Raw genomic sequence first — 57,671 nt, 5'->3', positions numbered from 1 at the left:
AATAACTCCAATAGGAAGTTCAAAAGAGGTACCAGTAAATATTCGTATTATTACTGCCACACATAAAGATTTACTACGGTTAGTAGAAGAAGGGAAATTCCGTCAAGATTTATATTATCGTTTGCACGTTTATCCGTTATATGTTCCATCGTTAATAGAAAGAAAAGAGGATATCCCATATTTTATACAACACTTTTGCGAACGGAAGAATTGGAATGTTGTATTTCCGAAGAGTATTTGCAATCAATTTTTACAACATACATGGCCCGGAAATATTCGAGAACTAGTAAATGCATTAGAACGCATTTACATTTTGTCGCAAGGACGGGAAATATGCGAAAAACAAGTCGCTCTTTTGATACAAACAATGATGGGAAATCAACAACAACTTGAGTTACAAGTTGAAAATAAAACCGAACATACATTGAATTTTCGCGAAAAAATACAGCGTGATAGCATGATTGAAGCATTACAAAAGACAAACGGAAATGTTTCATTAGCTGCAAAACTATTAGATGTACCCCGTAGTACATTTTATAAACGAATGCAAAAATATAAGTTATAAAGTAGATTTTTGTAATCTACTTTTTCTTTGTGGGCTCATGTTCTGTCGGAATGTGCGCTTACCGGGGAAATAATAGAATTGTTAGAAGGGAAATTTCCTAATGGGGGTTAGTGTGTGAAGTACATTGAAATTGGAATCGGGAATAAGTGGTTTGTTCGAACGGAAACTGAAAATAAAGATGGAACTGAATTTGAAGAACGAGGAATTATAAAACCTATTTATTTTGAGTCTTTATACATACGTATTTGGTTTCGGAAAACTTGTTTTATTTTTGATACGAAAGAGGGGTTTAAGAAAGATAAGAAGAGGAGGGTTGAATATAAATTTATAGTTGGAATTGTCAGTAGACTGGATAAAGAAGAAGTGGGCTAACATACGTAGTTATATTGGACAGGAAATTCTTTTGACTTATATCAAATTCATGAAAAGCACATTTACTAAATATAAATTGTTAATAAAACCACTAAAAATTATTATCAAGACCTAAAAGCTAAAAATCTTTAAAAAATAAAGGTGAGCGCATATTAGTCATGTATAATATGTACTCACCTTTATTTTCTTGTTCAAAGCACCCGTTAGTCACTCATGGAACATGGAATAAAGTGTGGTATTGATTTAAAATAAAGTTTGATAATTTATAAAAAAGATTGATAAAACCCTGTATTAATATAAGGTTTTTTTTGCCCCTTAAATTTCAGTTGTATTGTTCAATTAAAGGGCCAGATTGTTGAGGAAACAGGAATAATAAGAATACTCAAAAGATTGTTTGTGAAGTGTTACACTTAAACTAACGGGCAGTTTAGCTTAAGTACATTTTTTCACAAATTTAAATGGGGAAATTTCCCCATTTTTTATACCAGCTTAACGTTGATTCGGGAATATTGAACTTCGCTACCTGCTAATTGAATTCTACTTCATCTGGAGACCTTTAAATTAAAATGTTTCCTTTCTTCTGATAGACTTATTAAATTTCGAAAACAATCAATTCAATCATCTTTTCGTATAGAAAAACTTATTAAGAAACATGCACTAGAAAAAATATAAATCATATATAGGAGATATCCCGTTTGAATGCTTGAGGAGGATATTATGAAACCTATGTTACCTAGTGAAAAATATTTCGGTAATTTAGAACTAGTTTATGCATTTTATGGGGCTATGCCTACAGGTGTTACTGTTTCAGAAACCGGTCGTATTTTCATTTGCTTTCCGAAATGGGGAGACGATGTTAAATTTACGGTGGCGGAAATTTTTGAGGATAAATTGCAGCCTTATCCTAATTTACAAACCAATTTGGTTAACCCCGAGAATATCCCAATGACTTTCATCAGTGTCCAAAGTGTAGTTGCTGATGGAAGGGGAACGCTTTGGATATTAGATACAGCGGCACCCAATTTTTCTGAACCTATTAAAGGGGGGGCAAAATTAGTCGCTGTTGATTTAGAAACCAATACAATAAGAAAAGTATATACCTTTACAGAAGATGTTGTCCTGCCTACAACTTATCTGAATGATGTCCGTTTTGATTTTCGTGTTGGAAAAGCAGGTTATGCCTATATAACGGATTCTTCTTCAAGAGGACCAGGAGCTATTATCGTCGTAGATTTATCAAATGGAAACGCGTTTAGACGGTTAAATGGAGCAAATTCAACTTCACCCGATCCCTATTTTTTACCGAAAGTAGAAGGTCAAATTTTAATGAATCGAAACAAAGACGGTTCAACTTCTCCATTTAGATTGGCGTCTGATAGTCTTGCGATTTCTCCTGATGGAAAGATATTATTTTTTGCTCCACTAACCAGTCGGCATTTGTTCTCGATCTCAACAGAAGCCCTGAGAGACAGAACGATATCGGACATGAATTTACCTTATCATGTGGAGTATTGGGGAGAAAAAGGTGCGTCTGATGGAATGATCACTGATGCAAAGGGAACTGTTTATGCTGGAGATTATGAAAACAACAGTATCCGTAAGATATTGCCAAATGGCATAATGGAAACTATTGCACATGATCCGAGAATTTTGTGGCCGGATACTTTTTCAATTGGTCCGGATCAATATTTGTATGTCATTGTGAACCAATTACATCGACAGCCTAGATTTCATTATGGAAAAGACTTACGACAGAAACCTTATAGTTTACTTCGTATCAAAATTGATGAATTTCCTGCTCCGACCTTTTCATAATAAAAATAGTCAATTAATTGTTTTCATTGATAGAAAATGATCAAGCTTTTTTATAAAACCAAAACATAAACCTGCTGGATAAGAATCCATTTTGATCAATCTTTTTCAAAATGGATTCTTTTTATTTACCATAGAATACGGGTTAACACGATATTTTTAATCAAACTTTATTTTAAAATTACGAAGAAACTCATGAATGTTTTAAAAAATATGGTGAAGTAGTAATACCCGAACTTATGAGTGAAATTAATGAAAAGTTAAAATGGGATGTTGTTAGTTATGTAGATCATAAGGAGTATGCTTTATGGCCACTACTAAAATATTTTAAAAAGATAATTAAACAAGATTCACAAGAATGGAAAACGCGAGGTTTAGAACTGTATAAATTATCTAGTGTAGCAGATATAAAGGGGAGTAATTTTCTTATCCTTTCTATATAGAAATTGCTATTGGTATTATTATACAATAGGTGTCAGAAAATACAGTTGTTTATTATTGGAGTGGGAGAGAATTATATGTCGATGTCGCTATATTATAAAAAAATCCGTGAGCAATTAGGCCATGAACTAATTCTAATACCGAGTGTAGCTGCTGTTATAAAGAATGGGCAGGGAGATATTTTGTTTCAATATCCTGGCGGGGAATACTGGAGTTTGCCAGCTGGAGCAATTGAGCCTGGAGAAACTCCAGAAGAAGCGGTAGTTCGTGAAGTGTGGGAAGAAACGGGTTTGAAAGTGCAAGTGAAAAAACAAAAAGGGGTATTTGGAGGGGAAAGGTTCCGTCATATATATCCGAATGGCGATCAAGTAGAATATATTGTTGTTGTGTTTGAATGTGAAATTACTAGTGGAAAACTGAAATCGATAGATGGTGAATCTTTAAAACTACAATATTTCTCATTTTCTGAAAAGCCTACTTTAGCGCTACCATACCCAGATAATATATTTTTATAGATGTAAAATAACACACCTTACTTATTGAAGGTGTGTTATTTATATAACCCGGTCGTATACATCTCCGTTAACGTATACACAATTTCCTCTAAGTTAATCTTTTTATCATTTTGCGTAATAGTCCAAAGAAACGATTCATTCATCGCGAACCAACCGCGTGCTACAATCTCTTTATTTAAATTAGGTTGTGCTAATCCACTTTCTTGAGAGTAAGTAATATCTTGTTTAATACTTGTTATAAAACGTTCCCGAATCTCATCCCATTTTTGCCGTATTTCTCTTGATAATCCTATCGCTTCCTCTACAACTTGCAAAATAGCGCGTTCTTCATCTGCTAATTGCAGGAATGCTCTAACTTGATTTTGGATCATTATACGTGCTTCCTCTTTTGTTTGTGGAGAAAAAGAGCGCTCAGCAATATTATAAAATTGATTCATAACATCTTCCATTAAACTAATTAGGAGATCATCTTTGTTTTTGAAGTATACATATGCTGTTCCATAACCAGTTTCTGCATGTTTAATAATTTGTGTAATTGTCGTTTTTTGAAATCCATTATTTATAAAAATAGTGTAACCAGAGTGTAATAGTTTCTTCTTCGTTTCTAAGGAGCGGTGTTTTCTTGATGAAAGAGTAGAGTTTTTCAAAGAATCACCTCTTCATACTGAAATATCTGAAAATATAACTGTATTGTAAAAGAAGTTCATATATAAAGTCAACTGACATAATATCATTGACGTTGTATCAATTAAGGTGATATATTTCAATTAGTTAGAATAAAAAGAAAATTAAGAGAAGGTGACACCATGTATAAAGAACCATTTCAACCAACTTATGAGTATGCGCTTGAATGTGATAAACATGATGAACTGAAAGATTTTCAAACTGAATTCTATAAAAAAGAAGGTACTATATATTTAGATGGAAACTCATTAGGGCTACTTTCAAAAAGAGCAGAGAAATCATTACTTACGTTGCTAGATTCGTGGAAAGAGTATGGCATTGACGGCTGGACAGAAGGTGAGCACCCGTGGTTTTTCCTTTCAGAGAAATTAGGTAAACTTACAGCCCCTCTTATTGGTGCTTTACCGGAAGAAACTATTGTAACCGGTTCTACAACTACAAATATACACCAAGTTATTGCGACGTTTTACGAACCAAAAGGAATACGTACAAAAATACTTGCGGATGAATTAACTTTCCCATCAGATATTTATGCACTTCAAAGTCAAATTCGTTTAAAAGGATTAGATCCAGAGGAGCATTTAGTAAGAGTGAAAAGCCGAGATGGTAGAACACTTTCTGAAGAAGATATTATCCATACGATGGAAGATGATATCGCTTTAATTTTATTACCTTCTGTTTTATATAGAAGTGGTCAAATTCTTGATATGAAACGTTTAACAACGGAAGCTCATAAACGCGGCATTCACATTGGATTTGATTTATGCCATTCAATAGGATCTATTCCGCATCATTTCAAAGATTGGGATGTCGATTTTGCTGTTTGGTGCAATTATAAATATTTAAATGCAGGACCAGGTAGTGTTGCAGGCCTTTATGTAAATAGTAAACATTTTAATAGACTGCCAGGATTGTCTGGATGGTTTAGTTCTAGAAAAGATAAACAGTTTGATATGGAGCATACATTAACAGCTGCTGATCATGCAGGTGCTTATCAAATTGGTACACCGCACGTATTAAGTACAGCACCATTAATTGGTTCACTTGAAATTTTCAAAGATGCTGGTATTGAACGTTTACGTGAGAAATCTTTACATATTACGAGATACATGCTGAATTTAATTGGACATGAATTAAAAGATTTCGAATTTACAATTGGAAATCCATTAGAGGATGAAAAACGAGGTGGGCACATTTATTTAGAGCATGCAGAAGCAGCACGTATATGTAAAGCACTAAAAGCAAATGGAGTAATTCCAGATTTTAGGGCGCCAAATGGGGTGAGACTTGCGCCGGTCGCTTTATATAACACATACGAAGAAGTGTGGAAATCTGTACAAATATTAAAGAAAATTATGAAAAATGAAGAGTATAAGCAGTTTGAAAATAAGCGAGAGGTTGTGGCATAAATATGAAAACATCAGAGTGGATTGATATTTCACAACCGCTAAATAATAATATTGCAACGTGGCCAGGAGACACACCGTTCTCGTATGAAGTTTCATGGTCAAAAGAAGAAAGTGGCTCAGTAAATGTCGGAAAGTTAACGATGAGTATTCATACAGGCACTCATATTGATGCACCATTTCATTTTGATAATGATGGAAAGAAAGTATTAGATTTAGATGTTCAAGTTTATGTTGGCCCAGCACGGATTATTGACGTTTCTAATCTTGAAAGCATCGGGAAAAAGGAATTAGAAAGCTTTCATTTAGAAGGTGTAGAACGATTATTATTACGTACATCTTCACATGGAAAAGCTGAAGAATTTCCAGAGGTGATCCCTCATTTACGTGCAGACATAGCGTCGTTTCTTTCAGAGAAAGGTATTCGTTTAATCGGAGTAGATGTACCATCAGTTGATCCGCTAGATGATAAAGAATTAGCAGCGCATCATCAATTATTTAAACATGGAATTCATATTTTAGAAAATGTCGTACTAGATCATGTAGCAGACGGTGATTATGAACTTATTGCATTACCACTTGCATTAACTGATGCAGATGGAAGTCCAGTTCGAGCCGTTATTAGACCAATATAAGTAGAATCATATAAAAGGGGCGTTTGGCTAATATGAAAGAAAATGAAAAAGTAATTATGGAAAAAGGGATTCATACGGATTTTAAAGAGAATATGACGTATGGGGAGTATTTACAATTAGATAGTTTACTATCTTCTCAAAAAAGATTATCGGACCATCATGATGAAATGTTATTTATCGTTATTCACCAAGCAAGTGAGCTTTGGATGAAGCTCATTTTACATGAGCTAAATGCGGCGATTGATTCTATTAAACAAGATAAATTACAACCAGCTTTTAAAATGTTAGCACGTGTATCAAAAATTCAGTCTCAAATTATTCAATCTTGGGATATTCTTGCGACATTAACACCATCAGAATATATTGAGTTTCGTGATTCACTCGGTCAAGCTTCAGGTTTTCAATCGTATCAATATCGTATGATTGAGTATGCACTTGGCTATAAAACGCCACACGCATTAAAAATTTATGAAAAGGATCCAGAATTACATGCACGACTTCATAAAGCGCTACATGCACCAAGTCTATATGATGTCGCGATTCAAGCATTAGTAAAAGAAGGATTCCCTATTCATAAAGATGTGTTAAACCGTGATATTACGCAGCCTTATGAAGAAGATGCAACAGTAGAAGCAGCGTGGTTAGAAGTATATGCGGATGTGAAAAAATATTGGAATTTATATCAGCTTGCTGAAAAATTGATTGATATTGAAGACTGGCTACAACAATGGCGTTTCCGTCATATGAAAACAGTAGAAAGAATTATTGGACATAAAATGGGAACAGGTGGATCCTCCGGTGTTTCTTATTTAAAACGAGTACTTGATCAACAATTCTTCCCAGAGCTTTGGAATGTTCGTACGAAATTATAAAAATAAACCTGTCAGTTCATTATGGCTGACAGGTTTATTTTTATTTGAGCACAATTATGTTTAAAATGAAGGAACAAGATATAATAAATGGAGTAACTATATAAATGGAGGTAAAGTTTTTGGATTTCAAGCAACTAGAAAATAAATTCGAAAAGAAAAAAGTGAGTACATTTCTTGTTTATCAAAAAGGGGAATTAACAACTGAGTACTATAAAACACCTGAATGTGCAAATAACTTATATAAAATAAATTCGATTACAAAAAGTATTGTATCTTTATTAATTGGTATTGCAATTGATAAGAGCTATATAAATGATATACATACACCGATTACAGAGTGGATTGAAAATGTACCTGGGGAAAAACATGATTTGACGCTTTATCACTTATTAACAATGACTACTGGTGAGGATTGGAAAGAGTTTGGAAATGGAGTAGTATTCCCAAATGACTTTGTAGAATCAGAGAACTGGGTGCAGTACATATTAGAAAAGCCAATAATTGAAGAACCTGCTACAAAAATGAATTATAATTCAGGTTCTTCTCATTTACTGAGCTATATTATTCAAGAAGCTACTGGAATGTCGACAGAGCGGTTTGCAAAGAAATATTTATTTGATCCATTAGAAATTAACGAATACGAGTGGCAACAAGATCCGCAAGGTATATATGTCGGCGGCTTCGGTATGAAAATGAAATCCACCGATTTATTAAAATTAGGAAAGTTATGTTTGCAAAATGGATATTGGAATGAAAAAGAAATTGTATCAGCGAAATGGTTAGAAGAGTCAAGTAGGGCTCTATTTGAAACCTATGAACATGTCGGTGCATATGGATATCACTGGTGGGTATTACATAACGGAAGATTTCACATACCGTATTGTATATATTTTGCTATGGGATACGGCGGACAATACATCGTTATCATTCCTCAGTTAGAAATAGTAGCTATTATAAGTAGTCATATGCCAAAACGTGGGCTCGTTCCATTAAAACTATTTATTGAGCATGTACAGGGAAATTCTAATTATATATAAGAAAAGGAGGGAATGTATGAAGGATGAAAAAATTTTATCTTTATTTAGATTATGTTTAAGTCTTCTAGTGTGTAGCGCCATTGTTACGCAATTCATAATTAGGGCACAAGTGAAGCCGTTTAATCCAGTTAACTTTTTTAGTTTCTTCACCATTGAAAGTAATATTTTAGTTGCATGTATTCTCCTTTTAAGCAGTATCGGAACAGCTACATTTGGTCGCTCAGAACAGTTTAGTATACTTCGTGGTGCGGCAACGGTATACATACTTACGACAGGACTCGTTTATTTTTTGTTACTAAGAGGGTTAGAAGAGTCACTTCAAACGGCAATACCATGGGTAAATACTGTGCTACATTATATCATGCCGATTGCAATGCTTTTAGATTGGATTTTAAATCCACCTATTAAGAAAATCACTTGGAAACAAGCTGCAAGTTGGCTCTTATTCCCGTGTTTTTACGTTATATATAGCTTAATACGTGGTCCAATCGTGAATTGGTATCCATATCCGTTTTTAGATCCGAGAATAGGTGGATATAGTAAAGTACTTTTATATAGTATAGGGATAGCTGTAGTAATTGGCGCTATTTGTATATTGGTAAGATTTTTAGGGAATCGAAACTTTAGGAAAGAATTTTAGAAATGCAAGGAACCCCACTGTTTCCATTTTTAACAGTGGGGTTTCATTTTATCCCGCATTAACGGGCAGCCCGATTGGTGAGGGCTGATTAAAGTTTCACTTTATCTACTCGTCTTCTGAAACGACAACTTTATAAATTTCTCCGTCTTCGTTTCAAATTCTACATCAACAAAAACACCATATTCTTTTCCATCTTCACGTAACCACAATTTAAATTTTTCAACAGTTATTTGAACTGTTTTTGGTTTTCTACCTATATGAAGATAGTCAATAATTTCTGCTTTTGGGTATTGTTCTTTCGTCTTTTCTACGGCAAGTTTACCCCATTTGGCATACGGCGGCTGCGCATGAACAATTGATGAGCCTGTATATATATTTGAACATGTTGTTAGGAACAGAATGACGAGTGCGACACGTTTTAACGATTTCTTCATGATGAACTCCTTTTATCCTTTTTTTATATTGTTTACATATTTTTTCAACGATATTAGTTTGGATTTTTTTGTCTTCTTTACATAAAAGCGAGGCTTTTACAAAACATAACCAAGAAATCATTTCCGTAATTAAGGAGGGAAAATTATGCGCCAAAAAGCTATTTTTAAAATAGCAGTTTTACTTGCGTTCATAGGACTGTCTTTAATGGTCAGTAGTATACAACTAAAGAATGTAGAAGCTTTTTCTAATCAAGTTATTCAAAGAGGAGCATCTGGCGAAGATGTCATTGAAATGCAATCTCGTTTGAAATATAACGGATTTTATACGGGAAAAGTGGATGGTGTTTTCGGATGGGGTACATACTGGGCACTTCGGAATTTTCAAGAGAAATTCGGATTACCCGTTGATGGTTTAGCTGGAGCTAAAACGAAGCAAATGCTCGTGAAGGCAACGAAGTATGACAAGTCAACTGCTAATAAAGGGACGACAACGAATAAAGGAAATAGCGGCGGAACTGCACAAGAGAATAAACCACCTCAAAATAAAGGGACAAATGTTCCGAACGGTTATTCTCAAAATGATATTCAGCTTATGGCAAACGCAGTATACGGAGAATCACGTGGTGAACCGTATTTAGGACAAGTTGCAGTAGCTGCCGTTATTTTGAATCGTGTTACAAGTGCGTCATTCCCAAATACTGTTTCAGGTGTAATCTTTGAGCCTAGAGCATTTACAGCAGTAGCCGATGGACAAATATATTTAACGCCAAATGAAACAGCAAAAAAAGCAGTTTTAGATGCGATTAACGGATGGGATCCAACAGGAAATGCTTTATATTATTTCAATCCAGATACTGCGACTAGTAAATGGATTTGGACTCGTCCACAAATTAAAAAAATCGGTAAACATATTTTCTGTAAATAGAGCGGAGGTGGGACAATGTTACGAGGTATTATCATTGTATTATTAACAGTCGGTGTAGTAGGAACAGGCTATTGGGGCTATAAAGAGCACCAAGAGAAAAATGCGGTTTTAATTCGAGCGGAAAATAGCTATCAACGTGCATTCCATGATTTAGCATACGAAGTCGATTTATTACACGATAAAATTGGCACAACACTTGCGATGAATTCACGATCATCTTTATCACCTGCATTAGCGGATGTATGGCGTTTAACATCTGAAGCTCGCTCAGATGTAGGACAACTTCCTTTAACATTAATGCCATTTAATAAAACGGAAGAATTTTTAGCGAATATCGGTGATTTCAGTTACCGTGCAGCCATTCGTGATTTAGAAAAAGAGCCGTTAAATGAGCAAGAATATAAAACGCTACAAACTTTATATTCAAATGCAGGAAATATACAAGATGAACTAAGAAAAGTACAACATCTTGTTTTGAAAAATAATTTACGCTGGATGGATGTAGAAATGGCACTTGCATCAAATCGTGATCCAGCAGATAACACAATTATTGATGGATTGAAAACTGTAGAGAAAAACGTAACATCATATTCTTCTACAAACTTCGGACCGACCTTTACAAGTGCGCAAAAAAATAAAAAAGGCGGATTTGAAGCGGAAGGAAAGGCAATTTCTAAAGATGAAGCGGCGAAAATTGCCAAATCGTTTTTGAATTTAAAAGGAAATGAAAAAGTAGATGTAGAGAAAAGTGGAAAAGGTGCGAAAGAATCCTTCTATAGTGTGAAAATTAAAGATGAAGCAACGAACAATGAGTTCTATATGGATATTACCGGAAAAGGCGGATATCCAATTTGGGTTATGAATAACCGCGAAATTAAAGAACAGAAAGTTAGTTTAAACGATGCAGGTAGTAAAGGTTTAAAATTTTTAAAGGACCATAAGTTTAATAATATGGAGCTTTATGATAGCTCACAATATGATAATGTTGGTGTATTTACGTATGTAGTAAATGAAAATGGAGTACGAATTTATCCAGAAGCAATCCAAATGAAAATTGCTTTAGATGACGGTTCTATCGTAGGGTTCTCCGCAAAAGAATATTTAGCGTCACATCAAAAACGAACAGTTCCATCGGCAAAGCTAACTGCAGCAGAAGCAAGAAAGAAAATCAATCCGGATGTAAAAGTAATGGAAGAACGTAAAGCTGTAGTAGTTAATGATTTGCATAATGAAGTACTTTGCTATGAATTTGTAGGTACTTTAGGAAAAGATACGTACCAAATATTCATTAATGCTAATAGCGGGGTCGAGGAAAAGGTAAAGAAAATGCAAGCTGTTGAAAAAATTTATGATTAAACCTTAAAAGTGAAGTGGTGAAAATAATGAAAACTCTAATATATATATTAATGCTTTGCTTCGTTATAACTGGATGCAGTATTGGAACAAAAGAAAACCCAAACGAAAAGCCGGAACAAAAAAATGTTTCAATGAAAAATGTTAATTATACGAATAAATCAAATAAGCCAAATGAAAAAGCGGCAGATCATTTAGCATCTTTAGCAGCAAGTGTGCCAGGTGTGAATGATGCGACAGCGGTCGTTGTTGGAAAATATGCTATTGTAGGTATAGACGTAAAAGCAAAACTTGATCGAACTCGTGTTGAATCAATTAAATATTCTGTTGCAGAAAGTTTAAAAAATGACCCTGACGGTGCTAATGCAGTCGTTGTAGCAGATGTTGATACGTATGAACGCCTCAAACAAATCGGAAAGCAAATTAAAAAAGGAAAAACAGGTGAAGGTATACTAGATGAATTAGCGGCTATTGTGGGACGAGTAATGCCACAAGTTCCAAATGATATGATTGAAAATCGAGAAACGAATCCAATTAAAGATAATGATAAACAATTACCAAAAGATGAAGAACAAGAGTTAAGAAAAGAACAGGATGATCAATCAAATAATCATTTGAATAAATGAAATTAGCCTCGTACTTAATTGTGCGAGGTTTTTAAGTATAATATTAAATATTCAGTTTATTTTTAAGGGAATATATGGTTTAATTATGATGGGAGGGACAACTGTTATGATGAAAAAAAGCGCATGTATATTGTTTAGTTTATGCTTAGGTTTCAGTATGACAGCGTGTGAAAAGAGAAAAGAAGTGAAAAATCAAACAGCAACTTCTTCTACTGTGATGGAAAGGCAACAGAAAGAATCTATCAATATAAATCATTTCTCGAACATAAATGAAGGAATGACTTATACAGAAGTGAAAGATTTAATTGGTTTTGAAGGGGATTTACTTATAGAAGAAGGGATAGAACATTCTACACAAATTAAACAAATTTTTGCTTGGAAAGGAAACAATCCAAATTCATTTGTTGAAATTACCTTTTTAGATGGAAGAGTGCATTCAAAAGCACAGCAAGGTATAAGTTAATAAGCTAAAAAATGGGAGAGTTTAGCATGAACATACACACAGGGGAAATTCAATTAGTTCCGTATAAGGAGAAATATAAAGAAGTTATACAAACATTTACTTTACCAAGTGAACAAGTTCAGTTTACAGCAGATCCAAGCGCATTACTGGAAAAAGCAAAAAGTGATCGTACAAAAAATGTGATTGTTATTTTAGATTACAATGGGGTACCGGTGGGTCTTTTCGCATTGGAAACGGGAGATAGAGTAAAGGAGTTCACAGATAATGAGGATGCTTTACTTTTAACGTCATTTTCTATTAATCACAATAGACAAAGAAAAGGATTCGCTAAAAAGTCATTGTTATTATTAGAAGAGTTTGTAAAACGCTATTTTCCAATAAAAAATGAAGTTGTACTTGCTGTGAATGAAAGAAATATTCCTGCACAAAATTTATATGCAAAAGTCGGCTTCGAAGATAAAGGTTTTAGAAGAATGGGACCAATTGGCCAACAAATAATAATGCATTTACCTATAATGAAATAATGAGATAGAAAACTTACTCTTGAATATTCACGTAGTAGGTTTTTTTATTTTAGTAATATATAATATATGTATATAAAATGAAACAGAAATGAAGGATATAAAAAATGAATCAAGATAGAAAATGGAATATCGTTGGGGGAAGAGTGATTAAAACTGGGATTGCAGTTTTTCTTACAGTGTTAGTTTGTGATTTTTTTAACATTCCAACTATTTTTGCTGTAATAACAGCAATTGTTACAATTGAACCAACTGCAACAGACTCAATAAAAAAAGGACTTATTCGCTTTCCGGCCTCAACAATTGGATCGGCATATGCTATGACTTTCACATTTTTCCTAGGTCACCAAGCAATTTCTTATGCATTAGCTGCAATGTTTACGATCGTAACATGTCAAAAACTAAGGTTACACGCGGGAACTTTAGTCGCAACTTTAACTGCTGTAGCTATGATTCCAATTACGGCAGATCATTATTTTACTGCATTTTTAATTCGTTTAGCTACTACATCTACTGGTATTATAGTATCTACTTTAGTGAATTTTTTCATTTTCCCACCCCACTACACGAAAACGATTTTTGGATGTACAGAGGATCTATTCGCTAAAACAGCAAATATTATGGAAGAATGGATTACTGCATTAGTTGCAGGGAAAGGTATGAAAAAGGAGACTGCTCAGGATTTATCTAAATTGACTGTATTATTGCATAAGGCGATACAATTTGTTCAATATGAGCAGAAAGATTGGAAATATCATCAACATACAAAGAAGGAAATGAGAAGCTTTTTAATGATGCAGAAGCAACTTCATATATTACAGCAAATCATTTACCATATAGATAATTTAGCTCGGGTATCAATTGAGACTTGTGACTGGTCACAAAGTGAAAGGGAAATATTACAACGAACAATTCATTCTATAATTGCTATATTGAGAAACCGTTGTAATGAAATTGATGAGGAACATTTGACACTTATTGTTGAATTAGACAAGCAATTTTGGAGTTATAAAAATGATTTAAAAGATTATAAACCAAATCATTATCATCACCATTTTTCAAGTGAGTCTATTATTTTATTTGAGGTATTATCTATTCATGATATGTTAGAAGAATTAAAACAAATATCCGAGAAATATGAGTGGGAAAATCGATTCAATTGATAAGTTTATTTTATTGTGAGGGGAATAATATGACACTTTATATTGCATTACTAAGAGGAATCAATGTCGGTGGACATAAAGTAATCAAAATGGCTGATTTAAAACGAGTGTTTGAATCAATAGGGTTAAAACAAGTGAAAACATATATACAAAGTGGTAATATCGTGTTCGAATCTGAGGAAGATATAAACTTTCTAAAGGACCGAATACAATCTGAAATAAAAAATGAATTTGATTTCGATGTTCCAGTCATGCTAAGAACATATGGTGAATTTATAAATATTATTAAACAATGTCCGTATGAAGTTCATTCATTGTTAGAAGGAGAAAGTGTTCATGTTGCTTTTTTAGCTAATGTACTTTCTGAAGAGGAAAGTAGTCAATTGCTTACATTTAAAAGTGAACTTGAAGATTGCTATATAGATGAGAAGGTTGCTTATTTGTTTTTCAAAAATAGCATTCGAAATTCTAAATTAATGAACCAGTTTCAGAAGTTACATACACCAGCTACAGTTAGGAATTGGCGTACTGTGAATAAATTAAAAGCAATTGTAGAGAGTATGTAAATATAAAAAGATGGGGTTTTCTACATGTAGAAAACCTCATCTTTTTACTTATATTGTTTTGCAACTATGAGTTCGACAATAGGATAAATAAAGAATGAAGAGCAAATTGCGATGAACAGAGGGAGGTTTTTAACGCCATCTAAATTAGCCCCCATAGAAAATCCTTCGGAGAAGATTAATAAAAGGAACATTACAACTACAAGCACAAAATACGCAATTTTAAAGCTTTTATATGTAATTTGTTGGCCCATTTCATCTTGACTTTCTTCTGATACACCGTGGGGATCTCCCCAAGTAATGTGATTAATTAAATTACTAAGTATTAACGAGATAGCAAAAATCGTACCACCCAAAATAGAACCTTCAGTGATGTATTTATATGTGCCATGTACTAGTATTGCAATTAACGCTAAAACAATGATTATAAAAATAGTTTTTTTAGTATTCAATAAATAATTGCCCCCCTCGATTGTAAAAAACTCTTTACAAATATAAGTATAAAATCGGAAAAGTATCATGTCAAATACTTTTTACATATAATATGTAAGTATGCAATATTTTGGTTTTATGATAAATAAAAAATTACAATACATTTGAATGTAAAAGAATGGGCTCGCATATATTTGGAAGGGATGTCAGATTAATTTAGGGGGTAGTTATGTCTATACTTTTAAAAGCTGGTGCAGATGCAGGAAACAACGGTTTGAAGTTAATGGTGAAAGGGCAAGACCCTATTTTTATTCCGAGTATTTATTCTTTATATATAGGTGAGCCGACAGGACTCTTAGATGAGGTAGATGTTTCATTATCTGAATTAGAAAACCACATTGATGTGACTATAAGTTCACCATCGTTAATGCTTAATAATGTACGATACATCGTTGGAGAAAAAGTCATTCAAGATCAATTAAAAGGTACTGAGGTAGAGAAGAAATCAAATAAGTCAACGGATGAGTTAATGGTTATTACAATACTATCAGGTTTGGCGGTAAGCGCTATGCGTCAAAGTCCAACTTCTAGCCATATTAATATTCGTTATGATTTATCTGTCGCTCTTCCTATGCAGCTTATTACACAAGAAATAGCTGCTGAAAATGCAAAACGTTATATGGGAAATCATAAGGTTATTTTCCATTATCCGAACGGACGCGATGTGACAATTAATGTTTCAATTGAGTATTGTAAATGCCTGCCTGAGGGTGCTTCTGGGACGTGGGGCATTGTATACGATGAAGAAGGAAATGTTGTGAAACATAAAATAGAATGTGAGCAAAATCAAGTTTCTGAAATTGATTTTGTAGATAAAACTCTACTCTCTTTTGATATTGGTGCAGGGACGACAGAAGAAGTTGTTTCATTAGGGGTAAATTTCCGTCCGCAACTAAGTAAAGGTTTATCTTATGGTGTAAAAGAGACGTTACTACAAATCATTACGAGATGGAACCGGAAGTATCCAACTAAGACGATTGATAGTATTACAGAATTCAATCAAATTTATTTAAATGATACGCATCCGAGAAATACCTTATTAGTTGAGGAATCACAGCCGGCACTATTAGGTTTAGCAGCGCGTGTCGCAACAGATATTATAAATAAAATTGATGATATGAAAGACGATCCATACGTGTTTATTTATGGCGGGGGTGCAGTAATTATTAAAAATAGTTTAAAAATGATTTTAAAGCAAAAAGGACGACTCAAAAATGTAATCTTTGTAGATAATCCGTTATTTACAAATGCACGAGGGTTATTAGTATATACTTGTTCGCCAAAATATAGAGAGCATAAGCAAAAAGAGTTAGGATTTACAAACTTAACGATAAGTTAGTTGGTGGAAGTATGCGATCTAGGCGATATAAACGTGGTGATCGAGTAAAAATCAATATTCATAAATCGGTATCACCTGAAATGCTTGCGTGGCTGAATAAACAATCAAATCCAACTAATTTCTTCTTTTTTGCTGCGCAGCAATTATTTAAACAAGTAGGAGATATTGACGTTTCAAAAGCTTTACCAAGTAGCCATGTTTTCTCATTATATGTGGAGCCTTCATCCTTATTAAAAGTCGAAGTAAACCCTTTTAAAAACATGACACTAGAAGCAAATACATCCACCGAAAATGCAAAAAAAAAATTATGGGAATCTGTTGATCAATTAGATTGTCCATTTTTTTAAACATAGAAAAATATAAGAAGTCCCATCACTATACATACGAATACAGTGATGGGTTTTTGTTTGTAAATGGAAGGGGGCACAATACAATTTGTGCCCCCTTCTGTTAATTATTTGTTTGTCTAAATTTCAGATGTATGTTTAGAAACCGCAGTAATTATGCTTTCCCAATCATTTGGATGATTTTCATGACCTGCCCCTTTAAGAGTTAATAGTACTGAGCTTGGAATTTCATCAATTAGTGCGAGGCCATGTTCAAATGGGAGTGCTGTATCGTCTGTTCCATGAATAACCAATGTTGGTGCTTGTATGGAGTGAAGTACACCTTCATATGCATCATCACCTTGAAGTAAAGCGTGATTAAACATACTTAATAAATTGTTTGCGCGTTCTATTTCTTGTTTTACTTGTGTATAAACTCTATTTTCATCAAATATTCGTTCTGATCCACATAATAGACGAGATCCTGAAACTAAATACTCTGCCACATCATTTTTATTTGTCCAATCAATACTTGCGCTCTTTACATGATGTGTTAAAATCCTTTCATCCATTGGGGGTAAATCGCGAGTATTATTATCAGATCCTATTACACTAGTCGCTAGTAAAGTTAGCGTCAAAATTCTTTCGGGATGTTTTACAGCGGCAATTTGAGCAATCATACCACCTAATGACATACCAAAAAAATGGGCTTTATCAATATGATAAGCGTCTAATACCCCGATTGCATCTTCAGCCATATCTGTTACTGAATAATTTGAAGTGCCAGGTTCATATGTAACAGAGCGTCCAACATCGCGATTATCAAAGCGAATAACAAATTTTCCTGTGTTCGCCAACTGTTCACAAAATTCTTCATCCCAATATATCATTGAACAAGTAGCTCCCATAATTAATAAAATAGCGGGATCATTAGAGTTACCGAAGCTTTCTGTACATATATCAATACCGTTTATTTTAAATATCTTTTCACTCATAAAGTTAGCCCCATTTCTTTTGAATTTAATTAATAATACAGTTTTGAATAATTCTAAGATGTGTGTAAGATTCTTTTTGAAATTCATCCCGCTATTTGCCGGGCAGTAAGAGCCCGATTGGTGAGGAATGATTAAAGTTTTACTTTATAATGCTTTTTGCATAATTACCCCCAAAAATAAGTATATGGTAATTCAAGGCAAAAAATTTTGAGAAATAATTGTATGTTATTAAAATAAACAGTAAGGAGGAGAGGAAATGAAAGCAATTGTTATTGATCGATATGGCAGTGTTGAAGAATTAAAAGAAAGACAAGTTTTAAAACCGGTTGTTAAGAATAATGAGGTATTAATACGTATTCATGCAACATCTGTTAATCCAGTTGATTGGAAAATAAGAAAAGGTGACTTACAAGAACAGTTACGCTTTTCATTTCCAATCACTTTAGGATTAGATGTAGCTGGAGTTATTGAAGAAGTTGGAGAAGATGTAGAGTGTTTCAATATAGGAGATAAAGTGTTTACGAAACCTGAAAATATAGGAAGCGGCTCTTATGCTGAATTCATTGCAGTACAATTAGATTTAGTATCACATATGCCTAATAATATTAGTTACGAAGAAGCAGCTTCTATTCCTCTTGCAGGACTTACAGCGTGGCAAAGTCTTGTAGATTACGCAAAAATAAAAGAAAATGACCGTGTATTCATTCATGCCGGAGCTGGTGGCGTTGGAAGTTTGGCAATCCAAATCGCAAAATCATTTGGAGCTTTTGTTGCAACGACTGCTAGTAGAAAAAATAAAGAATTTTTACAGTCTTTAGGAGCGGATCTCGTTATTGATTATAAAAAAGATAAATTTGAAGAACTAGTATCAGATTTTGATATTGTGTTAGATACAATAGGTGGCGAAGTGCAAGAAAAAAGTTTTCGAATTATTAAACCTGGTGGTGTTCTAGTTTCCATTGTTCATGAACCACTACAAAAAGTAGAAGGAATAAAATCAGGATTTTTATGGCTAAAACCAAATGGAAAACAATTAGAAGAATTATCAGCTTTAATTGTAAACGGGAAAATCAAACCAATCATAAGTAAAGTGGTGCCATTTAATGAAGCAGGAGTTCGAGAAGCTCATATTTTGAGTGAAGGACAACATGTTAGAGGAAAGATTGTAGTTAAAGTGGAATGATAATCAAGATTACAGCTTATAGAGTAACTAGATTTGAATAACGAAAAAGCTCAACAATAAATAATATCCCATACTATACATTTTCATTTGCAGGTATTATTTATTGTTGGCTATTGTGATATTACTTCTAATAAATACTGTTTCGTATTGTATCGCGTAATTTCTCTAATCCAATTTCCATATCTTTCTCGTTTAACATTGAATAGCTAATTCTTAATTGGTTATCATTTGTTTCGTAATTTAATAGACAAGCTGTTCCTGGTAAAAAAGAGACATCTACTTCATTTGCTTTTTGTAATAAGGTAAAGGGATCTATCGAATCAGGCAGTGTCACCCATAAATTAAAACCGCCATTTGGTATTTCAAAGTTTAGTTCTTTTAATGGCGATAATATATCAATTGTTAAATCACGTCTCATTTGTAAAGCTGTTCGTAATTTTTCTAAATGATTTTTCATACGTTCCGCACGTAAAAACGGTAGAAGTGCCTTTTGTGTTAATAAAGGACTACCGATATCCATTGAACCTTTCACTGCATATAGCCACTCAAAAATAGGGCCATCGGCAATAAGTGCTGCAATACGCAATCCTGGTGCTAACGTTTTACTAAATCCTTTTATATATATTACGTGGCCATCCTTATCAAAACTTTTGATTGGAGGTGGTACTACAGCATCTTCAAAATATATTTCTCCGAAAGAATCATCTTCAATGATAAAAAATTGATATAGCTCCGCTAGTTCTATAAGTTCCATTCTTCGTTCTTTACTCATTACTGTACCTGTTGGGTTTTGGAAGGTAGGATTCGTATACAATAAAACGGGATTTTTACTTTGACAAATATCATCAATTAAGTCGGAGCAAACTCCATGATTATCAAGAGAAACAGGAATGATTTGAACACCTTTATTGATGAAAACATCAAGCGCGGCACTGTAACACGGACTTTCTACTAATACAGTATCTCCAGGTTTTAATAATGTTTGAGCAATTAAATCAATTCCTTGTTGTGCTCCGCTTGTAATTAATAATTGAGATGGGTCCGTCACTAATTTCTGGTGTTCATTTAAGTAATTTGCTATTTCAACTCGCAATTCATAATCGCCTTGAACTGGCCCATAAGTTGCTAACAACATCGGATTTTTATCCAGCAATTTATGCATTTCATCTGCCAAAAATGGATTTGGTAACAGACGAGGATACAGAATTGCTTGTGAAAAATTATAATATTTAAGGTGCTTATTCATTGCATATTGAGAACGCATAACATTAATCGTTTTCGTTTGTTGCCATTTATACGGAATTGGTTTGAAATCTTTCTTTACCCGTTTATATATGTAAGCACCTTTTCCTTGTTCGATGCGTATATACCCTTTCGTTTCTAACTGTTTATACGCTTTACGAACTGTTAATACATTGATTTGTAAATCTGTGGCCATACAACGTAAAGAAGGAAGAGATTCACCATGTGAAAGCATACCACTTTGTATTCTGTCAACAATTTGCATATATATTTGCTTGTAATACGGTATGTTTGTTTCTTTACGCAACACAATCTTCATAGGTTCACCTATTTTTCTTTTTAATTTAATTAAAGCGAAAAATATATAGGGAATCAACTACAACTTGAAGTAACTGTTATATGTACCGATACACTGTTATACACCATAGCCTCTATACTCATTTTAAGAGTAAAAAGGAGGAAGTAAAATGGTCATTTTTAATTACATTTTAGTATGTATTATTTTCGGGACAACATTTTTAACGATTAAAATTGGAATTGAAGCAGGGGCGCCACCGTTGTTTTCAGCAGGAATTCGCTTCTTTTTAGCGGGTATAATCCTTATGATTATTTTTAAATTAAAGCGAAAAGAAATTATGCCACATATATTTTCAAAACGTATTATGTATGCTGGATTTTGTTTAACATTTATGACATTCGCAAGTTTATATTGGTCAGAACAATATATTTCTTCGGGATTAGCTGCTGTTCTTTCTGCTACGGGACCAATGATGATTTTATTAATACAAGCAAAGAGGAATAGGGAGAAATTACAAAAGGAACAACTCGTTGCTTTAGTTATTGCACTAATAGGTGTTATATTTGTTTCTTTACCAGGAATGCATCAACAAGTAAGTTTCATATGGAGTATTGCTTGTATTGTTTTAGTTATAGGAGAGTTATTTTACGGAATAGGCTCTATTCGTTCAAAAGAAATACTTTCAGATTTATCAAATGTATCACCATTTCTTATTAACGGAATTCAAATGTTTTATGGAGGGATTTTACTACTAATCGCATCTATTATTGTAGAACAACCAAATGTAACTGTATTAACTTCATGGAGTGTACAATGGCCTATTTTATATCTCATATTTATCGGATCGATCGGTGGACACGGATTATATTACTGGCTCTTATCAAAAACAAACCCAGTATTTCCATCGACGTGGTTATATGTATCACCATTAATAGCAATTATCGTAGGGTATATCGTATTAGGAGAACCCTTAAATCCTACAATGGGAATGGGGGCTTGTCTTATATTGATTGGTGTATTTTTGGCCAATCGTTCAACACTAAGGACTTATTTCAAAAAAGGGCGGTTATTAGAGAAGGAGATGTAGTTTAATAAAGCAACAGCCCTGTATATTACAGGACTGATAAAATCAAAAACACAGTTGGAAAAATAACCAACTGTGTTTTTGATAATTAATTCACTTTTTTAATAAAGCCTTTATAATGACGTTTTACAAGCTGGCTTTCTAACGTCTTCATAGTTTCTAGTGCTACACCGACAATGATAAGTAAGCTTGTACCACCAATTTGAGCAGAAGGTGGTAACGTAGCAATTTTCGTGAATACGAGCGGTAATATAGAAATTGCACCTAAGAAAATTGCACCAATAAATGTTAATCGGTATAAAATTTTAGTTACATATTGTTCAGTTGCTTTACCAGGACGAATACCAGGAACATATCCATTTTGCTTTTTCAAATTCTCAGCCATTTGTTCAGGATTTACTTGAATAAATGCGTAGAAGTATGTGAAAGCAACGATAAGACCGACATAAAGTGTCATTCCAATTGGATGTGCGAAATCAAGATTTGCAACTAACCATTTTGATACGCTTGAATCAGGGAAGAGCTGCGCAATTGTACGCGGCGTCATTAAAAATGCAGAAGCAAAGATAACTGGTATAACACCAGCACTATTTACTTTAAGCGGTAAATGAGTGTTTTTTGCTCCTTGATATTGATTGTTTCCTGAAACAGCTTTTGCATATTGGATCGGTATTTTACGTACAGCTTGTTGAATGTAAATAACACCAACAACTATCGCTAAAATTACGAGTCCAATTAAAACAATTTTTATTATGTGCATAAATAGCTGATCGCCAGCATTTTGGAATTGTTGTAAATAAATTTGATTTGCAACATTTGGAATCGCGGCAACGAGACCTGCGAAGATAATCATCGAAATACCATTACCAACTCCGTTAGCGGTAATTTGTTCGCCTAACCAAAGTGAAAATGCAGTACCTGCAGTTAAAACTGTCGCAATAAATAAGTATGTAGTCCAGCTTTGATCTGTTATTAATTGTCCACCTGCTATATTATTAAAGCCATAAGACATTCCGATGGCCTGTATGAATGCGAGAATGATTGTAAAGTATCGAGTGAATTGAGCTGATTTCTTACGGCCCATTTCTCCTTGCTTTGCCCATTCCGAAAACTTAGGTATAACATCCATTTGTAGTAATTGTACTATGATGGAAGCTGTAATATATGGTGTAATACCTACAGCAAAGATTGAGAAATGTTGCAATGCTCCTCCACCAAATACGTTTAACATACCTAGAACGTTAGCTTGATCTTGTACTTTTAATACCTCTGCGTTAGTATGAGGAACTGGAATAAACGTGCCAATTCGAAAAACGATTAACATCGCTAGTGTAAAAAGGATTTTCCTTCTTATCTCAGCTACTCTCATGAAATTTGAAATCGTACGAAACATTATGTCGCCTCCTATATTTTTATCAGTAAAAAACTGATTATTATACCCTATGAAGTAACCACAAACCTCCTTCCGCACTAAATTCATTTGACAAATGGATTTTCATACACTTTGTAGTTTTCACGGATATAAAAATATAAGGTGTTATATAAGCGACCTTTACACTTTACGTAATCATTCAATACCCATAATATATCGAATAAATTAACAAATGTACATACATACGCATTAAAAATGAATAAATAGGGCCATTTTTTACATTTATTTAATGATAAATTGATAGGAGATTATTATTCAAGATTGTTATACATGTTATCAATTAAAGTTTATCCCGCATTAACTGGTAGCCCGATTGGTTCAACTAATAATCAGTGGGGATGAACAAAACCACTGCTGATTAAAGTTTCACTTTATGTGATTAGAAAATTCTTTTTGTTTAAGAAGGAATAAATATTAAAGAAAGCTAAATAAACAGTGTACGTATTTATAGGGGAGAAGATGTAAATGAAAGTTGTTATAAAAAAATTACCACCATTAGAAGTAGCGTATATAAGACGAACTGGTAGCTACTTTGAACCGCAAGATCATTGGGGAAAGTTACTGAACTGGTCAATTGAAAATAAACTGTATCCACCAGAGCAATCATTTATCGGAATATCATTAGATAATCCTGAACTTGTTGCAAGTCATAAGTGCCGGCATGATGCATGTGTTACGATTCCTGAAAACTTCGATAAAGAAAAGTATCATGATGTGCAATTTAAAAAATTAGATGGAGGTACATATGGTCTATACCAGTTCTATGATGAACCTCATAAATTAAGTGAAGCGTATCAATACATGTATGTAGAGTGGCTACCAAATAGTGAGTATGATGCAGATTATGATAGAGATAATTTAGAGTTTTGCTTAAATAATGTTGCTGAAGATCTAGACGGAAAGTTAAAGGTTGATTTATTTGTGCCAATTAAAAAGATACAAAAAACAAATAAGTTCATTTGTGGCTTTAAAATAAAATTGGAATAGTAGTGAAAGAAAAACTTTTTTTGAAGATAATATCTCTAGCGTAGAAATTTAAGTATGTAGGTTGCAATGAAAGGAGAATCCACATGGATACATTTGTAAATGACAAGTTTTATGAAACGAGAGATCAATTATTTGAGGAAATTACTTTGTTGAGTGATGCTCAATTTAATAGGAAACCAGATAAGGATAAATGGAGTATTGCACAAGTTTGTCATCATTTAGTTTTATTAGATGAGAGAGTGATAACAGTTATTTCCTCAGGGTTAAAAAAGTTAGATAGTACCCAAAATGAGCGTAAAGAAATTCACACTATTTTATTAGATAGAACGAAAAAGTTTATAGCTCCAGAAATGATTGAACCAAGTATAGAACCATTTGAAGTGCAGCAAATGCTCAATATGCTAAACGAATCAAGAAAAGAATTGATGCGTTTCCTGAGTACAATAGAAGATGAGTCTATATTAGCGAAAAAATCAGTGATGCATCCAGCTCTTGGAGAATTATCCCTTGATCAGTGGATAGAATTGATCTATTTACATGAACAGCGTCATATTTCACAAATAAAAGAGATAAAATTGCTTTGTGAAATTGAAAAGTAAAAATTATTCCCTATTTATTGATACGTATTATAAACAGGGGAAACGGTTGATTCATATTGATTCAGAAGAAAACAAAAATAGAATGAAATTAGTTGAAAGTGACCAATAAGCTTAAGAAAATATGAAACTATCCGATTTTCTGTATAAGTGTAACCCCGTCTTAAATGAAGAGCGGGGTTATTTTTTTGAAAGTACACTTCACACGCTTAAGGAAGGGGTATTCTGTCAGGAAATGATAAAATACAATTCTGTCAGAGGATGTATGCAATTTATTCTCTTTATTTTTGCAACAGAACCACCTTCAAAATTATCTTTTGTAGTTGAAGTTTCCTGAATAATAAGTTACATTTTTAAAGTTCAAGCAACTTTATGAAAGTACAAAAAGGGGAGAAATATTATTATTATGCAAAAAATGAAATGGAAGAACTATGTATGTTACTTTGTAATTCTATTACTGCTCGGAACAGCAGTAATAGTGAAACCACCTATCTCTAAGGCTGAGGAATCTGAAGTTAATATTACATTGTTAGGTACTGCAGATATTCATGGCAGATTTATGCCTTGGGATTATGCGCTTGATGGAGCAAATATGAGTGGAAGTTTGACGCAGCTTTATACGGTTATAAAGAAGGTCCGTCAAGAAAATCCAAATACCATATTAGTAGATGCCGGGGATACAATTCAAGGAAACTCAGTAGAATTATTCAACGATAAGCCACAATCGCCAATGATGGTAGCGATGAATACAATGGGATATGACGCCTGGGCATTTGGAAATCATGAATTCAACTTTGGATTAGATACATTGAAAAAAGTTAGTGAGCAATATAAGGGAAAAACGTTAGCAGGAAATATTTACAAGGAAAATGGAGAGCGCTTTCTTCCTGCATATACAATTGTAGAGAAAGGTGGAATTAAAGTTGGGATTATTGGTATGAATACACCAATGATTAGTGATTTTGAAAAAGGGACAGATCACTTAAATGGTTTAGTGGTGAAAAATCCGGTAGAAGAGACGAAAAAGGCAATTAAGGAATTAGAAGGTAAAGTAGATGTAATGGTAGGAGTTATGCATATGGGACTAGAAAATGAGAATGGTATCCCTGGTACTGGTGTACAAGATATTGCAAATGCTTGTCCGGAACTAAGTGCTATTTTTGCGGCTCATATGCATAAACTTGTAAAAAAAGAAGTTGTAAATGGCGTAATTATTACAGAACCAGATAAATATGGAACACATATTTCACGTATTGACCTTACTTTTACAAAGCAAGATGGGAAGTTGGCTTTAAAAAATAAAACTGCTACCGCTATACCTGTAAAAAATGCTGATGGGACAACGATATTATCTGATCCTACACTTGAAGAAACATTAACACCTTTTCACGAATATGCGAGAGGAGATGCAAATGTTGTAGTCGCTCAATTAAAGGGTAGAAATCTTGTTCCTGAAAATGAAATAAAGGGTATTCCAAGTGTTCAGATTCAAGAAACACCTTTATCAGATTTCTTTCATGAAGTTATGCTCTACTACAGTAAAGCAGATGTAGTAGCCCATCAAATTGATAATGATTATGCCCGTTTAGATACAGGCCCTATTAAGAAAAAAGATATTGCGTACAATTACCAATATGCCTTGGGAGAAATTACAGTATATAAGATTTCTGGAAAAGATTTAAAAGACTATATGGAATGGGCAGCAGGATATTTTAACTCATCTCGTGCCGGAGATGTAACCGTTAGCTTTGATAAAACCCGCCGTGCATCTAAATACAGTACGAACGATTTCTTTGGAGGCGTAAAATACGAAATTGACTTAACAAAACCATATGGAAGCAGAATTACAAATTTACGCTCTATTCGTACAAACAAACCAATCAAAATGAGCGATGTTATGACGTTGGGAATGAATGCATATAGAATGGAGGCTCTTCAGGCAAAAGGTGGAGCTTTAGAGGGGCGTAAGTTTGAACAAATTTGGTCATCTAAACAAGAGAATGCATTTGGAGAAACAGGCGGAACCATTCGTAACCTTGCTATTACATATTTAAAAGAGGTAAAGAACGGTGTATACACACCAAAAGTTATGCATAATTGGAAAATTACTGGTGTAGATTTACATTCTTCAGAGCATAAGGCGGTAGTTGATCTTGTGAATAAAGGGATTTTAGAAATTCCAAAAACAGAAGACGGAAAATACACAAATATAGCATCTATAAATACGAAAGACTCAATTTCAAAAGAAGAGATTATATTACTCTCACAAAAAGCAAATATTAATCCAAATCAGTTTAATCATGTAAAGACAAAAGGTGAATTTTACAAAAAACTTAGTAGGATTACTAAAAAAATATAAATTATAAAATTTCTTATAGTAATTGTTATTTTAATAACATTAAACCCACTCTTACAATAGTAAAGAGTGGGTTTTTATGTTGTTATTTAGAGGTAAGTATACTTTTATTACAATGAATATAGATAATTAATAACTAACCAATTGGGTGAGCACCTATAAGGACTCTCTTTTATTCAAATTAATGTACATATGTGTTCCGTTCATTATTTATAATATTGACCACAATTTATGTAATTTTGCATAATGTTACATAAATTGTGTATTTTCTCTTTTTTTAGACATTAATAGACAGTATACTTTGTACAAGCTTTCTATTTCAAAAATTATACGAGGTGAAATAATGAAAAACAAAAAGACATTAACTAAGGTAGCATTAACAACAGGATTAGCTTTAACAGCTGTGGCACCATATGGGGTAGGTCATGCAGAGGAAACAGATCAACTACAAGTTCAAATTCAGGAGGAATCGTTCCGTTCGGGTGAACTTACACAGCCGTCACAAAAGGCACCAGAAAATGTAGTAAAGGATGCACTTAAGGAGAAAACAGAACAAGCTCTGTCCCAAAAACAAGTCAATGGAGAAGCAGGAGTAGATTATAAAGTCCTTCAAAAACGTGGTTCGTATGATGGAACTACACTTGTGCGTATGCAGCAAACATACGAAGGAAAAGAAGTATATGGACATCAATTAACTGCACACGTAGATAATAAGGGTGTTATTAAAAGTGTTTCAGGTGATAGCGCGCAAAATTTAAAACAAGAAGAATTGAAAAAACCTATTAATCTATCAAAAGATGAAGCAAAACAATATATTTATACGAAATACGGGAACGATATCAAGTTTATTTCTGAGCCAGAAGTTAAAGAGGTTATTTTTGTTGATGAAAATAATGGACAAGCTAGCAATGCATACCAAGTTACCTTCGAAGCTGCAACACCAAACTATGTTTCTGGTACTTATTTAGTAAATGCACAAAATGGTGATATGTTAAAAAATATGGTACAAGAATCTAACTTAAAAGCCAGTGACAAACTAGTTGGCGCTTTAAAGAAAAGTAAACAAAGCAGTCTTACATCATTAACCGGAACAGGAAAAGATGATTTAGGTATTAATCGTTCATTTGGTATCTCTAAACAAAGTAATGGCAAATATGCTCTTGCTGATTATACAAGAGGGCAAGGAATTGAAACATATGATGTGAATTACAGAGATATTACTAAAGAAGAAAGCTATTATCCGGGTACATTAGCGACTAGTACTTCGGCAACATTTAACGATCCAAAAGCAGTAAGTGCTCATTACTTAGCAACAAAAGTATTTGATTTTTATAAAGATAAATACAAGCGTAATAGCTTTGATAATAAGGGACAAAAGGTAGTTTCAGTTGTACACGCTTGGGATTCTGAAGAGACGAATGATCCGAAGAATTGGCAGAATGCATTAAGTGCTAATAATGGAAGTATGCTTGTATATGGTGATCCTATTGTTAAAGCATATGACGTAGCTGGACATGAATTTACACATGCTGTTACTTCTAGCGAATCTAATCTTGAATATTACGGGGAATCCGGTGCAATTAATGAGGCACTATCTGATATAATGGGAACATCTATTGAGAAATACGTAAATAATGGCAACTTTAACTGGACAATGGGAGAACAAACGGGATCTGTTTTCCGTGATATGGAAAACCCAGCTTCTGTTCCATCTTCACTTGGAGTACCTTATCCAGATGATTACAGTGAATTTAACGATTTTAATGGATGGGATCAAGGCGGTGTTCATTTTAATTCAAGTATTATTAATAAAGTTGCGTATCTCATTGCAAAAGGCGGAACTCATAACGGAGTGACTGTTAAAGGAATTGGTGAAGATAAAATGTTTGATATTTTCTATTATGCAAATACTGATGAGTTAAACATGACTTCTAATTTCAAAGAATTGAGATCAGCATGTATTCGAGTGGCAACTAATAAATATGGTGCAAATACAGCTGAAGTTCAAGCAGTTCAAAAGGCATTTGATGCAGCAAAAATTAAGTAATTTAGAAATATAGTTATCATTCATATATTAATACATTATGAAAAACAGCTAATATCATTTTAAGGATATTAGCTGTTTTTTTACTTATCAATGTATTGTTGGAAATAAACTGACTAAGCAATAATTAGGTGCGTTATCTGTAAGAAGTTGCGACAAATAAATAAGGTTTAAAGTGTGTAAAAACAGAAAATTAATAATATATTGACCTCTTGATAGAAAGTCTATAAAATGAAAGCGATAACAAACGATTGCTTTAAAATGATTTCCCTGACCTTTTAGCATTTACAAATATATGAGGGCATACACAAATCTATTTTTTTAAGCATTAATGCAAACGTTTTCGTATTAAAAGGTCATTGAAATACATACGTGAAAATAGCCAATATGGAGGTGAATTAAAAGAGATTTCTAGATTAATTTAAGCAGTGTTATTCAGTGTAAGCATAATAAATCGCTAGTAATATTTGAAGAAAGGGTGTATGTGGTGCAAATTACAAAAAGGTTAATTAACAAATCATTCTTATTACTTACCATAATCGTTATGTTATCATCTGTTTTCTCCTTTCAGAGTGTGAAGGCAATTTCAAATTCGAAAACAACTGAAATTATCATTCATTACAAAGAGAAGCTTGGAAATACAAAAGACTGGAATCTTTGGTTATGGGGTGAAAATGCAAATGGTACATCTTATGAATTTACTGGTGAAGATGAATTTGGAAAATACGCTAAGATAAAAATAGACGGTGACTATAATCGCGTAGGATTTATAGTTCGAACAAATGAATGGGAAAAAGATGGTGGAGATCGTTGGATTGAAAATATAAAGGACGGTCGTGCTGAAGTATGGATTCTTTCGGGTGATGAAAAAGTATATAACTCTAAGCCTTCATCGGATCTCTCAATTCAAAAAGCAACTATTGATAGTTTCCATGAAATTACTGTAACGACTAATGTCCCATTTAATATTAGGGAAAAGAAAATTGAAATTGAAGGCATTAAAATTAAGGATATTAGTCCTTATGATATAAACAGTGGAGATATTACTAATAAGGTTAAAATAATTACGGAACAGAAAATTGATTTAAAACAAACATACAAACTTAAAATAGAAAACTTAGCTGATACGAATACTGAAATTGGTAAAGTCATTCGTAGCGAGGAATTTGATAATTTATTTTATTATAGTGGTAACGATTTAGGGAATACATATACCGCGCAACATACAAAGTTCCGTGTATGGGCTCCTACTGCAAGTGAAGCGAAGTTAGTTACATATAAAAACTGGAACGATAAAATAGGTGCTGAAATAAACATGCAACAAGGTGAAAAGGGAACTTGGACAGCAGAACTAAAGGGGAACCAAAAAGGGCTCTTTTATACGTATAAGGTCAAAATTGGTGATAAGTGGACTGAAGCAGTTGATCCATATGTGCGTGCTGCTTCTGTAAATGGGGATAAAGGTGCAGTCGTTAATTTAGAAGAAACAAATCCGAAAAAATGGAAAGCAAACAAAAAGCCAAAATTTAAAAATCCGGAAGATGCTATTATTTATGAGTTACATATACGCGATCTTTCCATCCAACCTGAAAGTGGTATTAAACAGAAAGGGAAGTATTTAGGTGTAACAGAAAAAGGAACAAAAGGGCCAGAAGGTGTAAAAACAGGACTTGATCATATAAAGGATCTAGGTGTTACTCACGTTCAGTTTTTACCGATATTTGATTATGCTTCAGTAAATGAAGAGACTTTAAATGAACCGCAATATAACTGGGGGTATGACCCTAAAAATTTTAACGTTCCAGAAGGCTCCTATTCTACAAATCCTTATGAGCCGACTGTGCGAATAACTGAATTGAAGCAAATGGTTCAAACACTACATGATAATAATCTTCGAGTAGTGATGGATGTAGTATATAACCATATGTATAACGCTGCTGAATCTAATTTCCATAAGTTAGTTCCAGGTTATTATTATCGTTACAATGAAGATGGAACATTTGCAAATGGAACTGGAGTAGGAAATGATACTGCTTCAGAAAGAAAAATGATGAGGAAATTTATGATAGATTCCGTCACATATTGGGCAAAAGAATACAATTTAGATGGATTCCGTTTTGATTTAATGGGTATTCATGATTATGAAACGATGAATGAAATACGTAAAGCTGTTAATCAAATTGACCCTTCTATTATACTACACGGAGAAGGATGGGATTTAAATACACCTCTTGCAGCTGAGCTGAAAGCAAATCAAAAAAATGCAGAGAAAATGAAAGGGATTGCTCATTTTAATGATAATATACGTGATGGATTGAAAGGTAGTGTATTTGAGGAGAAAGAAAATGGTTTTGTAAATGGAAAGCAAAACATGGAAGATCGTATTAAAAAAGGCATTACAGCAGGTATTGACTATGATACAAATTCGTCTACCTATCAAGATCCAGAGCAGGTGCTAACTTATGTGGAAGCACATGACAATCATACATTATGGGATAAACTTGAGTTAACTAATCCAGGTGACAGCGATGAAGTGCGAACACAAATGCACAAATTGTCTTCTTCGATTTTATTAACATCACAAGGAATTCCATTTTTACATGCAGGGCAAGAGTTTATGCGGACGAAATATGGTGATCATAATAGTTACAAATCTCCAGATTCAATTAACCAGATGGATTGGCTGCGCCGTGCAACGTTTAATAATGAAGTAGATTATATGAAGGGCTTAATAGAATTACGCAAAAAGTACTCAGCTTTTCGAATGACATCTGCAGAGCAAATAAAAACACAAGTTTCATTTTTAGGTGCCCCGAAAAATACGGTAGCTTATACAATAGAGGGGAATAAAAATGAATACTTTACGGTGGCTCACAATGCAAATAGAGAAGCGGTTGAAATAACACTTCCATCGAATGGGCCTTGGAAAGTACTAGTAGACGGGAAGCAGGCGGGAAGTAAACCACTTTATGTTGTCCATGACAATAAAATTAAAGTTCCTGCATTAAGTTCCATTGTTTTAAAATCAGAAAAACCTACTAAATAAAAGCGAAGAGTGTGGAAATAAATACTGAATTGAGCAAAGTTAATAAGGATTGCAAATAAAAAAAGCGAAGTGAAGATTATTCTCACTTCGTTTTTAAAGTTAATGTAATATAATTTCACATACTGTAATTATATTACAATTTAACAAAAGAAATAAGCAATAGATTATTTCTTTTGTGACAGTAGGGGGAGAAGATATCTTTGAGTTTATTTATAAAATTATATGAAATACGTTCGTAATTCATATAATTTTTATTATATATTTGAACATATAATAAACTAGATGTTCGAGTTGTATTAATTCCTACAAATCGTTTAAAAATAACAAAGGCGTAAAAAGTATATGGAATTAAAATAGAGAAAAGACACCATTCAAGGTGTCTTTTCTCTATTTTGAATATGAAATGTAAGTAACTCAATTGTATGTAATAGTATATGATATTTTCACACTAACTAATTAAGAAAAATTTAAAACTCTTTTCTTAATCTATTTGTAATAAATTACATCATAAAATTTTATCAATATAATAAATAAAACTTTCTCAACATTATTTGATTTAATAACTATATTCAACCGCTCTTCAATCTATTACAATAATTTCACATTGGAAATACATGAATATTCTCAATGTTATAAATGGTTTATACCTTATAGGATTACTGTGGGAAAGGATGTGAAATATCCAAAAAAAAATCATTTTTTATGATTAAATAAAAAATTTTAATGAAGAAAAAGTTATTTCATTATTTTCAAGTTTCGTTAAAGTACATGTATTTATAATCACTATGAGACAAGGAGCAGAATCTAAAAAAATTTTGTAAATTAGAAAATTGCATTTCAAAAATAAGTTAAACGTTTATGGAGGGTTATATGAGCGAGAAAATTTATTACTGGTCTCCGATTAAGCATTGGGAGAAGTTGCATAATGAAGTTTTGATAGGGGAAATGAGGTTTACAGGTATTCTGTCTGAGTGGTTTCCTGATTTTTATTTTATGGCTCAAAAAGGTGTGAAAATTAGTGAACTAGTAGAGCGCTTTTCGTTAGGAAATGTAGAAGAGACACAAAAAAACATAGAGCTCATGATAAAAAATCGTGTGTTAGTAAGTAACATATTACACCCAAGAGAAGTATTTTCTTCACAAGAAAAGATTTTTCCAAATCCATATAGCAACCAGATTCGCTTTTCTAAAGAAGAGTTAGATAAGTATATGAGTGAACAATTAAATCGCACGTACGTTGCTGCACGGTCAACCGAAATTCAACTTGAAACAACAGATGAGCTACCCACTATAATCAAGGAACGTAGGTCTTGTCGTCAATTTGAAATGGAAAAACACATTAGTTTTTCGGAATTTTCCCAATTCTTATCAACTCTAAAACAGGTTAGGGAAGAAAAAATATACTATCATTACGCAAGTGCAGGCGGGCTCTATCCCATTGATATCTTTGTTTATATAAAACCAAAACGTATAGAGGGTATGAAAGCTGGATTTTATTATTATAACCCATCAAAAAATAGTCTTGTGATTGTAAACAACATTGATCAAGTGATCAAAAGTGATCATGAGTTAATTAATCAGGATTTATTTACTCAATCTGCATTCTCAGTGTATTTGATTTATAATGCGAACGCTTCTATCCCGAAATACGGTTCAGATGGATATTTATTTGCTTGTATCGAGTCAGGCATTATCACTGCTACCTTAAATATGGTTGCTGAGACATTAAATTTAGGGGTTTGTTCAGTTGGCCATATGAAATTTGAAGAGATTCAGAAATTTTTATGTTTGGATAACCATCAAGTGTTTCTCCATGGGCTTGAAGTTGGCTTGAAAATTAACGAGTAGAAAAAATGAATATTAGGGGGATAAAGATAAAAATGCACATTAAAGATCGAAGTTCGATTCATGAAAATAAAGAAGTAGAAGCGTTTTGGAAGGAGCAATTATCTTCCGAGGTTCTCGATTTTTCTGTATTTAATAGCGATTACCAACTAAATAAAGAAACACCTTGTGAGTACGTTCAAGTCATAGTGAATGTAGAGTTTAGTAAAAGTATACAAAAAATAAGTAAGTCTCAAGATTTATTATTATTTAGCTGGTTTCAAGCCGCTTTAAGGGTTTGTTTGGCACATTATACAGATCAAGAAAGAATTACTATTGGTATTCCTATAATTGAAAAGAATCTTGAACAAAGTGAGAATCTTAATAAGTTGATTCCTTTAGGAAGTGAAATCCATCCGCATCACCCCTTTAAACAATTAGTAAATGAGATTGAACAAACGACTTTATTCGGGTATGAAAATCAGGAGTATCCGCTCTCTGAATTATTAGTTAAACACAATTTAACTCCTTTTCAAATTGTAATCGGGATGGAAGGATTACATAATGAAAATTCACTAGAAGAATACGCAGAGAATAATTTAGTCCTATGGATACGAAGAAAATGGAATGAAATACATAATGAATTTGAATTTCAAATTTCTTGCAAGTCCCGTTCATTCTCTTCTTTGCAACAGTTTGCCAATTCGTATTGTTATGTTTTAAAGCAAGTTTCACAAAACCCGAATTTGGCATTGAAAGATATTTGTATTATTGCAGAAGAAGAAAAAGAGTTGTTAGAAGGATTGAATACTTTTCAAACAGGCATAGACTTGTTTCAATCATTTCAAGATTTGTTTGAAGCGCAAGTATTAAAAACTCCAGATCAAATTGCTGTTGTTTGTAATGATCAATCTTTGACATATAGAGAATTGAATAAGAAAGCGAATCAATTGGCTTCTATCCTTCAAAGTAAAGGTGTTTCAAAAGAAAGTATTATTGGCGTTATGGTAGATCGGTCATTAGAAATGATTATTGGTATGATGGGGATTTTAAAAGCAGGAGCAGCCTATTTACCAATAGACCCTAACTACCCAACTGAACGAATTGAATATATGTTACAAGATAGTCAAGCAAAATATTTACTTAGTAAGCGAACAGAGGAAGTATTGCCACAATTTGCGGGTGAAGTACTGTATCTTGATAAAGAATATCTTTTTCAAGGTGAAGAAAGTAATTTAGTACGAGAACATAATCCTAATGATTTGGCTTATGTTATTTACACATCAGGATCGACAGGAAATCCAAAAGGGGTAATGATAGAACAAAAATCGCTAGTTCATTTTTTAAATGTAATGAGAGAAAAAGTAAAGGCTAATCAATCATTCTTGTTTCTTGCTAGTGTATCTTTTGATATTTCCTTGTTAGAAATATGTCTTCCTTTAACGCAAGGTTCAAAAGTAGTAATTGCTACAGAGGACCAGTTTGCAACAAAAGAATTGGCTCATTTGGTCAAAAAACATAAGGTGGATTTATGGGAATCAACGCCATCGCGAATGGAAGTGATTTTGAGTGATCCAGAAGGGGCAAATTTTCTAAAAGATTTAAAATCTATTTTATTAGCAGGAGAAGCATTTTCCATTGATTTGGTTGAAAAAATTCGTTGTATCAGTGAAGCAACAATTTTAAATATTTATGGTCCCACAGAAACAACCATTTGCGCAACAGTAAAAGACTTGAGCACTTCCAAAGAAGTTACGATCGGCAAACCAAATCCGAATTATCATTCCTATATATTGAATAAGTATGGCCAATTAAAAGCATTTGGAATTCCCGGTGAACTATGCATTGCTGGAGTAGCGGTAGCACGAGGGTATCTTGGTAAAAGTAAACTGACAGATGAAAAATTTGTACCGAGTCCTTTTATGGCAGGGGAAATGATGTATCATACAGGTGATCTCGTTCGTTGGTTGCCTAATGGAGAACTTGAGTATTTAGGTCGAATGGATCATCAAGTGAAAATTCGGGGGTATCGGATTGAATTAAGAGAAATCGAAACTCAATTAAGGGAATATCCAGAAATAAACCAGGCTATCGTTGTTGATCAAGTGTATGGAAATAGGAAATTATTAGCTGCCTACTATGTATCGGATAACAAGGTGTCTTTTGGTGAAATCAGAAAATATTTAAGTGATAAATTACCTGAGTTTATGATTCCTGAAAAAATGATTCAGGTAGAAGAGATTCCATTGAATCCAAATGGAAAAGTGGATAGAAAAAGGTTATTGGATATAACACAAACGGATTATATATCAATTCCATACGTTGCCCCGCGCAATGAAATTGAACAAAAATTAGTGCGTGCGTGGGAAAAAGTTATGGAGATTGAGGGAATCGGTATTCATGATAATTTTTTTGCATTAAAAGGAGAATCCATTAAAGCACTTCAGGTAATTAATTTATTAAGAAAAGACTGCTTAAAAATAAGTACAACAGATTTTTTTAAGCACCCTACAATCGCTCAACTGAGTTCTTGTGTAAAGTTAGAGCATAAAGAGGAAAACTTTGAAAGTAGACCAACTCATGTTAAAGATTTGTCTAATCCATTTTCCTTAACAGAAGTTCAAACAGCGTATATGTTAGGAAGGAATTCACAGTTTGAATTAAGTGGTATTTCACCTCAAACATATTTTGAATATGAAACAGCATTGGATATCAATCGTCTTTCAAAAAGTTTTCAAAAGGTAATCCATCGTCATCCAATGTTGCGAGCTGTAATTTTACCAGAGGGAAAACAGCAAATATTACAAAGCGTTCCTGATTACGAGATTGAAATAGTGAGTCTCATAGATTTAGATGATAGGAATCAAAATGCTCGCATACAAGAAGAGCGTTCTCGAATGACTAACCATGTATTCCCTTTGGGGCAATGGCCTTTGTTTGAATTGAAAGCTTTTCTTTTAAAAGAAGACACATATTTATTATGTTTTCGATACGATGCTTTATTAATGGACGGAGCAAGCATGAACATTGTTGGACAGGATTTGTTGCATTATTATTATAAACCAAATCAAAAATTAGAATCTTTATCTTTTGATTTTCAAGATTATATATTTATCTATGATGAAATGGAACAAAGCGAAGAATATAAAACAGCAAAAGATTATTGGACAAGTAAGCTTCCTGACTTTCCGTTTGCACCTTCTTTGTTGTTAAAAAAGGATCCAGCAGAGATTGCTACTCCTAAATTCCAATCACTTACTAAGATCCTGGACAATGAAAAATGGACAAAGCTACGAAAGATAGCACAAGAGAAAGAGGTAACTCCTTCCGCTCTACTTTGTACAATATATGGTGATGTGTTGGCATATTGGAGTAATCAATGTCGATTAGCAATTAATTTGACTGTATTTAACCGTTATCCTGTTCATGATGAAGTAGAACAGATTGTAGGAGATTTCACATCGCTTATTTTGTTGGATGTTGATGTAAAACCAGAGCAAACTTTCTTTACTAGAGTAAAAGAAACGCAATCTACTTTATTAGATGGCCTTGAACATCGTCATTACGATGGAGTTAACTTTATTCGAGATTTTACTCGATATCATCAAATGACGCCAAAAGCAGTTATGCCAATCGTTTTCACCTCGATGTTAGCAGGTGCAGGTGCTTTCTCTTGGGAACAACTTGGTTCTCTTCGCTATATTCATGCTCGGACTCCACAAGTGTATTTGGATAATGTAGTAATTGAAAAAAATGGAGAGTTACTAATTAGCTGGAACTATGTTGAAGAGTTGTTTGATGTTGATGTAATAGAAGCAATGTTTTCCCAATTTGTTGACTTATTGGAACAATTGGTGAAACAAAGCGATATAACATCTTTGCAGATGAAAGAATCGGATCAAACTTTAATTAAGCAATACAATGAAACAACAGAAAAAATACCTTCAACTACTCTGTATCAATTATTTACAGACCAAGTAAAACGTAAACCGGATGAAGTAGCAGTAGTATTTGAACAAGAATGGTTAACATACACGGAACTTCATAAACGCTCCAATCAAATTGCCCACTTCTTAAAAGAGCAAGGCATTGGTCTAGGTGACAAAGTGGGTCTTTTAGCAAAAAGGCGAGTTGACACAATTGTTAATATGTTAGGTATTTTAAAAGCAGGTGCTGCTTATGTTCCGATTGATCCCGATCATCCTTTAGATCGCCAAACATATATTTTTAAAAATAGTTCATGCAAGCTTTTATTAGAACCTAGTCTTTATGAAGAAAATCATTTGTCATTTTATACAACAAAAGATATGCCCGCTATTGCTGGTCCAGAAGATATTGCCTATATTATATACACTTCAGGAAGTACAGGAAAACCAAAAGGAGTAATTATTACTCACCAAGCGGTTACAAATACTATTCAAGACATAAATCAAAAATATGAGGTAAATGAAGATGATCGTATTATTGGTATCTCTTCCATGTGTTTTGACCTATCTGTATACGATATTTTCGGAGCTTTAAGCACAGGTGCAATGTTAGTAATGATTCGTGATCCGAGAGACATGCAAGAATTAATCCGCACTGTCGAACGTAGAGGGATTACAATTTGGAATACAGTGCCTGCAATCATGGATTTGGCATTGGATCAAGTAGGTTCTCATTTTGAACATTCTTCTTTACGTTTAGTTTTACATAGTGGAGATTGGATTCCGCTTTCTTTACCAGAAAAAATAAAACGACATTTTCCGATTGCAGAAGTAATTTCACTAGGAGGGGCAACAGAAGCATCGATTTGGTCAATTTATTATCCGGTCAAACAGGTGGAATCACATTGGAATAGTATTCCATACGGGATGCCCTTGGCAAACCAAACGTATTATGTGTTGAACTATGAAAAGAAAATGTGCCCTGTTGGTGTAATTGGAGATTTATATATCGGGGGAGTGGGCCTTGCTAAAGGATATTTAAATGATGAAAAGAAAACAAATGAAGCGTTTGTGTCACATCCTGATTTTGGTCTTATATACAAAACAGGAGATTGTGGAAAAATGCATTCTGAGGGATATATTGAATTTTTAGGCCGCCAAGATTACCAAGTGAAAATTCAAGGATATCGAGTAGAGTTAGAAGAAATCTCTCATTGTCTTCTAACTTATAAACAAGTCGAACATGCTCTCGTAATTGATCAAACAGATGAGAACGGAATAAAATTTTTAGTTGCATATGTAGTAACTGAGCAAAATATTAGTACAACAGAACTACGAAAGCATTTGCGAGATCACTTGCCAGATTATATGATTCCTTCTTATTTTGTTTATTTGGACCAATTACCCCTGACTCCAAACGGGAAATTAGATAGAAAAGCGCTCCCTACTCCGCAGAAACAAAAAAATGAAGTATTTATTGCTCCAAAAACTGAAATGGAAAAAATATTAACTAGTATTTGGCAAGAAGTACTCAAAATAGATCAAGTTGGAGTAAATGATCATTTCTTCGCCTTAGGTGGAGATTCGATAAAAGCGATTCAAGTGTCCGTTAGACTGTATCGACAAGGATTCGAGCTTGAACCAAAAAATCTATTTTCATTTCCTATATTAAGAGACATGGTTCAATTTGTTAAAAAGCTAGACCAGTTTTCAAGTTCACAAACAAATGATGTAAATATAATGAACGATAATAAAGCTACATTACTAAATGTTAAAGATAAACAACTTAATCAACATACACTTACCAAAATACAAGAAAAAATGCCGGATATAAAAATAGAACGTATTTACCCGTTAGCACCTTTCCAGAAAGTTATTTATGAGCATGCTACGAATGAACCTGATACAAATGCATATTTTGAACAAACAATTTGGGCACTTGAGGGGGAGCTGGATATTAAACTCTTTATTCAGTGTTTCCAACAATTAGTTGATCGTCATGATTCTTTAAGAACAATAATTGTGCAAGATGAACAAGCAAAACCTTGGCAAGCTGTTCTATATAATGTTCAAATAAATTCAGAAATAAAAAACTTGATTGAGATGACGAAACAAGAACAGCAAGAATTCCTAGATCAGTGGATGAATGAAAATTTAAGTCAAGGATTTAAAAATAGTGAACTTATGACCCGTCTCTGTATATTCCAACTAGGTAATAACGAGTATAAGGTAATTTGGAGTTCCCATCATCTATCATGTGATGGTTGGAGCGTCAGCATTTTGATAGACGAATTATTCCAGCTCTACGAAACTACAAATGCGGGAACTACGGCGGAGTTACCTATGGTAAAACCTTTTGAAACATTTATAGATTGGACTTTGGCACAAGATCATGAGAAAGCACGTCATTTTTGGCGAGATTATTTATCAGGATACAATCAGAAAATTAGTATTCCTAAAAAGAAAGTCCCATCTAAAAGTGAAGGGTTAAACTTCACTTTTACGGATTTAACATTAGACAAGGATTTGACTGATCAGTTACAGACATTTGTAACTAAAAATAATATAACTATGAATACGGCATTACTAGCTGTATGGGGAATATTGCTTGGCAAATTTAACGGAACGAGAGAAGTAGTATTGCCTAATCTAGTATCAGTCAGACCTCCCGAAGTAGAAGGAATTGAAAATATGTTCGGTCTGTTCACAAATATTTTGCCTATCCGATTAGCATGGACAGAAACGCAATCTTTTGTGGACTTCCTGCAAAAGGTACAACTAGAGACATTGAAATGTAATGAGTATGCATACTATTCATTTGTTGATATACAAAAGCAAAGTGAATTAAAAACTGAGTTGACTGACCATCTTTGGGTTTTTGAAAACTATCCAACTAATCCAGCAATCTTTTCTTCAAATGAAAACAGACATTTTGCTATCACGGATTACGAAGTCGTTGATGAGCCACATGTAAAGTATGGAATTATGTGCTTCCCTGAAGAAAAACTTACAATAAAGTTTGGATTTGATCAAACCGTATATGAAGCAGAGAAAATACAGGAAATATTAAATCACATTTATGGATTAATCAACATGATTCTTCAAAATCCAGTACAAGCAATTGGTGATTACAAATTATAAAAAATGAAAAGGCGAGCAAGAACTCGCCTTTTTAAATAGAATAGGAGCAAACCAAATGACAAAAAATTTGCAGTTATCAGCCGAAGAGATGCGTCAGTTAGGATATCAAGCGGTTGACTTGATTGTTGATCATATGAATCATTTAAAAAGTAAACCAGTTTCAGAAACGATTGATAGTAATATTTTTAGAGACAAGCTAATTGAAAAGATTCCGGAAAACGGATCTAATCCAAAAGAATTACTTCATTTTCTTAATAACAATGTGTTTAATCAAATTACTCATGTGGATCATCCTCATTTTATGGCTTTTGTGCCAGGTCCTAATAATTATGTTGGTGTATTAGCAGATTTTTTAGCAAGTGGGTTTAATGTATTTCCTACAGCTTGGATAGTAGGTGCAGGTGCCGAACAAATTGAATTAACGACAATTAACTGGTTAAAATCAATGCTAGGATTCCCTGAATCAGCTGAAGGACTATTTGTCAGTGGCGGTTCCATGGCTAATTTGACTGCACTTACTGTAGCAAGACAGGTTAAGTTGAATAATGAAATCGAAAATGCGATTGTTTATTTTTCTAACCAAACTCATTTTTCTGTAGATCGAGCACTTAAAGTATTAGGTTTTAAACAGCATCAAATTTGCCGAATTGAGACAGATGAAGATTTAAAAATTTCAGTTAGTACTTTAAGAAAGCAAATAAAAGAAGATCGATTAAAAGGGAAAAAACCATTTTGTGTTATTGCGAATGCAGGGACAACGAATTGCGGAGCGGTGGACTCCCTCGATGAATTGGCTGATGTATGTGGTGATGAAGATATATGGCTACACGCGGATGGGGCTTATGGAGCTGCAGCAATTCTCAGCGAAAAAGGAAGAGAGTTGTTAAGAGGAATTCATCGTGTTGATTCTTTGACGTTAGATCCGCATAAATGGCTTTTTCAGCCTTATGATGTTGGTTGTGTACTCATTCGAAATAGTCAATATTTAAGTGAAACGTTTCGTATGATCCCAGAGTATATTAGGGATACGGAAACTAATATAGAAGAAAAAGTGAACTTTGGGGAGCGTGGAATTGAACTTTCTCGTAGATTTAGAGCATTAAAGGTATGGCTTTCTTTTAAAACATTCGGAGTTACAGCTTTTCGTGAGGCAATTGATCATGGCATTATGCTAGCTGAACAAGTTGAAGAATTTTTAAGGAAAGAAAAAGATTGGGAAGTAGTAACACCTGCCCAATTAGGAATTGTTACTTTTCGTTATATTCCATGTGAGCTAACATCTACAGATACAATTCATGAAATAAACAAAAAATTGGTGGAAGAAATTAATCAAAGAGGATTTGCTATGCTAAGTACGACTAAATTAAAAGAAAAAGTAGTAATTCGACTTTGCTCTATCAACCCAAGGACAACAAAAGAAGAAATACTTCAAATCATGATGAACATAAAAGCATTGGCAGAGGAAATAAATACATCGTCTAAACATCTTATATCTGTTTCTCAACCTTGATATATTAGGCGGATTTTACATATTAATAGCCGATTCTCATTTGAAATCGGCTATTATATTTAAATGATAATAACACTCACAAATGTATACTATTTATGAATGTTTCTCTTGTAATGGGATTAAGCTTCAACCTTAGATACTCGTTTGAACCCAGTTTTTATTGCTTGTACTATTTCGTTCACAGCATAAATAGATACATCGGCATTTGGATTTAACCCTTCAAACCAGTGATAGGCATTTGGATATAAATGAAACTCGACATCAACACCAGCTTGCGCTAGTTTGCTTATATAGGTTAATGTTTCGCTTCGGAATGGATCTAATTGACCTACAAATGTGTAAGTATACGGTAAGTCACTATAATCCTCAGCTCGAGAAGGCGCTGCATATGCAGGGATTTGATCCATTCCATACATTTCTCCTAAATACATTTTCCAGCCAGCTTCATTTGCCTTTTGGTTCCAAACAAATCCTTCTTTAATTTCATTCGCTGAAGGTGTATTATTTCGGTCATCAATCATTGGATATAGTGGCATTTGTAAACAAATTGAAGGATATTTTCGATCTCGTGCTAATAATGATAATGCTGCTGTTAGTCCACCGCCAGCGCTTACTCCTGCAACTCCAATTCGATTCGAATCAATGTTTAATGACTTTGCATTATCAGCAATCCATTTTAAAGCTGAATAACAATCCTCAATTGGTGCTGGGTAAGGGTGTTCAGGTGCTAAGCGGTAGTCTACAGACACGACCACACAGCTAGCTTCTTTTGCAAACCTCATACAAGTATCATCGTTATCATCTATAGACCCTAAGATATAACCTCCACCATGTATCCATAATAAGACAGGTAAAGATTCATGATTTGATTTTGGACGATAAATTCGTAATGGTAACGGATTATCATCAGGCCCAACAATGACTTTATCTATTAAAGAAAGGGAGTCATCAACAACGGTAGGTGGTCTCATTTGAGCTATTCCTTCTCTGATTGATTGCAAATTTTCTGGGCGTAAATCGAGATCCGGAAACATCTCTAACCCTTGTAATAATTCTGGATTTACTCTAGTTTTCATTTTAGCACCTCTATTTGTAATTGTTTTCAAATAAATGAAGTGTATTCTAAGTAGTTTAATTGTGAAAGAACACTACAATTAAATTGTAAATTGGATATGTTATAACGGTCAACAGAATATTCGGAAATTAAAACCTTTCTCAAGAAGGAGTTTCATGCAATTAATAATACAAGTAGCGGATTTAAGAGCAAAGTGTTTTAATGTCGTTGTAATTATGTACATTAGAAAAATTTCTTTTCTAGACTCATGAAGAATTATAAAAAGCAAAATTTTATAGATAGTTATTTTAAAAATAAACAAAAAGAGAAGAACTAACCAATGTTCTTCTCTCTTTTTCATATGTAATTAGGGTATCCATAAATGTAAATACGGATGGTATAGATTAATGGATGAATAATTTATTTTTAAATTAATAACGTAATAAATAAAGATTTTTGTATGTAATATTGCATATACAGGGACCACTGGTGAAAATGCTGACCAATGTTTTTCCACATGGTAAATTAGTTCCTTAGTTATTTATTTTATTTCATTTTCAATCGTGTAAGGCTTGGGGCTAAGATTTACAAAGGTGACTAGTAAAAAATATTACAATATAAGTATAAGATTTTGTACTTAGTAATCTCACAATTTAAGACCTGTCATTGGATAAGTGCAGGGAGTTCAATCGATTTTGAATAAAATTGATTGTATCAGTTGCAATTTTTTTACGTTTAAGAACTATCCCGGCATGCCCACATGTATAAATATATCGTGTAGGCCTTTCCCAAGATTCCCACAAGTAGTCTGTATCCTCAGAATGCACATATAGATCGTGCTTACCTGAAATCAATAAAATATTTTCTTTTTTTACTTTTGGTAATGCTTGACTCGGTTCAGTGATTTTCCAATAATCTATTAAATCATCATACGTTACACCATGATGTTCCAAGTCTTCTCTAATAAATTTACCTGGAGTTGTATTCCAAATTGAATAAGAGAGTCGATTTGCATAGAAAATGGATGCTAACACATCAATTTCTTCTTCAACAAGAGAGGTTAAGTTAGTAATAAATCCACCTAAACTAATTCCTATTAGAATCAGGGGACCATTTTTATTTGCTTTAATCCATTTAATCAAAGCTCGTAAATCAGCTACCGCTTGTCTAGTTGCTTGTACTGTTCGTTCAATATTTGCACTTACCATATACTCTCCACTGAAAAAGGATTGATCGGGTTTTCTTTCAAAATGATAGGGTAGAGTGAAATAATACATATTCCACTTCAGGCTGGTCATATGATCGTGGAATATTTTTTTCACACGTTCGTTAGAATCCATTCTCCAACCGTGAACAAAGATAACATGAGGTGCATTTTCATTTTTATGTAAGAATAATTCCCCAGTTACAGAGTCGTTGCGTGAATCACCGGATTGAACCGAGCTTTTATATTTGAATTGCCCAACCATGTATTCCTTTTCCTGTTTTGAATGCTTAATGTCAAAATGAATATAGGATGGTTTTACTTTATAAAAAGATTCTATGTCCTTTATATTTAATGAAGTGTTAGAAAGGGAAGTATACTGAAACGCTACACTTCTTTTTTTGTGTAAATCATATAAGGCGTACCGATCAATGAGTTTTGAAAAAATCAAATTAACCTCCTCCAAAATACATATTGTTTAAAACATGGACAAAATTTATGTTGTAAATTAATTATAAAATATTCTCTTTTCCTAATAGTAGGTGATAAATTTGTATATCATATTATAAAGCTTGCAATAAAATAAAACTATAAATAAATTATACTAAAATCTAAAAAGCAAGTTAATATTCTTATTCATATAAGAGAATATTAACTTGCTTATTTTCGTATTAAAAGATGCACCTTTTAAAGTGACGTGATTTGTATGAGATACAGTATTAAAATCCCTATTATAGATATCCAAATAGGTTTCTCTATATTTATTGTATAGAAATTACACAGTAAATATTTTTTGTGCTACATACATTAAATTAATCTTAACCTTTTATATAAATTTATTAAGCGGAATAACTCCTTACCAATATTCAAAAACGGCTGCGTTTTTGAATTTGTGTTCTAGCTTTTCTGAAACAGGTAAATAACTACACATAAACTCCTTATATCTCTAGTTAAACTACCGATTAGCTCCATATAAACTCTAGATAACCTATATAGAATACAAGATATCAAGGAGGTAAGAAAAAATGAATTTTATGAAACGAGCAATTCTCAGTATGAAAAAAAGGATAGGAACATCATTAATTTTGATGGCAGTTTTTCTGATTGTTACAAATTTGGTTCTTTCAGGTTTTACAATCCAAAATGCGTCAAAAAAAGCAGCGGATGCTGCGAGAAAAAAACTTGGTGCAGATGTTACTTTAGGTCTTGATTTCGACAAATTAGGTCAAAAAGCTAAGGAAACTGGAGAAATGCCAAGTCCGCCGCAGCTCGATACAAAAGAAACAGAACAATTAGCGAAGTCCAAGTATGTAAAAGACTATAATTACATAGCTAACACTTTCGGTATTTCTGATGGACTTAAACTAGTAGGAGCTTCAGAAGGAGAAGAAGGTAAAGGTAAAGCGGGAATAGCGGCTGTGCGAGGCGGTTCAAGCTCTGGTACAGAAATAGATATGAATGCTTCTTTTATGATTGAGGGAGTCCGCAAGACTGCATTACAAGAAAGCTTTAAAAACGGAAAAAGTAAAATCATTGATGGAAAACCAATTACAGAGCAAATGAAGAATCAGAATGTAGCTTTAATGGAAAAACGATTAGCGGAATTAAACAATTTGAAAGTAGGAGACAAAGTTAAAGTGCAATCAGGGGATAAGAAGGAAACCCTTGAGGTTGAAATTATCGGTATTTACGAAACAAATGAGCAAGCAATGGGTCAACAGGCTCCTCCTATTATGGATCCGGCTAATAAACTATATATGCCGCATTCAACTATGAAAAAATTAGAAGTAGACCAAGGTATAAGTAGTGTTCAAGTCGTGTATTTCTTGAATGATCCACAATATATTGATGCATTTAAAAAAGAAGCAAAAAAATCTAATATTGATTTTAATTATTATAAATTAGATGCGCATGATTCATTGTACAAGCAAATGATTGGTCCTATTGAAAATATCTCTTCGACTTCTCAAATGATCATTTATATTGTATCGATTGCAGGTGCGATCATTTTAGGATTAATCATTATGCTATCAATTAAAGGGCGTCGTAAAGAAATGGGAATTCTATTGTCTATTGGAGAGAAAAAGTGGAAACTGATGGCGCAATTCGTAGTAGAAGTAGTGTGTGTCGCTATTTTAGCGTTTGGATTATCCATAACAACAGGAGCTAAAGTTTCTCAATATATCGGGGATAATTTACTTTCGAATGAAATTGCTACTGCAAGCGAAGAAACAGATACCTCGCAACATGGTACTGTAATGATGGCTGGACCTGGTGGTACTCTACAAAATCAAAAAGAAGATCCAATTGATAAAATTGATGTAAGTGTAACAGGAGAAGATGTAGGGAAAATGGGTGGAATTGGACTAGCTATTGCTATAATAGCAACGCTTCTTCCAGCATTATCTATTCTACGTTTAAACCCAAAACAAATTCTTTTAAAAGATGAATGAGGAGGCTCGATATGGAGACGATTTTACAGTTTAAAAATTTGGATTATTATTATGAAAGTAACGGAAAAAATGTAGCGATACTAGATAATGTTAACTTTTCTTTTCAAAAAGGACATTTCTACACGATTTTAGAGATAATTCATCTGGATCTGGTAAAACTACAACTCTGAGCTTAGGTTGTGGACTGGATGTCCCTAAAAATGGTTATGTACTGTATAATGGCAAAGATATTAGAAAAATTGGTTTGGATCGATACCGTAATCAAAATGTATCTGTAATTTTCCAATCTTATAACTTAATTACCTATATGACCGCTCTTCAAAATGTCTTAACAGCAATGGAAATTACAGGTGTTAAAGTGCAAAATAAAACAGCAAGAGCATTAGAATTATTAGAGAGGGTAGGACTCTCAGAAGCTGAAGCGAAACGAAACGTCTTGCAACTAAGTGGCGGACAACAACAGCGTGTAGCAATCGCTCGAGCACTATCTTGTAATGTTGATTTACTAATTGCAGATGAGCCGACAGGAAACCTCGACGAAGAAACCGCAATGGATATAATAGAACTGTTTCAAGAACTTGCACATAAAGAGAATAAATGCATTATTGTTGTGACTCACTCACAGGAGGTTGCAAAAAAATCAGATCGTGCGGTGTATTTAAGTAAGAAGAAGTTGGTCGTAAATGAAATTTAATATAAATATCGTAGTTATTAAATTCACATAACTTTCAAAAACTATCCCTTTCAAAAGTTTATATTTGATTTATAATAATATCAAGCCATAACCAAAATGGTCTCCCTGTACTGAATGTTAAAATAGTTTGTTGTTCCCGTTTTAATAATATTTGAAAAAGAACTTGTAGGATATTCTACAAGTTCTTTTTATTATAATTGGTTACCTATATCATGGGATAATCACACATAGTTATTGCAGAATTAAACCTACAATCATAATTAAACTAAATACTATTATCCAACCAAACGCACAATAGCCAAAAATTCTAATCCATTTAGGTAATTGATTCATGTTAATTTTATTTGAGGGAACTCCCTGCATAGAAAACATCATTTTTTGATCTCTATCTCTATTATTTTGCTGTTCATACATAATATCATCACCTTTCCAGATATATTGAGTTTGTAGTATATCAACCTAAAGAAATTCATGTACAGAATAAAAGGGGATAGCATATATATTATGTGGTGGACTTTATAAATAAATGCATTTAATCACCATGGTTCTAAGCACTAATCCGTTATAAATACTGAAAAAGAGCCCTACAAAAATAGGACTCATTTTCTTCAAATGTTAAGTTGCTGGATATAAATCAGAACCAAGGTAACGTTCTTTTATAATTTGAAGATGATGAAGCTCATGACCAGCAATGATGTATGCTAATGCACGAACTGTAACTTCAGAATTATTCGCATTTCCTCTTTGTGACCAAGCTTCTTTATCTAAGCTTCTAAGTAAATACAGGGTAGATTGGCGAACAACTATTAAATTCTCAAGAAGATCTTGCATAGATTGCTTATCAAAAGCAGCTCTAAGAACATACATATCATCATTATAGCCTGGAAGTTCTGCTGTCTCGCCTCGAGCGATTGATAGCAATCGATACGCCATAATCCGTTCTGTATCTGCTATATGACCGATTACTTCTTTTATACTCCATTTAGTAGGAGCATACCGGAAAAGCGCCTCACTATTAGAAATTCCCTTTAATAAAAGATTCGTTTCCTTCATTTGTTGTTCTAGAATATGTATGATATTTCCGTCTGATACTAAGTTGGTATAAGTTGCATAATAGGAGTTATATTCACTTACCTTTGGTCTTATTTGCATACGAATCATCCTTTTTGTTTTATGTTTAATCTTTACATATAGCTTATCATAAAAGAATTCCAAATTAATCTGAAAAATGGAGGCAAATATGCATTTTTCATCCTCCTTTTTAGTTTCATAGATGAAATGCATCTCAAATAAGAGAATCTAATTTGCGCTATGCGGAATTTCGTTTTTTTGCTGTTATAGTAGAAGATAAATATGTAAATTGAATACAGTTTGTCACTACTTATGATAATCGCCATTTAAGAAGCAGCATTTGTCCATTAAGTGAAAAACCTGTTAATAAGTTTATATTTACTACAAAAACAAACAAACTCGTCCTATTTAAAGGAGAGTTTGTTTGTTTTTGTGTTTAGATAATGGAATACTCATGCGAAATTGCACACTATGTTCCATATTTTTTATTGAATACTTTATATCTAGCGTTTCAAGAATTTGTTTAACAATATATAACCCCAAACCACTTCCTCCAGTATTTCGATTTCTTGATTTTTCAATTCGATAAAATGGTTTGAAAATTTGTTGTAAATCTTCATCTTTAATATTGACACCTGTATTTATAATTTGCATTTCGATTTGACCTTGTTTCGAATCCTCACTTAACTTTATATAGACTTTTTCATTATGTGGTGAATACATAACCGCATTGTGAATAATATTTTTACATGCTTTTTCTAAAAGAGCACAATCTGTATAAATAGAAAGATCAGAATCAATTTCTTTTATTATTTCGATGCTCTTTTGAGAAGCAAAAAATTCGAGATCTTTTGTGATTGTACCTATTAACTTTGAAGGATTAACTTTCTCTACTTTTAGTTTGAAGGTGTGTTGTTCTAATTTCGATACGCTTAAAATTTCACGAACTAATTGTTCCATACTTTCAATAATTTGATGATTTTTCTTTAAATATTGATCGCGATTTTGATAAGGGCCAATATTATAAATCATCCCTTCTAAGTAGCCTTTCATTACAGTAAGAGGGGACTTTAATTCATGTGCTACAATCGCAAAAAACTCTCTGCGTTTTGTTTCTATTTCTCTTTCTTTTTCAATATCATTTTTTAATTGTTCATTTGCTTTTTTTAAATCAAACATAGCTTGTTGTAAGTTAATAGACATGTCATTCAAACTATTAGATAATTCTCCTAACTCATCTGTAGAGCGAACCTCAATTTTTTCGGAGAAATCTAAATTTGCCATCTTTTGTGCACCTTCATTAATATAAATAAGTGGCTTTGTAATAAACCTGGAATAAAAATAAGCACTCCCTATACCAATTACGAGTACAATGATACTAATATAGGGGAGAAAGCGTACTAAAACCTGTGAAGCTTCATCAATCGGTTGAAATGTAGCAAAGACTATAAGCGTTAAACTACCATCTTGGAATTGAATTGGTTTCGTAACGTTATATGAATTGCTAAGGGTACTTGCATTCTCGAATCGTGTTGCTTTAGTAACTACTGTTTTTTGCGTACCACTTTGAATAAAAGAAAATGAAGGAGAGTAAATAATTACTCCTTCTTTATTTTGAAGGTAAAGCATCGCATTATTTTTTTTGCGTATTCATCAAAAAGTGGTATCGCATCTTGAAACGTAAGATTTTTAGACTTATCAATGATTTCGTTTATCCCTGTTTGAAGTTGATCTGTTTTATATTGCTCATAAAATGTAGGAAGAAAGAAGTATAAAGTTAAATAAATCAATACTGCAAAGGATAACAAAATGAGAGATGTAGTCATAAAGAGTTTATAAGTGATTTGCTTCATTTTCATGAGTTTCACAATACTATTCATCAATTTTATAACCAATACCCTTTATTGTTTTAATATAAGGGATAGCTAATTTTTTGCGTAGGTTTTTAATATGTGTATCAATTATTCGTGTTTCTCCAAAATAATCGTACCCCCAAACTTTCTCTACGATATTTTCTCTTGTAAGTACTTTTCTCTCATTTTGAAATAGTAGTTGTAGAATTTCAAACTCTTTTGTCGTTAATATAATTTCAACGTCATTTACATACACTCTATATGCATCCACATCGATACGAACTTCTTTAAATATCAAATGATTATTTACATTTTTATCATAACTTCTTCTAAGTACAGCTTCGACTCGTCTAATCAAAACATGAAATGAAAAGGGTTTTGTTATATAATCATCGATCCCAAGATCGAATCCTTTCATTTGATCTTCCTCTTCTTCCAACGCAGTTAGCATAATAATTGGTACGTTTGACTGACTTCGAATCATTTTAGAAACTTCAAACCCATTAAGATTGGGCATCATAACATCTAGAAGAATTAAATCAAATGATTGCTTATTAAATTGTGTCATACCCTCTAGTCCATCTGAAGCGACTACCACTGTATAATGCTGTGTCATTAAAAATTGTTTAATTAATTCCTGAATTTCTTGATCGTCCTCAACCACGAGGATATGATAATTTTTCATAATATCACCTCTGGTAGTCATTATAGCCGTACAATCTGGAGTTTATGTGGAGATACAGTAGTAAACTTCATAGGATGTTTACTACCAAAAAGTATTATTAGCTATATTCCTTTTTTATGGAGAAATAATTGCTTAAAAAAACTTATCGTATGAATTGATGTACGATTAATATTTACGAAAAACTAATGTATAATAACGTGAATTGTATGTAGTTTCTTAAAATTCTCGAAAATATACTTTTGCTTCTTTACCAAAAGAGGAAAAGGAATTTCAATATAGAAGAAGCTACTGTAATACTAGAGTGTGTGCCAAGAACTATGGATTTCTTTCATCTAGTTTTTATTTAATCGTTAATCACTACATAACAATGTTCTTGCTAAACCAAAAGTTTAAAGGTACAAACTTGGAAAGATTTATATAATGCTAGAAAGGTTGTGAAATGATTTGATGGGTTATAAAGCGATGCTGTTTGATTTAGATGATACATTACTTGATAGGGATAAAGCAGTAGAGGCATTATTTTTAATTGTTTTAGAAAAGTGTTATGAAAATGTAGATGGTGCGGCTAAAAGCAACATGTTACAGAAATTCAAAGAATACGATAAAAGAGAATATGGCATAAGTAATAAAACGACAGTTTTAGAATCATTGTTTGATGAATTCACGCCGAAGTATAGATTGCCACGCAATTACATCCAAGATTTTTGGAATAATAATTTCCCTAGATGTTTTTCAATAGACCAAAATACTATTCATTTCTTAAATCAAATAAAGAAGCACTTTAAAGTTGGAATTATAACAAATGGCTCAACTCAGAGGCAAAAAGCTAAAATATTTAACACGAATTTAAATAGGTATTTTGAAACAATCATTATTTCTGAAGAAGTGGGATTTAGTAAACCTGATAAACGTATATTCGAACTAGCATTAAATAAGCTAAATTTACAGCCGGAAAATACTTTATTTGTTGGTGATGACTTAGAAAAGGATATTGCTGGTCCTCAAAATGTAAATATAAAAGGTGTGTGGTTTAACCCTCAGAAGATCAAGAATACTACCAAAATACAACCGTATGCCGAGATTAACACTTTGGATAGTTTGTTAAGTTATGTTACTCCACAATATTTTTATAACAAGTAAAGGCAATTCCATATATATATTCAAAAATATAAAAAAAGAGAAACTATCATTAATTTCATTGACCGTATTAGTAATAAAAAATATATACTTACAATAAAAAATAGAGGCGATTTTAATAGCTGTGGCTAATTTAATCTATGATTAATACGAAGTTTTGTAAAACAATTTTACTCATACTGTGTAAATTATAAAGGGGTGGGACTATGGAAATAAAGAAAGTAGTAATCGATGGAATCAATATTGCGCTCATTAGAAACGATAAGGTATTAATATCGGATGTTCAGTCTGCATTAGATACTATGGCAACCGTTCAATATGAGGTAGATGCGAAACATATTATTATCCATAAATCTTTAATAAGTGAAGATTTCTTTGATCTAAAAACACGGCTTGCGGGCGATATCCTTCAAAAGTTTATAAACTACAAGGTAAAGATTGCTATTGTTGGAGATTTCTCTATGTATACTAGTAAGAGCTTAAAGGATTTTATTTATGAATGTAATAAAGGGAATGACATTTTTTACTTAGCAACTGAACAACAAGCAATTGAAAAACTAAGTACATTAAAGTAATAATTATATCCTGCTAAATTCCCTCATTTCACTTAGTTCATGATTATATACGATATAGAAGAACTGATGTTTGTGGTAAACTAAGAGGTGGATAAAGGGGGAGTTTTTTTGAACAATTTTAATGATACGATCCGAAATTTAAACAATATAGTTTACAAACCTAACAATTTAATGATTACGAATCTAAAAGAAGAAAAGCAAAACGCAGAATATGCAGGATGTTTATTCCACTTAAATAACAAAACCATTCGTTTTAGAAAATCAAAAGTTACTCCTAATAAAATTGGGCAATTTGTTTCTTTTTGGGAGAAAGATGAAAATATGCGAAATAGAGCTTTCTCTTATGAAGCTGCTCCTGATTTATTAGTAATCACTTGTATTGCTGATAATAAACTAGGGCAATTTATTTTTCCTAAAGAAATTCTTCTTAAAGAAAAAATATTGAGAACACCAAGTCAAACAGGGAAAATGGCAATGAGAATTTATCCTGTTTGGGATACCACTGTTAGCAATCAAGCTAAAAAGAGCCAAATGTGGCAACTTCAGTATTTTGTTGATTTAAGCGATCATAATAATCTACCTATAAACAAACTATTAAATTTCTATTCGTAGCTTCTTATCTTAAGTGATCTTGTCGGTTAGACTTTTTGTACCGGTACAGTTAAACGAAATGTACATTGTTTCAGTACCCCATCAAATTTACAATCAGCATATACTATTTTAACTTATACATTTTAAGGGGTGCTGACTATGACAAGTCTACAACATAAGCTTTTTACAAGATTGAATCTTGCAAAGCGTACTGAAGTGAAGTTTGAAGAATTAAATACAATTCTCTTTGCATTTGCACACACTATACCATTTGAGAATTTAGATGTTATAGCGTGTAATACGAATCAAATCTCTCCGGAAAACTTGCGAGAGAAAATTTTAACTAGTTCCCGTGGTGGACTTTGCTACGAATTAAACACTCTTTTTTACTATTTTTTAAGAGACTGTGGTTATGATGTGCAACTGGCATTAGGTACGGTTTATAAAAACGATATAAATGCATGGGCACTTGAGGATGGCCATATAACAATTATTTTAACTTATAATAATGTACAGTATTTAATTGATGTAGGTATAGCTTCTTTAGTACCTCTTGTTCCTGTACCTTTTACTGGTGAATCTGTTTCTTCAAAAAATGGTTCGTACCGGGTGAGACAAAAAGATACGAGTAGAGGAAATTATGTTTTAGAAAGAAAAGATGCTGCTGGAGAATGGAAAGTTTGTCATGCTTTTTATAAACATATTATTGATGAGATAGTAGTAAATGATGTTCAAAGAAGAGTGATAGAAGATGAGAAGTCTATTTTTAATAAGGGACCAATTGCAGTAAAGTTGACGAACTCTGGCCATATTTCATTAACGAATACAAGTTTAACCGAAATTATTCATGGGGAAAAAACTAAGCATGAAATTACAGAAGATCAATATAGAGAGTTGTTATATACTTTATTTGCTATTAAGTCATGAATAATAAAGATAGCCGGTTCTTATTCAGAAGCGGCTATTTTTATTATTTTTGGTGTAAATGGTTTTCTTCTAATACGTTTCGGAAACTGCGGTATAGTTAATGTTTTTAATGTTTCCTCAGCTTCTTCATATGTATGAAAAATTGGTTCTGTTCCATCATCCCCTTGTAAAACTAGCCCTTCATCTCGGATTACATATGGCATAAAACCACCCCATCTAGTAAAGAATTATGTTCTTTTGCAGCAGAATAATACGATTTAAAGTTTGATTTTCTTAATACATATAATACACTAGAACAGTACGAAAAAGTATGTACAATGAATTTTGAATGTAAAGGAAGATTATTATGTCAGTTATTGATAAATTGAAACTTAATAAGTATACAAATATGGTCGTTATTAACGAACCAAGTGATTATGACATTTTTACAGGTAAAGAAACTGCATTCTCAAAAGAACACGATGCTATCTTTATATTTGTAGAAACGCTTGATGAAATGGTGAAACAAACGAATTTTATTATTAGTAATGAAGAATTACTAATTGAAAAAGGTTACGTATTCTTCGCATATCCGAAAAAAGGTAATGCTCGTTATAGTACGTTTATTCACCGTGATGAGATGTTTCCGGCATTAAACGTTGGAGAAGATGGTTATGTGGGAGAAAGCGATATTAAATTTGCACGAATGGTAAGTATGGATGAAGTCTTTACTGTTGTTGGTTTAAAACGTGAAAAGAAAAAAACAACAAAAACATCTGCTATGAGTCAATGTGTTGCCGATTATGCAGATCGAATTAAAGATGTTGAAGCATTATTAGCTAATCATCCGAATGAACTTAAGTTTTATCAAAGTTTAACGCCTGGATATCAGAAAGATTGGGCACGTAATCTTTTTTCTGTAAAACAAGAAAAAACACGTGAAAAACGTCTAGAGAAAATGATAGAGATCCTTTCACAAGGCTATAAAACAATTGAATTATTCCGTAAGAAGAAAAAATAATGATTAAGAAAGTCACAATGCTGCAACAATTAATTGTGATGAGTGCATTGAAAAAAGCATTCTTTCCATTATACTAAGGAATGTTCTTATATTTATATAATTAGCAAAAGAGAAAAGGTGTTTGAAATGAAATCGTATATTGTAGTTGGATCTGGAATTTTAGGAGCGTCTACTGCTTATCATCTTGCTAAGGCAGGTGCGAATGTTACTATCGTGGATCGCCAACAATTAGGGCAAGCAACTGATGCAGGAGCAGGTATTGTATGTCCATGGCTATCACAGCGTCGTAATAAAGCATGGTATAAAATCGTTAAAGGCGGTGCACGTTACTATTCTTCGTTAATTCAGCAATTAGAAGAAGACGGTGAAACTGACACAGGATATAATCGTGTAGGTGCAATTAGTTTACATACTGACGAGAAAAAGTTAGATCAAATGGAAGAGCGAGCTTATAAACGACGTGAAGATGCCCCAGAGATTGGTGAAATAACTCGCTTATCAGCTGAAGAAACAAAAAAATTATTCCCAGCATTATCAGACGAATATAGTTCTGTTCATATTAGTGGTGCTGCACGAGTAAATGGAAGATTATTACGCAATGCGTTAATAAGTGCTGCGAAAAAACATGGTGCAACTTTTATAAAAGGCGATGCCATATTAGTCCGTGAAGGAAATCATATTACTGGAGTTACAGTAAACGATGAAACAATTTTAGCAGAAAAGGTTATTGTAACTGCAGGCGCATGGGCGAATGAAATCTTGAACCCATTAGGAATTAATTTTTTAGTTACATTCCAAAAAGGACAAATTGTTCATCTGCAAATTGAAAATACAGCAACAGAAAATATGCCAGTTGTTATGCCACCGAACGATCAATATATTTTAACGTTTGACAATGGTCATGTCGTAATTGGTGCAACACATGAGAATGATACTGGTTTCGATCATCGTGTAACAGCAGGTGGTTTACATGAAGTATTCCATAAGGCATTAACAGTTGCGCCTGGCTTAGAAAATGCTACAATGCTTGAAACAAGAGTTGGATTCAGACCATTTACACCAGGATTCTTACCTGTTATCGGACCGCTACCTAACTTTGAAGGAATTCTCGTTGCGAATGGATTAGGAGCTTCGGGTTTAACAGCTGGTCCATATCTAGGAGCGGAACTTGCTAAACTAGCGCTCGGACAAACGATTGAATTAGATTTAAATGATTATGATGTTGCTGGCGCAATTGAATAATATAGGGTACTGCTAACATTTAGGAAAAACCATGCTAAACAAATTCGACAGAGAATAAGTAGTTTTTCCTCTGTTAAGAGTAAGCCTGTTTATGAAAAATAAAATTATTTAAAAATAGAGGGCCGACATTATAAACCTGCATTAATAATGTAGAATTGTGATGTCGGCTCTTTATTCATATTGATTTAAAACTTATTTTCGAGAGGAGGTTAAGTAATGAGAGCGCCATATCAAGTATTGATATTTCCTTATATAAAAACTGCCGATTCTATTCAATATGCCATTTTTAATCGAAGTGATTATGGTTATTGGCAAGGAATAGCTGGTGGCGGAGAAG

General features: G+C 33.1%; 48 protein-coding genes and 2 pseudogenes (2 of these 50 cut by a window edge). 37 read left to right on the top strand and 13 right to left on the bottom strand.

Annotated elements, in window-relative coordinates; translation table 11 throughout:
• The 4 genes from N2V79_RS13405 to N2V79_RS13390 form a co-directional block, all read left to right on the top strand.
• Positions 1–565, top strand: partial view of a sigma-54-dependent Fis family transcriptional regulator gene (locus tag N2V79_RS13405; protein ID WP_242806291.1) — the 3' end only. 1,286 nt of this gene lie to the left of the window's left edge; only the last 565 of its 1,851 coding nucleotides appear in the window; its start codon lies off the left edge, out of view; it ends in the stop codon at positions 563–565.
• A gap of 114 nt (positions 566–679) precedes the next feature.
• Positions 680–937, top strand: a complete 258-nt coding sequence (locus N2V79_RS13400; RefSeq protein WP_340719960.1) for a DUF3977 family protein — start codon at positions 680–682, stop codon at positions 935–937.
• A 717-nt stretch (positions 938–1,654) separates the two neighbouring features.
• A complete protein-coding gene (locus N2V79_RS13395) occupies positions 1,655–2,752 on the top strand; it encodes an L-dopachrome tautomerase-related protein (RefSeq protein WP_069355723.1) in 1,098 nt (365 codons plus the stop codon).
• Positions 2,753–3,267: 515 nt separating this feature from the next.
• Positions 3,268–3,705, top strand: coding sequence for an NUDIX hydrolase (locus tag N2V79_RS13390; RefSeq protein ID WP_000062938.1), 438 nt, complete (start codon positions 3,268–3,270; stop codon positions 3,703–3,705).
• 35 nt (positions 3,706–3,740) lie between these two features.
• Here the strand turns inward: N2V79_RS13390 and N2V79_RS13385 are convergent, their stop codons facing one another.
• Positions 3,741–4,352, bottom strand: coding sequence for a TetR/AcrR family transcriptional regulator (locus N2V79_RS13385; protein ID WP_000798537.1), 612 nt, complete (start codon positions 4,350–4,352; stop codon positions 3,741–3,743).
• A gap of 159 nt (positions 4,353–4,511) precedes the next feature.
• On the opposite strand from N2V79_RS13385, the gene kynU reads away from it, so the two are divergent.
• From kynU to N2V79_RS13360, 5 genes are all read left to right on the top strand, one after another.
• The gene (gene kynU, locus N2V79_RS13380) at positions 4,512–5,798 is read left to right on the top strand and encodes a kynureninase (RefSeq protein WP_065212643.1); all 1,287 of its coding nucleotides are present in this window, start codon (positions 4,512–4,514) and stop codon (positions 5,796–5,798) included.
• A 2-nt stretch (positions 5,799–5,800) separates the two neighbouring features.
• Positions 5,801–6,430 carry an arylformamidase gene (kynB, locus tag N2V79_RS13375; RefSeq protein WP_000858074.1) on the top strand — a complete coding sequence of 210 codons (630 nt, stop codon included), beginning with the start codon at positions 5,801–5,803 and terminating at the stop codon, positions 6,428–6,430.
• Positions 6,431–6,462: 32 nt separating this feature from the next.
• A complete protein-coding gene (gene kynA / locus N2V79_RS13370; RefSeq protein ID WP_340719959.1) occupies positions 6,463–7,302 on the top strand; it encodes a tryptophan 2,3-dioxygenase in 840 nt (279 codons plus the stop codon).
• 119 nt (positions 7,303–7,421) lie between these two features.
• Positions 7,422–8,339, top strand: coding sequence for a serine hydrolase domain-containing protein (locus N2V79_RS13365; RefSeq protein WP_340719958.1), 918 nt, complete (start codon positions 7,422–7,424; stop codon positions 8,337–8,339).
• A 16-nt stretch (positions 8,340–8,355) separates the two neighbouring features.
• Positions 8,356–8,979 carry a Pr6Pr family membrane protein gene (locus tag N2V79_RS13360; protein WP_340719957.1) on the top strand — a complete coding sequence of 208 codons (624 nt, stop codon included), beginning with the start codon at positions 8,356–8,358 and terminating at the stop codon, positions 8,977–8,979.
• A 101-nt stretch (positions 8,980–9,080) separates the two neighbouring features.
• Here N2V79_RS13360 and N2V79_RS13355 read toward each other — a convergent pair whose 3' ends face one another.
• A complete protein-coding gene (locus tag N2V79_RS13355; RefSeq protein ID WP_000749154.1) occupies positions 9,081–9,413 on the bottom strand; it encodes a DUF3889 domain-containing protein in 333 nt (110 codons plus the stop codon).
• 145 nt (positions 9,414–9,558) lie between these two features.
• Here N2V79_RS13355 and sleB point away from each other — a divergent pair, with 145 nt between their 5' ends.
• The 7 genes from sleB to N2V79_RS13320 all read left to right on the top strand — a co-directional run bounded on the left by sleB (position 9,559) and on the right by N2V79_RS13320 (position 15,030).
• On the top strand, positions 9,559–10,338 hold the full coding sequence (gene sleB / locus N2V79_RS13350) for a spore cortex-lytic enzyme (protein WP_340719956.1): 780 nt from the start codon (positions 9,559–9,561) through the stop codon (positions 10,336–10,338).
• A gap of 15 nt (positions 10,339–10,353) precedes the next feature.
• Complete coding sequence (ypeB, locus tag N2V79_RS13345) at positions 10,354–11,694, top strand: germination protein YpeB (RefSeq protein ID WP_000943728.1); 1,341 nt, start codon at positions 10,354–10,356, stop codon at positions 11,692–11,694.
• Between the two features lie 26 nt (positions 11,695–11,720).
• The gene (locus N2V79_RS13340) at positions 11,721–12,317 is read left to right on the top strand and encodes a YhcN/YlaJ family sporulation lipoprotein (RefSeq protein ID WP_000854060.1); all 597 of its coding nucleotides are present in this window, start codon (positions 11,721–11,723) and stop codon (positions 12,315–12,317) included.
• A gap of 106 nt (positions 12,318–12,423) precedes the next feature.
• Complete coding sequence (locus tag N2V79_RS13335; RefSeq protein WP_000976439.1) at positions 12,424–12,780, top strand: hypothetical protein; 357 nt, start codon at positions 12,424–12,426, stop codon at positions 12,778–12,780.
• An 11-nt stretch (positions 12,781–12,791) separates the two neighbouring features.
• Positions 12,792–13,304: a GNAT family N-acetyltransferase gene (locus N2V79_RS13330; RefSeq protein ID WP_072938688.1), complete on the top strand. Its 513-nt coding sequence runs from the start codon at positions 12,792–12,794 to the stop codon at positions 13,302–13,304.
• A gap of 104 nt (positions 13,305–13,408) precedes the next feature.
• Entirely contained in the window at positions 13,409–14,464 is a 1,056-nt protein-coding gene (locus N2V79_RS13325; RefSeq protein ID WP_340719955.1) for an aromatic acid exporter family protein, read from the top strand.
• A gap of 29 nt (positions 14,465–14,493) precedes the next feature.
• The gene (locus tag N2V79_RS13320) at positions 14,494–15,030 is read left to right on the top strand and encodes a DUF1697 domain-containing protein (RefSeq protein ID WP_000177384.1); all 537 of its coding nucleotides are present in this window, start codon (positions 14,494–14,496) and stop codon (positions 15,028–15,030) included.
• A gap of 44 nt (positions 15,031–15,074) precedes the next feature.
• On the opposite strand, the gene N2V79_RS13315 is transcribed toward N2V79_RS13320, so the two are convergent.
• Positions 15,075–15,479: a hypothetical protein gene (locus tag N2V79_RS13315; RefSeq protein ID WP_001093141.1), complete on the bottom strand. Its 405-nt coding sequence runs from the start codon at positions 15,477–15,479 to the stop codon at positions 15,075–15,077.
• A gap of 209 nt (positions 15,480–15,688) precedes the next feature.
• Between N2V79_RS13315 and N2V79_RS13310 the strand changes: the two genes are divergently transcribed.
• Positions 15,689–16,858 carry a ParM/StbA family protein gene (locus N2V79_RS13310; RefSeq protein WP_000025623.1) on the top strand — a complete coding sequence of 390 codons (1,170 nt, stop codon included), beginning with the start codon at positions 15,689–15,691 and terminating at the stop codon, positions 16,856–16,858.
• Between the two features lie 11 nt (positions 16,859–16,869).
• Positions 16,870–17,205: a hypothetical protein gene (locus tag N2V79_RS13305; protein WP_001257761.1), complete on the top strand. Its 336-nt coding sequence runs from the start codon at positions 16,870–16,872 to the stop codon at positions 17,203–17,205.
• Positions 17,206–17,324: 119 nt separating this feature from the next.
• Here the strand turns inward: N2V79_RS13305 and N2V79_RS13300 are convergent, their stop codons facing one another.
• The gene (locus N2V79_RS13300) at positions 17,325–18,179 is read right to left on the bottom strand and encodes an alpha/beta fold hydrolase (RefSeq protein WP_075718767.1); all 855 of its coding nucleotides are present in this window, start codon (positions 18,177–18,179) and stop codon (positions 17,325–17,327) included.
• 256 nt (positions 18,180–18,435) lie between these two features.
• Here N2V79_RS13300 and N2V79_RS13295 point away from each other — a divergent pair, with 256 nt between their 5' ends.
• On the top strand, positions 18,436–19,362 hold the full coding sequence (locus tag N2V79_RS13295; RefSeq protein WP_000644577.1) for an NADP-dependent oxidoreductase: 927 nt from the start codon (positions 18,436–18,438) through the stop codon (positions 19,360–19,362).
• A gap of 127 nt (positions 19,363–19,489) precedes the next feature.
• On the opposite strand, the gene pdxR is transcribed toward N2V79_RS13295, so the two are convergent.
• Positions 19,490–20,923, bottom strand: coding sequence for a MocR-like pyridoxine biosynthesis transcription factor PdxR (gene pdxR, locus N2V79_RS13290; protein WP_340719954.1), 1,434 nt, complete (start codon positions 20,921–20,923; stop codon positions 19,490–19,492).
• A gap of 148 nt (positions 20,924–21,071) precedes the next feature.
• Here pdxR and N2V79_RS13285 point away from each other — a divergent pair, with 148 nt between their 5' ends.
• Positions 21,072–21,989: a DMT family transporter gene (locus tag N2V79_RS13285; protein WP_000234339.1), complete on the top strand. Its 918-nt coding sequence runs from the start codon at positions 21,072–21,074 to the stop codon at positions 21,987–21,989.
• A gap of 85 nt (positions 21,990–22,074) precedes the next feature.
• On the opposite strand, the gene secY is transcribed toward N2V79_RS13285, so the two are convergent.
• The gene (secY, locus tag N2V79_RS13280; RefSeq protein ID WP_340719953.1) at positions 22,075–23,379 is read right to left on the bottom strand and encodes a preprotein translocase subunit SecY; all 1,305 of its coding nucleotides are present in this window, start codon (positions 23,377–23,379) and stop codon (positions 22,075–22,077) included.
• A gap of 504 nt (positions 23,380–23,883) precedes the next feature.
• On the opposite strand from secY, the gene N2V79_RS13275 reads away from it, so the two are divergent.
• The 8 genes from N2V79_RS13275 (at position 23,884) to N2V79_RS13240 (ending at position 42,848) form a co-directional block, all read left to right on the top strand.
• Positions 23,884–24,405 carry an AraC family transcriptional regulator gene (locus tag N2V79_RS13275; RefSeq protein ID WP_340719952.1) on the top strand — a complete coding sequence of 174 codons (522 nt, stop codon included), beginning with the start codon at positions 23,884–23,886 and terminating at the stop codon, positions 24,403–24,405.
• An 83-nt stretch (positions 24,406–24,488) separates the two neighbouring features.
• The gene (locus tag N2V79_RS13270; protein WP_340719950.1) at positions 24,489–25,004 is read left to right on the top strand and encodes a DinB family protein; all 516 of its coding nucleotides are present in this window, start codon (positions 24,489–24,491) and stop codon (positions 25,002–25,004) included.
• Between the two features lie 403 nt (positions 25,005–25,407).
• Positions 25,408–27,360 carry a bifunctional metallophosphatase/5'-nucleotidase gene (locus tag N2V79_RS13265; protein ID WP_340719949.1) on the top strand — a complete coding sequence of 651 codons (1,953 nt, stop codon included), beginning with the start codon at positions 25,408–25,410 and terminating at the stop codon, positions 27,358–27,360.
• Positions 27,361–27,700: 340 nt separating this feature from the next.
• Complete coding sequence (locus N2V79_RS13260) at positions 27,701–29,404, top strand: M4 family metallopeptidase (RefSeq protein WP_000791447.1); 1,704 nt, start codon at positions 27,701–27,703, stop codon at positions 29,402–29,404.
• A gap of 484 nt (positions 29,405–29,888) precedes the next feature.
• The gene (gene pulA, locus N2V79_RS13255; protein WP_340719948.1) at positions 29,889–32,447 is read left to right on the top strand and encodes a type I pullulanase; all 2,559 of its coding nucleotides are present in this window, start codon (positions 29,889–29,891) and stop codon (positions 32,445–32,447) included.
• Between the two features lie 870 nt (positions 32,448–33,317).
• A complete protein-coding gene (locus N2V79_RS13250; RefSeq protein ID WP_001290961.1) occupies positions 33,318–34,295 on the top strand; it encodes a SagB/ThcOx family dehydrogenase in 978 nt (325 codons plus the stop codon).
• A gap of 32 nt (positions 34,296–34,327) precedes the next feature.
• Entirely contained in the window at positions 34,328–41,338 is a 7,011-nt protein-coding gene (locus N2V79_RS13245; RefSeq protein WP_340719947.1) for an amino acid adenylation domain-containing protein, read from the top strand.
• Positions 41,339–41,393: 55 nt separating this feature from the next.
• Positions 41,394–42,848 carry a pyridoxal phosphate-dependent decarboxylase family protein gene (locus N2V79_RS13240; protein WP_000164806.1) on the top strand — a complete coding sequence of 485 codons (1,455 nt, stop codon included), beginning with the start codon at positions 41,394–41,396 and terminating at the stop codon, positions 42,846–42,848.
• 119 nt (positions 42,849–42,967) lie between these two features.
• Here the strand turns inward: N2V79_RS13240 and N2V79_RS13235 are convergent, their stop codons facing one another.
• Positions 42,968–43,924 (bottom strand): alpha/beta hydrolase, encoded by a 957-nt coding sequence (locus tag N2V79_RS13235; protein ID WP_000857931.1) that lies wholly within the window; start codon positions 43,922–43,924, stop codon positions 42,968–42,970.
• Positions 43,925–44,555: 631 nt separating this feature from the next.
• Positions 44,556–45,557 (bottom strand): alpha/beta hydrolase, encoded by a 1,002-nt coding sequence (locus tag N2V79_RS13230; protein ID WP_053564278.1) that lies wholly within the window; start codon positions 45,555–45,557, stop codon positions 44,556–44,558.
• A gap of 574 nt (positions 45,558–46,131) precedes the next feature.
• Here N2V79_RS13230 and N2V79_RS13225 point away from each other — a divergent pair.
• Positions 46,132–47,559 carry an ABC transporter permease gene (locus N2V79_RS13225; protein WP_069355671.1) on the top strand — a complete coding sequence of 476 codons (1,428 nt, stop codon included), beginning with the start codon at positions 46,132–46,134 and terminating at the stop codon, positions 47,557–47,559.
• Positions 47,560–47,570: 11 nt separating this feature from the next.
• Positions 47,571–48,253, top strand: a pseudogene (locus N2V79_RS13220) (ABC transporter ATP-binding protein).
• A gap of 231 nt (positions 48,254–48,484) precedes the next feature.
• Here the strand turns inward: N2V79_RS13220 and N2V79_RS13215 are convergent.
• The 4 genes and pseudogenes from N2V79_RS13215 to N2V79_RS13200 all read right to left on the bottom strand — a co-directional run bounded on the left by N2V79_RS13215 (position 48,485) and on the right by N2V79_RS13200 (position 51,862).
• Complete coding sequence (locus N2V79_RS13215) at positions 48,485–48,667, bottom strand: hypothetical protein (RefSeq protein WP_000273229.1); 183 nt, start codon at positions 48,665–48,667, stop codon at positions 48,485–48,487.
• Positions 48,668–48,868: 201 nt separating this feature from the next.
• Positions 48,869–49,405, bottom strand: coding sequence for a DinB family protein (locus N2V79_RS13210; RefSeq protein WP_340719946.1), 537 nt, complete (start codon positions 49,403–49,405; stop codon positions 48,869–48,871).
• 327 nt (positions 49,406–49,732) lie between these two features.
• Positions 49,733–51,204: pseudogene (locus N2V79_RS13205) on the bottom strand (ATP-binding protein).
• Positions 51,197–51,862, bottom strand: coding sequence for a response regulator transcription factor (locus N2V79_RS13200; RefSeq protein ID WP_000800727.1), 666 nt, complete (start codon positions 51,860–51,862; stop codon positions 51,197–51,199). The pseudogene N2V79_RS13205 and the gene N2V79_RS13200 overlap by 8 nt, the downstream one beginning before the upstream one ends.
• Positions 51,863–52,309: 447 nt before the next feature.
• On the opposite strand from N2V79_RS13200, the gene N2V79_RS13195 reads away from it, so the two are divergent.
• The 4 genes from N2V79_RS13195 to N2V79_RS13180 all read left to right on the top strand — a co-directional run bounded on the left by N2V79_RS13195 (position 52,310) and on the right by N2V79_RS13180 (position 55,092).
• Positions 52,310–53,002, top strand: a complete 693-nt coding sequence (locus N2V79_RS13195; RefSeq protein WP_000540709.1) for an HAD family hydrolase — start codon at positions 52,310–52,312, stop codon at positions 53,000–53,002.
• A 203-nt stretch (positions 53,003–53,205) separates the two neighbouring features.
• The gene (locus tag N2V79_RS13190; protein ID WP_061660937.1) at positions 53,206–53,574 is read left to right on the top strand and encodes a DUF4180 domain-containing protein; all 369 of its coding nucleotides are present in this window, start codon (positions 53,206–53,208) and stop codon (positions 53,572–53,574) included.
• Between the two features lie 108 nt (positions 53,575–53,682).
• Complete coding sequence (locus N2V79_RS13185) at positions 53,683–54,186, top strand: MepB family protein (protein WP_141544965.1); 504 nt, start codon at positions 53,683–53,685, stop codon at positions 54,184–54,186.
• A 138-nt stretch (positions 54,187–54,324) separates the two neighbouring features.
• On the top strand, positions 54,325–55,092 hold the full coding sequence (locus N2V79_RS13180; RefSeq protein WP_340719945.1) for an arylamine N-acetyltransferase family protein: 768 nt from the start codon (positions 54,325–54,327) through the stop codon (positions 55,090–55,092).
• Positions 55,093–55,112: 20 nt separating this feature from the next.
• Here N2V79_RS13180 and N2V79_RS13175 read toward each other — a convergent pair whose 3' ends face one another.
• On the bottom strand, positions 55,113–55,295 hold the full coding sequence (locus N2V79_RS13175) for a hypothetical protein (RefSeq protein ID WP_340719944.1): 183 nt from the start codon (positions 55,293–55,295) through the stop codon (positions 55,113–55,115).
• Positions 55,296–55,438: 143 nt separating this feature from the next.
• Here N2V79_RS13175 and N2V79_RS13170 point away from each other — a divergent pair, with 143 nt between their 5' ends.
• The 3 genes from N2V79_RS13170 to N2V79_RS13160 form a co-directional block, all read left to right on the top strand.
• Positions 55,439–56,092: a YdeI/OmpD-associated family protein gene (locus tag N2V79_RS13170; protein WP_000110844.1), complete on the top strand. Its 654-nt coding sequence runs from the start codon at positions 55,439–55,441 to the stop codon at positions 56,090–56,092.
• 126 nt (positions 56,093–56,218) lie between these two features.
• On the top strand, positions 56,219–57,334 hold the full coding sequence (locus N2V79_RS13165; RefSeq protein WP_000844384.1) for an NAD(P)/FAD-dependent oxidoreductase: 1,116 nt from the start codon (positions 56,219–56,221) through the stop codon (positions 57,332–57,334).
• Positions 57,335–57,550: 216 nt separating this feature from the next.
• Positions 57,551–57,671: the 5' portion of an NUDIX hydrolase gene (locus tag N2V79_RS13160; protein WP_001202588.1), read on the top strand. The gene runs 320 nt beyond the window's last position; the window shows 121 of its 441 coding nt (coding positions 1–121); it begins with the start codon at positions 57,551–57,553; its stop codon lies off the right edge, out of view.

It is taken from the genome of Bacillus sp. CH_70, from assembly GCF_038007045.1.
Lineage (GTDB): Bacteria > Bacillota > Bacilli > Bacillales > Bacillaceae_G > Bacillus_A > Bacillus_A cereus.
The sequence above is the reverse complement of the archived record's forward strand: the minus strand, read 5'-3'. Positions and strand labels throughout refer to the sequence as shown.

Excerpts from the sequence above, each read along its gene's own strand:
- N2V79_RS13390 (WP_000062938.1), top strand. The coding sequence starts at position 3,268 with ATGTCGATGTCGCTATATTATAAAAAAATCCGTGAGCAATTAGGCCAT.
- kynU (WP_065212643.1), top strand. The coding sequence starts at position 4,512 with ATGTATAAAGAACCATTTCAACCAACTTATGAGTATGCGCTTGAATGT.
- N2V79_RS13215 (WP_000273229.1), bottom strand. The coding sequence starts at position 48,667 with ATGTATGAACAGCAAAATAATAGAGATAGAGATCAAAAAATGATGTTT.
- N2V79_RS13180 (WP_340719945.1), top strand. The coding sequence starts at position 54,325 with ATGACAAGTCTACAACATAAGCTTTTTACAAGATTGAATCTTGCAAAG.
- N2V79_RS13310 (WP_000025623.1), top strand. The coding sequence starts at position 15,689 with ATGTCTATACTTTTAAAAGCTGGTGCAGATGCAGGAAACAACGGTTTG.
- N2V79_RS13240 (WP_000164806.1), top strand. The coding sequence starts at position 41,394 with ATGACAAAAAATTTGCAGTTATCAGCCGAAGAGATGCGTCAGTTAGGA.
- secY (WP_340719953.1), bottom strand. The coding sequence starts at position 23,379 with ATGTTTCGTACGATTTCAAATTTCATGAGAGTAGCTGAGATAAGAAGG.
- N2V79_RS13340 (WP_000854060.1), top strand. The coding sequence starts at position 11,721 with ATGAAAACTCTAATATATATATTAATGCTTTGCTTCGTTATAACTGGA.
- N2V79_RS13300 (WP_075718767.1), bottom strand. The coding sequence starts at position 18,179 with ATGAGTGAAAAGATATTTAAAATAAACGGTATTGATATATGTACAGAA.
- N2V79_RS13165 (WP_000844384.1), top strand. The coding sequence starts at position 56,219 with ATGAAATCGTATATTGTAGTTGGATCTGGAATTTTAGGAGCGTCTACT.
- ypeB (WP_000943728.1), top strand. The coding sequence starts at position 10,354 with ATGTTACGAGGTATTATCATTGTATTATTAACAGTCGGTGTAGTAGGA.
- N2V79_RS13200 (WP_000800727.1), bottom strand. The coding sequence starts at position 51,862 with ATGAAAAATTATCATATCCTCGTGGTTGAGGACGATCAAGAAATTCAG.
- N2V79_RS13275 (WP_340719952.1), top strand. The coding sequence starts at position 23,884 with ATGAAAGTTGTTATAAAAAAATTACCACCATTAGAAGTAGCGTATATA.
- N2V79_RS13320 (WP_000177384.1), top strand. The coding sequence starts at position 14,494 with ATGACACTTTATATTGCATTACTAAGAGGAATCAATGTCGGTGGACAT.
- kynA (WP_340719959.1), top strand. The coding sequence starts at position 6,463 with ATGAAAGAAAATGAAAAAGTAATTATGGAAAAAGGGATTCATACGGAT.
- N2V79_RS13260 (WP_000791447.1), top strand. The coding sequence starts at position 27,701 with ATGAAAAACAAAAAGACATTAACTAAGGTAGCATTAACAACAGGATTA.
- N2V79_RS13170 (WP_000110844.1), top strand. The coding sequence starts at position 55,439 with ATGTCAGTTATTGATAAATTGAAACTTAATAAGTATACAAATATGGTC.
- N2V79_RS13270 (WP_340719950.1), top strand. The coding sequence starts at position 24,489 with ATGGATACATTTGTAAATGACAAGTTTTATGAAACGAGAGATCAATTA.
- N2V79_RS13210 (WP_340719946.1), bottom strand. The coding sequence starts at position 49,405 with ATGCAAATAAGACCAAAGGTAAGTGAATATAACTCCTATTATGCAACT.
- kynB (WP_000858074.1), top strand. The coding sequence starts at position 5,801 with ATGAAAACATCAGAGTGGATTGATATTTCACAACCGCTAAATAATAAT.
- sleB (WP_340719956.1), top strand. The coding sequence starts at position 9,559 with ATGCGCCAAAAAGCTATTTTTAAAATAGCAGTTTTACTTGCGTTCATA.
- N2V79_RS13250 (WP_001290961.1), top strand. The coding sequence starts at position 33,318 with ATGAGCGAGAAAATTTATTACTGGTCTCCGATTAAGCATTGGGAGAAG.
- N2V79_RS13325 (WP_340719955.1), top strand. The coding sequence starts at position 13,409 with ATGAATCAAGATAGAAAATGGAATATCGTTGGGGGAAGAGTGATTAAA.
- N2V79_RS13295 (WP_000644577.1), top strand. The coding sequence starts at position 18,436 with ATGAAAGCAATTGTTATTGATCGATATGGCAGTGTTGAAGAATTAAAA.
- pdxR (WP_340719954.1), bottom strand. The coding sequence starts at position 20,923 with ATGAAGATTGTGTTGCGTAAAGAAACAAACATACCGTATTACAAGCAA.
- N2V79_RS13195 (WP_000540709.1), top strand. The coding sequence starts at position 52,310 with ATGGGTTATAAAGCGATGCTGTTTGATTTAGATGATACATTACTTGAT.
- N2V79_RS13245 (WP_340719947.1), top strand. The coding sequence starts at position 34,328 with ATGCACATTAAAGATCGAAGTTCGATTCATGAAAATAAAGAAGTAGAA.
- N2V79_RS13175 (WP_340719944.1), bottom strand. The coding sequence starts at position 55,295 with ATGCCATATGTAATCCGAGATGAAGGGCTAGTTTTACAAGGGGATGAT.
- N2V79_RS13285 (WP_000234339.1), top strand. The coding sequence starts at position 21,072 with ATGGTCATTTTTAATTACATTTTAGTATGTATTATTTTCGGGACAACA.
- N2V79_RS13190 (WP_061660937.1), top strand. The coding sequence starts at position 53,206 with ATGGAAATAAAGAAAGTAGTAATCGATGGAATCAATATTGCGCTCATT.
- N2V79_RS13335 (WP_000976439.1), top strand. The coding sequence starts at position 12,424 with ATGATGAAAAAAAGCGCATGTATATTGTTTAGTTTATGCTTAGGTTTC.
- N2V79_RS13360 (WP_340719957.1), top strand. The coding sequence starts at position 8,356 with ATGAAGGATGAAAAAATTTTATCTTTATTTAGATTATGTTTAAGTCTT.
- N2V79_RS13355 (WP_000749154.1), bottom strand. The coding sequence starts at position 9,413 with ATGAAGAAATCGTTAAAACGTGTCGCACTCGTCATTCTGTTCCTAACA.
- N2V79_RS13265 (WP_340719949.1), top strand. The coding sequence starts at position 25,408 with ATGCAAAAAATGAAATGGAAGAACTATGTATGTTACTTTGTAATTCTA.
- N2V79_RS13330 (WP_072938688.1), top strand. The coding sequence starts at position 12,792 with ATGGGAGAGTTTAGCATGAACATACACACAGGGGAAATTCAATTAGTT.
- N2V79_RS13305 (WP_001257761.1), top strand. The coding sequence starts at position 16,870 with ATGCGATCTAGGCGATATAAACGTGGTGATCGAGTAAAAATCAATATT.
- N2V79_RS13225 (WP_069355671.1), top strand. The coding sequence starts at position 46,132 with ATGAATTTTATGAAACGAGCAATTCTCAGTATGAAAAAAAGGATAGGA.
- N2V79_RS13235 (WP_000857931.1), bottom strand. The coding sequence starts at position 43,924 with ATGAAAACTAGAGTAAATCCAGAATTATTACAAGGGTTAGAGATGTTT.
- N2V79_RS13395 (WP_069355723.1), top strand. The coding sequence starts at position 1,655 with ATGAAACCTATGTTACCTAGTGAAAAATATTTCGGTAATTTAGAACTA.